General features: G+C 45.1%; 51 protein-coding genes and 1 other RNA gene. 42 read left to right on the top strand and 10 right to left on the bottom strand.

The features are described 5' to 3' along the window. The 20 genes from Q384_RS04130 to Q384_RS04220 form a co-directional block, all read left to right on the top strand. Positions 1 to 272, top strand: a 272-nt coding sequence (locus Q384_RS04130; RefSeq protein WP_037586145.1) for a transposase, incomplete at its 5' end; no start/stop codon positions are given. A gap of 76 nt (positions 273 to 348) precedes the next feature. Next, positions 349 to 771 carry a hypothetical protein gene (locus tag Q384_RS04135; RefSeq protein ID WP_037586147.1) on the top strand — a complete coding sequence of 141 codons (423 nt, stop codon included), beginning with the start codon at positions 349 to 351 and terminating at the stop codon, positions 769 to 771. Between the two features lie 161 nt (positions 772 to 932). Continuing rightward, positions 933 to 2045 (top strand): nucleoid-associated protein, encoded by a 1113-nt coding sequence (locus Q384_RS04140; protein WP_037586148.1) that lies wholly within the window; start codon positions 933 to 935, stop codon positions 2043 to 2045. Further along, a complete protein-coding gene (locus Q384_RS12595; protein ID WP_051940436.1) occupies positions 2042 to 2557 on the top strand; it encodes a hypothetical protein in 516 nt (171 codons plus the stop codon). Before Q384_RS04140 ends, Q384_RS12595 begins: the two co-directional genes overlap by 4 nt. Then, on the top strand, positions 2523 to 3182 hold the full coding sequence (locus Q384_RS04145; protein WP_051940439.1) for a hypothetical protein: 660 nt from the start codon (positions 2523 to 2525) through the stop codon (positions 3180 to 3182). Before Q384_RS12595 ends, Q384_RS04145 begins: the two co-directional genes overlap by 35 nt. A 145-nt stretch (positions 3183 to 3327) precedes the next feature. Then, on the top strand, positions 3328 to 3822 hold the full coding sequence (locus Q384_RS04150) for a glycoside hydrolase family 108 protein (RefSeq protein WP_037586149.1): 495 nt from the start codon (positions 3328 to 3330) through the stop codon (positions 3820 to 3822). A 12-nt stretch (positions 3823 to 3834) separates the two neighbouring features. Continuing rightward, complete coding sequence (locus Q384_RS04155) at positions 3835 to 4080, top strand: hypothetical protein (protein ID WP_037586150.1); 246 nt, start codon at positions 3835 to 3837, stop codon at positions 4078 to 4080. Further along, positions 4073 to 4483, top strand: coding sequence for a hypothetical protein (locus Q384_RS04160; RefSeq protein ID WP_051940441.1), 411 nt, complete (start codon positions 4073 to 4075; stop codon positions 4481 to 4483). The genes Q384_RS04155 and Q384_RS04160 overlap by 8 nt, the downstream gene beginning before the upstream one ends. Continuing rightward, a complete protein-coding gene (locus tag Q384_RS04165; protein ID WP_037586151.1) occupies positions 4464 to 4670 on the top strand; it encodes a hypothetical protein in 207 nt (68 codons plus the stop codon). The genes Q384_RS04160 and Q384_RS04165 overlap by 20 nt, the downstream gene beginning before the upstream one ends. Continuing rightward, complete coding sequence (locus Q384_RS04170) at positions 4663 to 5010, top strand: hypothetical protein (RefSeq protein WP_037586152.1); 348 nt, start codon at positions 4663 to 4665, stop codon at positions 5008 to 5010. The genes Q384_RS04165 and Q384_RS04170 overlap by 8 nt, the downstream gene beginning before the upstream one ends. After that, positions 5003 to 5203 (top strand): hypothetical protein, encoded by a 201-nt coding sequence (locus Q384_RS04175; protein ID WP_037586153.1) that lies wholly within the window; start codon positions 5003 to 5005, stop codon positions 5201 to 5203. Before Q384_RS04170 ends, Q384_RS04175 begins: the two co-directional genes overlap by 8 nt. A gap of 56 nt (positions 5204 to 5259) precedes the next feature. Then, positions 5260 to 5478, top strand: a complete 219-nt coding sequence (locus tag Q384_RS04180; protein ID WP_037586154.1) for a TraR/DksA family transcriptional regulator — start codon at positions 5260 to 5262, stop codon at positions 5476 to 5478. Between the two features lie 53 nt (positions 5479 to 5531). Continuing rightward, a complete protein-coding gene (locus Q384_RS04185) occupies positions 5532 to 5789 on the top strand; it encodes a hypothetical protein (RefSeq protein ID WP_051940443.1) in 258 nt (85 codons plus the stop codon). Continuing rightward, complete coding sequence (locus Q384_RS04190; protein ID WP_051940445.1) at positions 5786 to 6115, top strand: hypothetical protein; 330 nt, start codon at positions 5786 to 5788, stop codon at positions 6113 to 6115. The genes Q384_RS04185 and Q384_RS04190 overlap by 4 nt, the downstream gene beginning before the upstream one ends. 1 nt (position 6116) lies before the next feature. Continuing rightward, entirely contained in the window at positions 6117 to 6665 is a 549-nt protein-coding gene (locus Q384_RS04195) for a DUF3486 family protein (RefSeq protein ID WP_037586155.1), read from the top strand. After that, positions 6662 to 7993 carry a terminase large subunit domain-containing protein gene (locus Q384_RS04200; protein WP_245608504.1) on the top strand — a complete coding sequence of 444 codons (1332 nt, stop codon included), beginning with the start codon at positions 6662 to 6664 and terminating at the stop codon, positions 7991 to 7993. The genes Q384_RS04195 and Q384_RS04200 overlap by 4 nt, the downstream gene beginning before the upstream one ends. 45 nt (positions 7994 to 8038) lie before the next feature. Beyond that, entirely contained in the window at positions 8039 to 9538 is a 1500-nt protein-coding gene (locus tag Q384_RS04205; protein WP_037586156.1) for a DUF935 domain-containing protein, read from the top strand. Next, positions 9535 to 10254 carry a phage head morphogenesis protein gene (locus Q384_RS04210; RefSeq protein ID WP_051940447.1) on the top strand — a complete coding sequence of 240 codons (720 nt, stop codon included), beginning with the start codon at positions 9535 to 9537 and terminating at the stop codon, positions 10252 to 10254. Before Q384_RS04205 ends, Q384_RS04210 begins: the two co-directional genes overlap by 4 nt. Continuing rightward, complete coding sequence (locus Q384_RS04215; RefSeq protein WP_037586157.1) at positions 10184 to 10858, top strand: hypothetical protein; 675 nt, start codon at positions 10184 to 10186, stop codon at positions 10856 to 10858. The genes Q384_RS04210 and Q384_RS04215 overlap by 71 nt, the downstream gene beginning before the upstream one ends. A 212-nt stretch (positions 10859 to 11070) precedes the next feature. Beyond that, entirely contained in the window at positions 11071 to 11643 is a 573-nt protein-coding gene (locus Q384_RS04220; protein WP_037586158.1) for a phage virion morphogenesis protein, read from the top strand. A 425-nt stretch (positions 11644 to 12068) separates the two neighbouring features. Here Q384_RS04220 and ssrA read toward each other — a convergent pair. Together ssrA and Q384_RS04230 are read right to left on the bottom strand one after the other, a co-directional pair. Further along, positions 12069 to 12431, bottom strand: a transfer-messenger RNA (tmRNA) gene (ssrA, locus tag Q384_RS12885). Positions 12432 to 12688: 257 nt separating this feature from the next. After that, entirely contained in the window at positions 12689 to 13588 is a 900-nt protein-coding gene (locus Q384_RS04230) for a lysophospholipid acyltransferase family protein (RefSeq protein WP_156956444.1), read from the bottom strand. Between the two features lie 411 nt (positions 13589 to 13999). Between Q384_RS04230 and metK the strand changes: the two genes are divergently transcribed. The 14 genes from metK to hemA all read left to right on the top strand — a co-directional run bounded on the left by metK (position 14000) and on the right by hemA (position 25047). Continuing rightward, positions 14000 to 15184: a methionine adenosyltransferase gene (metK, locus tag Q384_RS04235; RefSeq protein ID WP_037586160.1), complete on the top strand. Its 1185-nt coding sequence runs from the start codon at positions 14000 to 14002 to the stop codon at positions 15182 to 15184. 23 nt (positions 15185 to 15207) lie between these two features. Further along, positions 15208 to 16521 carry a murein transglycosylase A gene (gene mltA, locus Q384_RS04240; RefSeq protein ID WP_037586161.1) on the top strand — a complete coding sequence of 438 codons (1314 nt, stop codon included), beginning with the start codon at positions 15208 to 15210 and terminating at the stop codon, positions 16519 to 16521. A 119-nt stretch (positions 16522 to 16640) separates the two neighbouring features. After that, the gene (locus tag Q384_RS04245) at positions 16641 to 18170 is read left to right on the top strand and encodes a hypothetical protein (protein WP_037586162.1); all 1530 of its coding nucleotides are present in this window, start codon (positions 16641 to 16643) and stop codon (positions 18168 to 18170) included. 2 nt (positions 18171 to 18172) lie between these two features. Beyond that, entirely contained in the window at positions 18173 to 19294 is a 1122-nt protein-coding gene (locus Q384_RS04250) for a hypothetical protein (RefSeq protein WP_037586163.1), read from the top strand. Positions 19295 to 19313: 19 nt separating this feature from the next. Then, on the top strand, positions 19314 to 19850 hold the full coding sequence (locus tag Q384_RS04255; RefSeq protein ID WP_037586164.1) for a GTP-binding protein: 537 nt from the start codon (positions 19314 to 19316) through the stop codon (positions 19848 to 19850). A gap of 9 nt (positions 19851 to 19859) precedes the next feature. Beyond that, positions 19860 to 20510 carry a hypothetical protein gene (locus Q384_RS04260; RefSeq protein WP_037586166.1) on the top strand — a complete coding sequence of 217 codons (651 nt, stop codon included), beginning with the start codon at positions 19860 to 19862 and terminating at the stop codon, positions 20508 to 20510. A gap of 44 nt (positions 20511 to 20554) precedes the next feature. Continuing rightward, on the top strand, positions 20555 to 20923 hold the full coding sequence (locus tag Q384_RS04265) for a roadblock/LC7 domain-containing protein (protein WP_037586167.1): 369 nt from the start codon (positions 20555 to 20557) through the stop codon (positions 20921 to 20923). A gap of 204 nt (positions 20924 to 21127) precedes the next feature. Continuing rightward, entirely contained in the window at positions 21128 to 21514 is a 387-nt protein-coding gene (gene rpsF, locus Q384_RS04270; RefSeq protein WP_037586168.1) for a 30S ribosomal protein S6, read from the top strand. A 15-nt stretch (positions 21515 to 21529) separates the two neighbouring features. Then, positions 21530 to 21826: a primosomal replication protein N gene (priB, locus tag Q384_RS04275; protein ID WP_037586169.1), complete on the top strand. Its 297-nt coding sequence runs from the start codon at positions 21530 to 21532 to the stop codon at positions 21824 to 21826. 6 nt (positions 21827 to 21832) lie between these two features. Then, positions 21833 to 22063 (top strand): 30S ribosomal protein S18, encoded by a 231-nt coding sequence (gene rpsR, locus Q384_RS04280; RefSeq protein WP_037586170.1) that lies wholly within the window; start codon positions 21833 to 21835, stop codon positions 22061 to 22063. A gap of 14 nt (positions 22064 to 22077) precedes the next feature. Beyond that, a complete protein-coding gene (rplI, locus tag Q384_RS04285; protein WP_037586171.1) occupies positions 22078 to 22530 on the top strand; it encodes a 50S ribosomal protein L9 in 453 nt (150 codons plus the stop codon). 121 nt (positions 22531 to 22651) lie between these two features. Continuing rightward, a complete protein-coding gene (pdxH, locus tag Q384_RS04290) occupies positions 22652 to 23284 on the top strand; it encodes a pyridoxamine 5'-phosphate oxidase (protein ID WP_037586198.1) in 633 nt (210 codons plus the stop codon). Continuing rightward, positions 23223 to 23741, top strand: coding sequence for a hypothetical protein (locus tag Q384_RS04295; RefSeq protein ID WP_156956445.1), 519 nt, complete (start codon positions 23223 to 23225; stop codon positions 23739 to 23741). The genes pdxH and Q384_RS04295 overlap by 62 nt, the downstream gene beginning before the upstream one ends. A gap of 49 nt (positions 23742 to 23790) precedes the next feature. Continuing rightward, positions 23791 to 25047 carry a glutamyl-tRNA reductase gene (gene hemA / locus Q384_RS04300; protein ID WP_037586174.1) on the top strand — a complete coding sequence of 419 codons (1257 nt, stop codon included), beginning with the start codon at positions 23791 to 23793 and terminating at the stop codon, positions 25045 to 25047. A 179-nt stretch (positions 25048 to 25226) separates the two neighbouring features. Here the strand turns inward: hemA and Q384_RS04305 are convergent, their stop codons facing one another. From Q384_RS04305 to topA, 3 genes are all read right to left on the bottom strand, one after another. Beyond that, a complete protein-coding gene (locus tag Q384_RS04305) occupies positions 25227 to 26585 on the bottom strand; it encodes a sodium-dependent transporter (RefSeq protein WP_037586175.1) in 1359 nt (452 codons plus the stop codon). A 287-nt stretch (positions 26586 to 26872) separates the two neighbouring features. Further along, the gene (locus Q384_RS04310; protein ID WP_037586176.1) at positions 26873 to 27247 is read right to left on the bottom strand and encodes a YbaN family protein; all 375 of its coding nucleotides are present in this window, start codon (positions 27245 to 27247) and stop codon (positions 26873 to 26875) included. Positions 27248 to 27294: 47 nt separating this feature from the next. Then, a complete protein-coding gene (gene topA / locus Q384_RS04315; protein WP_037586178.1) occupies positions 27295 to 29589 on the bottom strand; it encodes a type I DNA topoisomerase in 2295 nt (764 codons plus the stop codon). 221 nt (positions 29590 to 29810) lie between these two features. Between topA and Q384_RS04320 the strand changes: the two genes are divergently transcribed. The 4 genes from Q384_RS04320 to proC all read left to right on the top strand — a co-directional run bounded on the left by Q384_RS04320 (position 29811) and on the right by proC (position 32911). Then, a complete protein-coding gene (locus Q384_RS04320; RefSeq protein ID WP_037586180.1) occupies positions 29811 to 30224 on the top strand; it encodes a YidB family protein in 414 nt (137 codons plus the stop codon). Positions 30225 to 30372: 148 nt separating this feature from the next. Further along, positions 30373 to 31278, top strand: a complete 906-nt coding sequence (argB, locus tag Q384_RS04325; RefSeq protein ID WP_037586181.1) for an acetylglutamate kinase — start codon at positions 30373 to 30375, stop codon at positions 31276 to 31278. Between the two features lie 119 nt (positions 31279 to 31397). Then, positions 31398 to 32123 (top strand): YggS family pyridoxal phosphate-dependent enzyme, encoded by a 726-nt coding sequence (locus tag Q384_RS04330; protein WP_037586182.1) that lies wholly within the window; start codon positions 31398 to 31400, stop codon positions 32121 to 32123. Then, the gene (gene proC / locus Q384_RS04335; RefSeq protein ID WP_037586183.1) at positions 32120 to 32911 is read left to right on the top strand and encodes a pyrroline-5-carboxylate reductase; all 792 of its coding nucleotides are present in this window, start codon (positions 32120 to 32122) and stop codon (positions 32909 to 32911) included. Before Q384_RS04330 ends, proC begins: the two co-directional genes overlap by 4 nt. A 243-nt stretch (positions 32912 to 33154) precedes the next feature. Here the strand turns inward: proC and Q384_RS04340 are convergent, their stop codons facing one another. The 4 genes from Q384_RS04340 to Q384_RS04355 form a co-directional block, all read right to left on the bottom strand. Next, complete coding sequence (locus tag Q384_RS04340; protein WP_051940449.1) at positions 33155 to 33517, bottom strand: CZB domain-containing protein; 363 nt, start codon at positions 33515 to 33517, stop codon at positions 33155 to 33157. A gap of 154 nt (positions 33518 to 33671) precedes the next feature. Next, complete coding sequence (locus Q384_RS04345) at positions 33672 to 34049, bottom strand: hypothetical protein (protein ID WP_037586200.1); 378 nt, start codon at positions 34047 to 34049, stop codon at positions 33672 to 33674. Positions 34050 to 34592: 543 nt separating this feature from the next. Next, positions 34593 to 36029 (bottom strand): TolC family protein, encoded by a 1437-nt coding sequence (locus tag Q384_RS04350; protein WP_084224388.1) that lies wholly within the window; start codon positions 36027 to 36029, stop codon positions 34593 to 34595. A 13-nt stretch (positions 36030 to 36042) separates the two neighbouring features. Further along, entirely contained in the window at positions 36043 to 36405 is a 363-nt protein-coding gene (locus Q384_RS04355; RefSeq protein WP_211251079.1) for a hypothetical protein, read from the bottom strand. Between the two features lie 247 nt (positions 36406 to 36652). On the opposite strand from Q384_RS04355, the gene rpe reads away from it, so the two are divergent. Together rpe and mnmA are read left to right on the top strand one after the other, a co-directional pair. Further along, the gene (rpe, locus tag Q384_RS04360; RefSeq protein WP_037586186.1) at positions 36653 to 37354 is read left to right on the top strand and encodes a ribulose-phosphate 3-epimerase; all 702 of its coding nucleotides are present in this window, start codon (positions 36653 to 36655) and stop codon (positions 37352 to 37354) included. Positions 37355 to 37366: 12 nt separating this feature from the next. Next, complete coding sequence (mnmA, locus tag Q384_RS04365; protein WP_037586203.1) at positions 37367 to 38467, top strand: tRNA 2-thiouridine(34) synthase MnmA; 1101 nt, start codon at positions 37367 to 37369, stop codon at positions 38465 to 38467. 181 nt (positions 38468 to 38648) lie between these two features. Here the strand turns inward: mnmA and Q384_RS04370 are convergent, their stop codons facing one another. Then, the gene (locus Q384_RS04370) at positions 38649 to 38891 is read right to left on the bottom strand and encodes a hypothetical protein (RefSeq protein WP_037586187.1); all 243 of its coding nucleotides are present in this window, start codon (positions 38889 to 38891) and stop codon (positions 38649 to 38651) included. Between the two features lie 918 nt (positions 38892 to 39809). Between Q384_RS04370 and Q384_RS12600 the strand changes: the two genes are divergently transcribed. Then, on the top strand, positions 39810 to 40289 hold the full coding sequence (locus tag Q384_RS12600) for an OB-fold protein (protein ID WP_051940451.1): 480 nt from the start codon (positions 39810 to 39812) through the stop codon (positions 40287 to 40289). A gap of 266 nt (positions 40290 to 40555) precedes the next feature. Continuing rightward, the coding region (locus tag Q384_RS04380; RefSeq protein ID WP_037586188.1) for a transposase at positions 40556 to 40806 on the top strand (251 nt) is incomplete at its 3' end.

Genomic DNA, 40806 nt, shown 5'->3' on the forward strand with positions numbered 1-40806 from the left:
GCTGGCGCGGTTACGACGGTTTGGTTGATGTGGGTTTTGAAAAGCATTTTCGTGTCAATCATGGTAATGATGAATTTTCCGACGGTAAGGGCAATCATGTAAACGGTATTGAAAGCTTTTGGGGCTTCGCTAAACACCGCTTGGCGAAGTTTAAAGGTATTCATAAGCACTTATTTGAAATTCATCTTAAAGAAACTGAGTTTCGTTTTAACCATAGAGAGCAAAATATCTATAAAATCTTGCTTAAATGGTTTAGAACCGAGAAAATTTAGTTGTCTTGTTTTTACCTTGTTTGGTTGTCTTGTCCCAAACCTGAAACTGAAATTACTCACCTACGAGGAAATCAAAATGAAAGCATCAATTTTCGTATCATTATTTGCCTGTGTCTCATTTGCTTTAACCGCTTGCGGTGGTGGTGAATCATCCCAAACAACGAATGCTGTAGTTGCTTCAAGTGCCGCCGATGAAAATATCGTCACTGCGGCAAACAAGGAAATCGCACGAAACTTTTGCTATGCCATACACGCAATCGGCAATTGTTCGGGGTTAAATATGCGGCTGGATACTGAAGCAAAAATTGACAAACTGGTTGGTACAAACATTCGGGAAAAAGGTTCTGTTTTTGAAGACGATTGTTTAGATGGATTGATACAAGCAAACGAAGACAAGAATCTCTGTTCAAATGCGTGGGATAGGTTCGGCTGCAATGGCAAGATAATGCCAAAACTGTTGTTTAAAAAAGATGATTTTTGTGTGTTTGGTGATTCGTAAGTGAGTCAACCTTATCGTTGCAGAGAAAAAAGCCGATAACTTTGAAGCTCTTAAAGTAAGTTAGCACCAGCCTCATCTTTACAGACAGCATGAATATTAAAAACAGCAAGCTGATTTTATTAAACTACATTAGTGTTTTTTTGATAAAGGAGCAGTAGAGAATGTCCACTATAACAGAGCACTCAGTAACCATTCAGGCCGGAGTGATTCATGGCATCATTAAAACCCGGTTCAGTACTGATATTGATGATAGTACCGTTCTCATCAGGGATCGGTTGCATACAAAAAATGAACAAGTTGAGGAGTTCGTCGAATATGCGGAAGGTGTGCTGGCTAAAGGCAGCAATCGCTCAATTAGCTTAGGATTTATTGCTGACCACTCTTTATCAAAAATTCTGGCAACCCAAAATTTCTCCTTTTCTTCTGATGAGGATTATCTCAAGGTAAGCCAGGAGTTAACGCACGGTCTGTTTCACTTTGTCATTCAAAAAAGTGCCACAACCAGCGGGCATATTCCCATCATTTTTTACAAAAAGAATGGGCGGGATTATTTGTTGCTTTCCTTGATTAGTTTGAGTGTACACAGGAGTATCAATGGAGAAACAGGCGAATTCATCAACACCAATGTATTGGACTATGACGCGGTGAAAGTGGGTTTGAGTGTTGATTTGCGAGCCATGCGCGAGCATTACGAAAATCCTAATAACTATCAGGGTTCTTCTTACGTGCGTTGGATTGAGAGGAGAAACAGAAAATTACCTGATTACGTTCAAGGTTTCATTCCTGTAGCGCAGCATATTGATGATAAAAAATCCACCGAGGATGTAATCAAAAAAACCAGTAAATTCATTGATGAAACCTTTCACAACCCGCTGCAAGCCGCTGAAGTAAAGGCACGCATTCTCGGAGAAATGCAGCGGTGTTCGGATAATAAAGAACCGGTTGATGTTATGGAAGATATTGCTCCCATTATTGACGCAGCCATGAAAACGGCCGGTTTAGAAGACTGTTTAAGCTTTACTGATTATTGTATTGCCAATCATATTGAGGTTAATAATTCCTTCATACCGGATGAATCAGTATTAAAAAGGAACCAAAGGGTCAAATTGGATCTTGGAAGCACATCTATTCAAGGAAATATGGGAGATTTAGGCCGAGAAATCCAGATAGACAAAGTAGGCGAACAACATTATATTAAAGCAGAGATTGATAAGGAGAGTGCTGTTCGACTCCTTGATCGCTATCCCCAACTAAAACCTCAGACGGAACAATGAATTTACCCTATGTACTGCTCAATGCCGATGCACTCCAAGAAACACAAAAAACAGGTGTCTTGGAGGGGGTTTTTACGCCCAAAACAGCAGAGGATATGCAGCAACTGGACGAGTTACCTTGGCTGAGTGATTATTGGTTCGTGTTGAAAGGGGAAGATTTTACTCTCAACGAGCCGGTAACTTTTGAGTTCAACGTTAGTGTTGGCTGGGGTTATGCGGGGTACCAAGATTTTTTCAGATACGCGAGCTGGTGGGCAGAAAAATTTGATACCGATGATAAATCCCCCGCTGATCATATTGTTTGGCATCAATGGGCGCAGCAACGTGGTGAAGATGGATTAGTGCCGAATGAAAATCTCACAGAAGTATGTCGGCTTGCTCGCGCTTTAGTCGGTTCATTTTATTGTCGCGGTGAGGAGATTGTCTTTTTCAGCAGAAAATCGCTTGGGATGTCGTTGCGTTTGCAACAAAATCTTGATGATTTTATTGACTGTATTACGTCAACTGGATAGCCAAAAGGTTGCTGTTATAAAGGCGTTTCGCCGATGGCTGCAAGAAGATGAAGGCAAACACACCGAAGAAAAAAAAGCCATTGTCGCATCAGTATTGTGTAATCTGTTTAAAGAAAATCAGTATATTGATTTCTATGAGGTTATTAAAAATATTGACAAGATTGATAAGGAAGTCAGAGGGCAGTATTCCCTTTATTTAGAAAATTTCAGCTATGGGGCATTTGTCAAAAAGTTGGAAGAAAACGGCGAGAAATTTATCAGCCGTATCAATGACACACTCAATAAGATACTCTCCCAAGTATTGGCCTTGCCGATTGCTGCGCTGGCTTTGAAAACATGGTCTGACGGTACGACACCCGCGTATTTTGCTTTACTGGCATATGGCTTAATATGTGGATTGGCTCTGATTAGCCAAGCGTTAATACTGGATCATCTGAAAAGTGAAGTATCTAAATTTGAACAAGACGGCAAAGTTGCGGAAGCCTTAAAGAAGCAATGGCATGATAATAAAAAACATATTGATAACTTAATAAAATGGCAATGGGGGTTAGCCTGTATTTTGGAAATAACCATATTGACGTGCCTGCTTTTCGCTTTACATAAAATTATTGCTTCTTTCTTTTAAAGGCTGCCCTCACTTCAGGCAGCCTGTTTCTTTGTCTTCCCTTGCCGTACTCACGGCATTTCCCACGTTAATTTTTAAAGCGCATTAAAAGACCTGCACCGTCCGATTGCACACAATACGCCCATATTCAATGGGAGGTATTTCTATGTCTGACTTCAACGACTTTATTAACCGCGTGCTGTCGCATGAGGGCGGTTATGTGAACCACCCGCACGACCCGGGCGGCGAGACCCACTGGGGCATCACCAAACGCACCGCCGCCGAAAACGGCTACAACAAAGACATGCGCCAAATGACCCGAGCCGATGCAATTGAGATTTACCGCACCGCGTTTTGGGAACGTTACCGCTGTGCTTTGATGCCAAGTGCCATCGCGTTTCAGTTTTTTGACGCTTGCGTGAACCACGGCTACGGCAACGCGGCACGAATGCTGCAACGCGCGGCGGGGGTGTTGGACGATGGCGTGATTGGCGATGTTTCGCTCACTGCGATTAACCGCGCCGATGTGCACGATTTACTGATGAAGTTCAATGCAGAATGGTTGGCGTTTTACGTGGGGCTTAAAAATTTCAATACTTTTGGCAAAGGCTGGGTGAAGCGGGTTGTAAACAACCTACGCTATGCAGCGACGGATTATTAAGGAGCAGCAATCATGACGGCAGTATTACGCGCTTTATTCGGTTTGATCGGCAACCCTGCCACGCATACGCTGTCGCACTCAAAGCTATGGGCAAATATCGCGGCGGGGGTGATGACTTATCAGTTTTTAGCCACACCAAATCCGAGCATGGAATTGTGGCTTGCCTACGGCTCAATGGTGGGTGGCTATGCCTTGCTTCGACGCGGGATTGCGGCGGCACAGGTGGTAGGCGAACGTGGGGAGGCGCGCCATGATTAAGCCATCGGGTAATTTTGTCATCACCATTGCCGTGTATCTGTGTGTCTTGGCAGCAGGTTGTGTTTTGGGCTACACGCTGTCCAAACAGCATTACACCACCCAAATCGCCGAGCTGGAACGTGATTATGCGCAGGGCAACGTGGCTTTACAGGCGGCGTATGCCGAAGCCTTACAACAGGCGCAAACCGAAAAGCAAAAGTGGTTTAATTTTGCACAAAAACAAGGTGTGCAGCTGGCCCAAACAGCGCAGGAACTGGACGATACCCGTGAACAGGTAAAAAAGGATATTACCCATGCGATTGAACAAGATCAGTTGGCAAACCATCGCGATGATGGTGAGTGTTTCGGCGATCACGGCTTGCGGCTCTACAACCGCGCCCTCTATGGCAGTGAAACCGATTGAAAAAGCGGTGCTGCCGCCGGTGTCGGCTGAGCTACTGGCAAATTATCCAAAGCCTGTACCGCCAAAGAGCGGCGAAGCGGCGGTGATTTTAGAACACGCCGCCGAGTATGGGGCTTGGTGTTTAAAGCGAGACAGCCAAGTGAGCGGCTGGCAGCAATGGTACAGACAAGGAGTAAATGATGAATGATTTGATTTGGCTGGTTTATTTGGCTGATGTGTTGTGCCGTGTGGGATCAGTATTGTTGATTATCGCACTGCTCAGCAGCGGCGTATTGAGTTTCCATTGGTTTATTTTGGGTATGGACGGCGAAGCAGAACGTTTTAAGAAAGCATGGTTTGCCTTACCCATCTGCTTTGCCTTGTTGGCATCTTTGATACCGAGCAAACAAACGGTTTACACCATTTTGGCAGTCAAAACCACGGCGATGGCAGTGGAAGAAGTCAGGCAAAACACGTTGTGGCAAAAGGGCATAAAACTCTTGGAACAACGCTTGGACGAAGCCTTAGCCGAGCCGAAAAATGAATAAACAAAGCTGCCTGACTTGCCGTCGTGCCGATATGCGCCAAGCCGCCAAAAACGGAATGCCCGGATTTTTGTTGTGCACAGACGAGCCATGGTTTTACGGCACACAGCGAAGCATTTGCGGCAACGGCAAATACACGGCGGCAGCAAATGAACAAATAGCGGCAAGAATAGCGTGGTATGCACGCCATGTTTGATATTGTTCTAATCAGAAAAACAGAAAAAACAGCGTATGAAAGTAAGGAATTAAACAATGGATTGGGCAGATCGCGCCGCCTTAAATGAAGCGGTGTTTACCGAAACGGCGTTGGCGCGTCAAGCGGCAAAATCCGCACTTGTTCCACACGGATCGGGGGTGTGCATTGAATGCGGCGAAGCCATACCCGCTGCCCGTTTGGCTGCCATGCCGAATGCGGCGTATTGCATCGGTTGTCAGAAATTGTTTGAGGCACACCCGCCGTATTTGCCGTGAACGGCGTATTGATGTTTTAAATGGGTATTTAAACCGCTTTTAAAGGAAATTAAATGACGATTGAATGGGCGTTTAACGCGGTGTACGGCTTATTGTCAGCCGGATTCTGGTTTTGGCTGAATGCACAAACACGCCACCGCGAGCGTTTGCAGGCGGAATTAAATGATTTGCGCAAGGAATTGAATACAGTGATGTTGAACTATGTCCGCCGTGATGACTATATCCGCAATGAAGCGGTGATGTCGGCAAAATTGGACAGCATACAGGGCATGATCAGCGATTTATACAAAATGGAGATTAAGAAGCAATGAGCCACACTGAACTGAAAGAGAAAGCACGGCGGGAAGGCATACGCTGGTACATCATCAGCACCTTGCACAAAGCACTGCCGCACACCACAGGCGAGCTGTTTTTACGCGATGTGATGCAGGAAATTTACGGCAAGGATTTCGCCGTAAGCCTCACCGAAATTCGCCAAGCCTTAAAGTATTTGGAAGAGCGCAGCTTGGTGAAGCTGACGATTACGCCGATGGATTCGTGGTTTGCCGATTTAAGCGTGGCGGGGGTGGATTTGGCTGAATACACCATTGATTGCCGCGCCGGCATTGCCCGTCCGCCCAAGTATTGGAAAGACTGATATGGCACGTGCATCGGGGATTAACCGGCTGCCTGAAAACATTCGCCTTGCCTTTGAACGGCGGCTGACGGAACAAGGTTTTAGTGGTTATGACGATTTAACCGCGTGGCTGACGGAACAGGGCTACGAGGTGAGCAGAAGCGCGGTGCATCGCTATGGACAGAAGATTGAAAAACGCTTTGCGTCGATTAAGGCTTCGACTGAAGCGGCGCGGCTGATTGCCGAAGGTGCGGCAGACGAAGACGACAAACGTTCTGCCGCGTTGATGTCGATGCTGCAAACCGAATTGTTTGATTTATTGGTGGCGGTAAATGACAGCAGTTCAGAGCTTGAGCCGTTGGCACGCTTGCACGAAATGGCTGTTGCCGCCAAAAACATCGCGCCGTTGATTTCGGCTTCAACCCGTTTAAAACAGTTTCAGGCAGCCTTTAAGGACAAGTTAGATAAACGCTTTGCTGAACTGGAAGCGGAAAGCACACAGCAGGGCAGCGGTATTGATGCCGATACATTGCGGCGTATTCGCCAAGAGGTTTATGGGGTGATGTCATGACCGACACACCCATGCCCGTGCATACCACAGAGGCAGCCTTAACCCTCTATCCCTACCAGAAACGCTGGCTGGCGGATGACAGCCGTTTTAAGGTAGGCATGTTTGCGCGGCAAACGGGTAAAACCTTTACGACCACGCTGGAAATCGTACTTGATTGTTTAGATGCCGAAGCCGAAGGCAAGCGCGCCCGCTGGGTGATTTTGTCGCGCGGCGAACGGCAGGCGAAAGAAGCGATGAATGAGGGCGTGAAGCGGCATTTACAGGCAGCCGGTATCGCTTGCGAAGTATTAACCGTACCGTTTGATGCCACGGTAAATGCGCTGGAAGTGGTGTTTCCGAACGGCAGCAAGATTACCGCTTTGCCTGCCAATCCCGACACCGCGCGCGGTTTCTCTGCCAATGTATTTTTAGATGAATTTGCCTTTCACCAAGACAGCCGCGCTATTTGGAAAGCCTTATTTCCGGTGATTTCGGCAGGCTGGAAACTGCGGGTGGTCTCTACACCCAACGGCAAGGGCAATAAGTTTTATGAGTTGATGACTGACTTGGCGAACACCGAATGGAGCCGCCATGTGGTGGATATTTACCAAGCCGTTGCCGACGGTTTGCCGCGTGAAATTGACGAATTAAAAGCCGGTTTAAACGACCCCGATGCTTGGGCACAGGAATTTGAATTGCAATGGCTGGACGAGGCTTCGGCTTGGTTAAGCCACGATTTGATACACGGCGCAGAACACCCGCAGGCAGGGCTGCCCGAACACTACAGCGGCGGGGTGTGTTTTGTCGGCGTGGATATTGCCGTGCGCAACGATTTGTTTGTGGTGTGGGTATTGGAGCAAGTGGGCGATGTGTTGTGGACGCGGGAATTGATTGTGCGGCGGCGGATTTCGTTTGCCGAACAAGCGGATTTACTGGCTGATGTGTTTGCTCGTTATCGCGTGATTCGCTGCTGTATTGACCAAACCGGTTTGGGTGAAAAGCCCGTTGAAGACGCAAAGACGGCACACGGTGAAAGCCGCGTTGAGGGCGTGTTGTTTACCGCCGCGAATAAATTGGCATTGGCAACCGTGGGCAAAGAAGCCTTTGAAGACCAAAAGATCCGCATTCCGATTGATCAGGATTTGCGCACCGATTTGCATAAATTGCAGAAAGTAACCAGCCCGACGGGTGCGCCGCGCTTTGTTGCCGAAGCGGACGCCAACGGTCATGCAGACCGCACTTGGGCGGCATTTTTGGCATTGAATGCCGCACAGCAAGATGTGGGCAGTCCCAGAGTATCCAGCCGTGCGTGCAAGCGGGTAAGCCGTTTGACGCGGGGTTATTGGTAAGCTGTCGCACCCGCAAACAATCAAATACATTGAGAACACAACACCATGAGCAGCCGTAAACCACATATCAAACTGTCCACCACTCAAGGTAAGACCACGGTTAAACCGCAAAACCTGTCTGCTCACATTGCCGTTGCACGTCAATTTATGGGCGCAGGCGGCATGGGTATGCTGCTGCCGAATCCCGATCCGATACTGAAGAAACTGGGCAAGGACATTGCCGTGTACCGCGATTTGTTGAGCGATCCGATTGTTGCCGGACATGTGCGCCGCCGCAAAGCCGCCGTTACTTCTTTGGAGTGGCGGCTGGAAGCAGACGGTGTGCCTGCGCACTTTCAGGCAGCCTTAAATGATTATTTTGCCGATTTGGATTTGTACCCGCTGATTAACCAAATCTTGGACGCGGTGTTGTTTGGTTATCAGCCTTTGGAATTGGTTTGGCAGACTGACAGCAATCTGTGGCTGCCTGAAATCGTGGCGAAGCCGCCGGAATGGTTTCGCTTTAATGAAACCGCCGAATTGGTGTTTGTCGGTGAAATGGGTGGCGGCAATTCTGAGTCGGTGCCGCCGTTTAAATTTCTCTGTCCCGCTCACAATGCGAGTTATATAAATCCTTATGGTATGGGTGATTTGGCGAGTATTTATTGGCCAGCCGTATTCAAACGGGCGGGTTTGCAGTTTTGGAGTGAGTTTGCCGAAAAATTCGGTGCACCGTGGGTGTTTGGCAAAGAGCCGCGCAGCAATACCCTTGCCGATACCGAAAAATTACTGGACTCTTTGGAAAAATTGGTTGGTAACGGTGTGGCAACCATTCCCAATGATTCCAGTGTGGACATCAAGGAAGCAGCGGGCAAGACCGGTAGCGCGGAGGTGTATGACCGTTTTATCCGTTATTGCCGCAGTGAAATCGCCATTGCCCTGCTCGGGCAAGACCAAACCACCGAAAAAGACACCAATCACGCTTCGGCAACGGCGGGTTTGGAAGTAACCCAAGACATACGCGACAACGATTGCCGTGTGGTTGAAAGCTGTTTGAATACTTTATTGGCATGGATAACGCAGCTGAATTTGGGTGAAGCAGCCACACCGCCGCGCTTTGTGTTGTATGAAGAAGAAGCCGGTGATGAAGCCTTGGCGCGGCGCGACCAAATCTTAACGGGTTGCGGTGTGTCGTTCAGTGTGGATTATTTTAAACGGGCGTATCACTTGAGTGATGCAGATATTGCCGTGCCTGCCGTTGACAAACCTGCTGAATTTACCGAAGCCGCTGCCAATCAACCGCAAGATTTAAGCGACCGTTTGGCGGTGTTGATGCCGCCTGCCGATGAGTTAAACGGTTACACCGATAAGCTGTGGCAAACCCTTTCAGGCTCCCTGAAAACCTTTGCCGAACTGGGTGAACACAGTGAAGAACAACTGCTGGAACACCTTGCCGCCGCATGCCCGCAAATGAATTTGGACGAATTGCAAGAGAGTCTTAACAATATGCTGTTCACTGCTTCCGTGTTGGGCAGGTTGGAATGTGAGCAGGAAAACGGCTTATGAGTACTACCGACACCCTCAACCTGCAAGCCCTGTTCGGACTCGCCCCTGAAGCCGCCATTGCCCATTTAAAATCCAAAGGCATACACATCGGCTGGAACTGGCAAGACACGCTGGACGAAGCCCATGCCCGAAGTTTCACCATTGCCAAAATGACGCAAATGGATATGCTGGCAAGTACCCGCAAAGCCGTCATCAACGCCATGACAAGCGGTGGCGGTTATCGTGAATTTGAAGAGAAAGCCGGTGAATATCTTAAAAAACAAGGTTGGTGGGGCAAGCAGGAAATCAACGGTGAAATGGTGCAACTGGGCAGCCCGCGCCGCTTAAGCATCATCTACCATACCAATCGCCGAAGTGCGATTATGGCGGCGAAGTATCAGCGGTTGTCTGAAGCCGCCGATACCCACCCGTATTGGCAATACAGCGCGGTATTGGACGGCAACACCCGCCCCACGCACCAAGCCATGCACGGTGCAGTCTATGTCCATGATGATCCGTTCTGGCAACATGCGTTTCCGCCAAATGGTTACGGTTGCCGCTGTACCGTGAAAGCATTAACCGAAGAGCGTGCAAAAGAGAGCGGCAAAATCGTTCAAAGTGATTTACAGCCGTTCGATCAGTACATCGGCACGGATAAATCCACGGGTGAAATTTATCAGGCAACCCGCTACGGTACCGCCGATTCCGCCGCCCAAAGGCGTTGCACCCTACGGTAAGCTAAAAAATGCCGCATTTGCACCCGATGCGGGCTTTAACGGTAGCCCGATGGCAAGTCATTTATTCGACCAAATGTGGCTGAAAAAAGCACAGGCGGCTTTGGGCAATGAACGCGGTTTGGCGATGGTGGCAGCAGATATGCGGCATGAGGCAAGGATAAAAGGGTTTTTGGCGTGGGTGCGGGTGATACACAGTATCGGCAAAGCCCAAGGCAAAACTTATGGTATCGGCGTGTTGTCTGCCCGTGTCATTCAGCAGTTTCAGACAGCCTTACCGGCGGAACAAATCGGTAGCCCTGTGGTGTCGTTTCGCGGACATTTGATTGCCGGACAAAAAGCCACGCGCCACGAAGCGGCGGGCAATGCCATTACCGACGTCAAGGATTATCGTAAGATAATCGAAGAATTTGGTAAGCCGGATTATGAGTTGTGGGACGTGCGCAATCGGCATTTATTACATGTTTACGACATGGGTAATGAACAAGCGATGAAATTGAGTATTGAGATGAATAAGGACGGAGCAGAAGTGGTGTCGGCTTTTTATGTGCCTATGATTTCTGTTGAATCTGCAATCAAAAATGTTGATTATGTTCCGATAGAATAAATGAAAAACCTCTTGCACTTCGACTTTTACACGACAATCAGAGCATTAGACGCTGGTTAGCTGACCCTTAATTGCGCATTCTCAGTAACAAGAGGCTATTCTGTTGAACGCCTGAATCGAACAGGGTAAAGCGGAACCACCGCCCCGACACCACGCCGGACCCAACAACAGAATTTGGGTTAATCATAATCCCAGACCGAAAGAAAATCAACATGATAGAAATCAATCTGGACAGCCACGAACTGGACAAAGGCTTAAAGCAGCTGATGGACAACGTCAAAAATACCGGTCCGTTAATGCGCAGCCTTGCCGTCGAACTGGAAACCATGACCAAAGAAAACTTTGAGAATGAGGCGTGGGGCAGCGATAAATGGACACCGCGCAAAAGCGAACCCGAATCCGAATCCGAAAACCCGAAGAAGAAAAAAGGTAAAGGCAAGCGTAAAACAAAAGCCAACGGCAACAAAGGCAAAATTCTGTTCCGAAGCGGCGAGATGGCCGACAGCGTAGACACTCGCTATGACAGCGACAGTGCCCAAATCGGCAGTAATCTGGCGTATGCGGCCATTCATCACTTAGGCGGCAAAACCGCCGCCCACACCATTCGTGCCAAAAACAAAAAAGCCTTATCATTTAACGGTATCTTCCGAAAAAGCGTAAACCACCCCGGCAGCCAAATCCCCGCCCGCCCGTACTTGCCCATCAACGCCGGCGGAAAACTCCAATCAAACGCCAAATCCCGCCTCTTAGATACTGCACTAACCGCCCTCAAAAAAAGTTTATAATCCACAAAAAAAGCACGAACCACTGAAAGTTCATGCCTCAAAACTCATTTCACCCTATGAAATCTTATTTCATTTTACCGTCCCACCGAATCCCACCCCGTCCCGCCAAATCCCATTTATCGTGATTACAGGTAGGGATTTATCTTAATTGGGTTCAACAAAGGCCCAACACCATTTTGTAAATCAATCACGAGTAAAGCTTTTGACATCATACTCTCCTTTGAAAATAATGAAATTTTCAGTACTTATTTTTGATGAATTTAGAGGAAATATCTTTTGCCTTAGTCGAAACTACTTCAGCAGCATCTTTTTTGTTAATGACTAAATTTTTTCAGAATATCCAGTTTCTGAAAAAGGCGGGGCTGTACAAACAAAAAAACCACCTATCTCTAAACCGGAGTTTATCAGATAGATGGCAGGTGTTATGGTGGAGGCGGGGGGAATTGAACCCCCGTCCGAAAGTCCTCTACAAAGCGTTCTACATACTTAGTCTTATCAACTTAAAAGTCTTGTTTCCAAGCCGCCGACAGACAGGCTACCTGAAAACCAGTTGCCTTGAATCTTATTTACCGTTAAGCAACCCAGCGGCAAACCAGCTGATGTGAAATGTCGTTGCGGCGGGTTGCCCCGCACGGTCCATCAGCGAACCGTTGCAACGTTTAGCCTCAAGCGGCTAAAGCGTAAGAATCGTCGTTTGCGACTATTTAGATTCAGTGTTTTACGGGTGTCTGAGAACCCGGTATGCCCGCATCTGCTTCGCAACCCCCGTCGAAACCAAGATCGCCCCCAGATAGGAGAAAGTGATTATACGGAGTACTCTGTGAAAAAGAAAGGTATTTATAAAAAGCGGAATCTTGCTGATAATGAAATCAAATAAGGCGGTTTGTTTGGTTCTGTTTTATTGGTATGTGTGGTTTTTATTGTGGATTGTGTTTTTGCGAACAGCGGGGTAATCCATTGTTTACGGCTGAAAGTTTTTGTGAATGGATTGCTGTATTGGTTTAAGTAGCGGATTTTTTATTAAGCGTGCTGTTATTGGGTTGTATCAATGTTTCGGGGGCATGGTTTGTTCTCGCATATCAGCAGGCGGATTGCCTTTAAAACGGTTGTAGCCAAATAAATATTGTTCGGGGAAGCGGGCAATCCAATGTTCTGCATTGTTGTTAATTAGTTGAGTATCTTGCTTTTTATCACCTGTTAGGCTGCCTGAAAGCGGGGCAATGTGTAAGGCAAATCCTTGCCCGTGCGGCAGGCGTTCTCCGCAGAAAAAGAGGGTGGAAACGTTGGGCAGATTGGCGAGCTTTGCTGCTAAGGTCATGGTATAAGCGGGCTGATTAAGAAAATGTACCCAAACGCCGTCGCCTTCTTTTGGAAATTGATCGGGCAAGATAATGGTTGCCTCACCTTGCTTTAATGCTCTGACAATTTGCTTGACGCCTTGCAAGGTTGCCGGCGCAGTGCGCCCGTTATCGCGTACACGTCCGGCATTCATCACGTTTTCCAGCCAGCGCAGCTTGGGTGGTCGGTACATGGCAGTGAGCGGGAAAGGCAGTTGTTCACTCAGAAAGCGTCCTGCTAAATCATAGCTGCCCAGATGCGGTGTAATCAATAAAATGCCTTGCTTATTGTTTAAGGCTGCCTGAAGATGTTCTAAGCCGTGGGTTTGTTTGAATAGGGATACGATGTATTCGGTGGAGCGTGTCCATGCAATGGGTAATTCCAAGCCGCTTTTCATGGATTCACGGCAAACGGCTTTTATTAAATTTTGTTCAGCTTGGTTGCTTTGGGCAAGTTTGCTAGAATGCACGTTTTTCGTGATGCGGGCGCGTGTTTTTTTGCCAAGATAAAATCCTGCCAAGCCAAACAGGCTACCTAAATTGTGCAGGAATGGTAAAGGCAGGCTGGCGGCGAGTGCAAACAAAAGGTAAATTGGTTTCTGTATCATGAATGGTAAATTATTTTAATAATTTGGGTTATTGTAACAAAAGTATTGCATTGGTGTGTTCGGTCTGAATATGGTGGTTTTTTTGTTATTGTGAGTGATGTGCTGTTTTTATGGTTGAATGGATTGTCGACCAGCCGCTCTTTGCTTTACTAAATTTAACAATGTGGATTGCCTGTACGAATTATTGGCCTTTTGACTGCATGTTTTAAGCCAGTTAAAAATAATTGGCTTGTTTTGTTCGGTATTGTTGTATTTATGCAGCGGGTTGAATTGGCTGCCTGAAAAGTTTAGTTGATTTCATTTCCTGCAGTGCAGGTTTGTGGGATTTAGATGTTGCTGATGTTTGGCACAAAAATCAATATGTCATTATTTTTATAAAAATCAATTATTTCGGAAAGCATTAGTCACATTATGAGTGAATATTTATTTACGTCTGAATCAGTGTCTGAAGGACACCCCGATAAGGTTGCCGATCAAATCTCCGATGCGATTTTAGACGCCGTTCTTGAGCAAGATCCGCTGGGACGTGTGGCGGCAGAAACCTTAGTGAATACAGGCTTGTGTGTACTGGCGGGAGAAATTACCACGCGGGCGCACGTGAACTACATTCAGGTAGCCCGAGAAACCATTAAACAGATTGGTTATACGTCTTCAGAAATGGGTTTTGATGCCGATGGCTGTGCGGTGATGGTGTGCTATGACGAGCAATCTTCTGATATTGCGCAAGGCGTGAATGAGGGAGAAGGTTTGGATTTGGACATGGGCGCGGGCGACCAAGGTTTAATGTTTGGCTATGCCTGTGATGAAACGCCGACACTGATGCCGTTTGCGATTTATTACGCCCACCGCTTAATGCAACGCCAAAGCGAGGTGCGCAAAAATGGTACGCTGCCGTGGCTGCGTCCTGATGCTAAGGCGCAATTGACTTGTGTTTATGATGCGGACAGCGGTAAGGTGAAACGCATTGATACGGTAGTACTCTCTACGCAGCACGAGCCGCACATCACTCATGAAACCTTAACGGCGGCGGTGATTGAACACATTATTAAACCGGTGCTACCAAGCAGTATGCTGACGGCGGATACCAAATATTTAATCAACCCAACAGGGCGTTTTGTGATTGGCGGTCCGCAAGGCGACTGCGGATTAACCGGACGCAAGATTATTGTTGATAGTTACGGCGGTGCTGCGCCGCACGGCGGCGGTGCGTTTTCAGGGAAAGATCCTACAAAGGTGGATCGTTCCGCTGCTTATGCGTGCCGTTATGTGGCTAAAAATATTGTTGCCGCCGGCTTGGCGAGTCAATGCCAAATTCAAATCTCTTACGCCATCGGCATTGCCAAACCAACATCAATTGCCATCGATACTTTTGGAACAGGAAAGATTGAAGAGGCTGATTTAATTGAATTGGTTAATCGTCATTTTGACTTGCGCCCCAAAGGCATTATTCAAATGCTGAATTTGCAGCGTCCGATTTACCGCAAAACGGCAGCATATGGTCATTTTGGGCGGGAAGAGCCTGAATTTACTTGGGAACAAACAGATAAGGCAGCGTGGCTGCGAGCGGAAGCCGCTCGTTTGCATTTGATTAAATAAATGGAAGACAAACTGATTTGAACATGAACGTGGGTGGATTCAGGCGAATTTTAACGGGTGCTTTGGTATTGGCGATACTGGCGTGTGCCAAAACGCCGACAATTGTGCCGCAGACAGTTGAACCGAAACCGGCGGCGGGTTTTACTGCACCTTTGCCTTTGCATCAAGTGTATTATCCCGGTGTGGGTGGGGTTGGCTACCGCACGGTGGGTTTTGATGAATTGCCGCAATGGCATCAGCAAAATTTTGTTGAGAGTTTGAATGCGTTTAAGAAAAGCTGCCTGAAATTGCAAACACAGATTCAGTGGCAATCGGTTTGTAATGCGGCATACGCCGTGCCGCAGCGGCAACAAGCGGCAAAGCATTTTTTTGAGTATTATTTTACGCCTTGGGAAGTGAGTCAGAACGGGAAAGTATCCGGTTTGGTAACAGGGTATTACGAACCGGTATTAACGGGAGATATTGAGGCGACAGCAAAGGCGAAATACCCGATTTACGGCGCACCGAATGATCTGGTTACAGTGGCATTACCTGCCTTTTTGCGTCATGCCAAAAATAAGGTTCATATACGTCTGATTACTGCTAATCAAGGTGAAATTGCCGAAAACGGCGAATACATTGCTAATTTGGCGCAGTTTGTGCTTACCGGTAAAAGCGATGTGATTAAAGGGCGGATTGAAGGAAATGCTTTTGTACCGTATTACACGCGTGCACAAATCAATGCGGGGGTACTGTCGAATAAAGCACCGATATTGGCATATGCCGATAATCCGATTGAGTTGTTTTTTTTGCAGGTGCAAGGCTCCGGTCAATTGAAAACGCCTCAAGGACAATATCTTCGATTGGCGTATGCCGATAAGAATGGCCATCTTTATGTTTCGATTGGTAAATATATGGCGAACATGGGTTATCTGCCTTTGTCTGCCACCAGTATGCAGGGCATACGTGATTGGATAAATAGTCATCCGGAGCGTTTGTCGGAAATTTTGGCGCAAAATCCCAGTTATGTTTTTTTTCAGGCAGCCCAGCCGCAAGTCAATGAGGGTCCTGCCGGTGCTTTGGGTGTGCCGCTGACGGAAGGTTATTCGGCAGCGGTGGATAAGCGGTATATTTATTTGGGCGCACCTATTTTTTTAGCAACAACTCACCCGCAAAGCGGCTTTGGGTTGAACCGCCTGTTGTTGGCGCAAGATACCGGCAGTGCCATTCAGGGAGCAGTGCGTGTGGATTATTTTTGGGGCTACGGTGATGCGGCAGGTGAATTGGCGGGTAAGATGAAATATACGGGTTATGTGTGGCAGCTGCTACCCAATGGTATGTTGCCGGAAGTGAGGTAAGACGGTGCGTTTTTTATTTGCTTTATGTTGCAGTGCTGGGGTATATTTTCCACTTTCATGGTTTTGGCGGCAATTATGGCAGTCATAATGTTAAAAGCAAAAGAGAAAGGCGGGCGAGAATGAGTATTTATGTCTTGATTCCTTTGCTGTTGTTGCTTGTGGTGCTGGTTGTATTGAATAAGCGTCAAAAGCAGGAGAAAATTGAACCTGATGGGAAGAAAAAGATACAGGCATCAGGTAAGGGAAAAAAAGCTGTATCAAGGGAGAGGATTGCCACTAAAAAAATCGATAAATCTGCCGGTAAAAATAAAGAAGCTGAATTAAAAGCGGGAGCAAAGAAAGAGTCTGCTGCCGTTGATGTGAAGCGAGGATCGGTTGCTTCTTCAGAAGAAGATGACTGGGATTGGCAAGCAGCACCTGTTGCTGCAACTTCGGTTGCCGTAGAGGAAGTGGATCGTTTAACGGAATATAAGGTCTATAAGCAGTTTGGTTATTTCCAAAAAGCAGCAGAATCATTAGGCGGCTACCTGAAAGAAAATACACTGAAACAAGGCGTTCGCAATGCTTTGGTGTTGGAATTGGCGGGTTTATGGCTGGAAGCGAAAGATGCTGATAGCTTGTGTGAAGTAATTGATTCATATCGTGATTCTTTATCTCATGAAGAGCAGGAAAATTTAATTCGGCAAGGTTTGCAGCTGGATGGCAATAATTTGCCTTTGCGTGTATTGGCGGAAGAATTGCTGGGCTGGGGGGTGCTGGAAGCAGAAAAAGAGGTTGGCGTCTCTCCGGAAAAAAATAACGAAATCGCCGCTGAGGTTATCAGTAAAACAAAAACAGAAATGCCTGCTTCTCGTGAAGAATCTGCTCAAGAACACTTTAGCTCTCAAGAGCATTTGGACTTGGTAACGGGCAATGTTGATTCTTTCCGTATTCGTGATGAAGAAAAAGAAGCTCTGCTGAATTTTGCTGATTCAGAACGCAGTTGGCGGTTATTAAAAGGGCAAATGCCTTATGATGTGGCGGTGCGGTGCTTGAATAAAGCCATTGCTCACGCAGAAAAACCCGCTGATTTATTGATTGACGCATTGACTGCAGATCATCAAAATCGTGATGTCAGTGAATTTGCACAACATCTGTGGCGGCTTTATTATACTTTGGGTGTGTATGGCAGTAGAATTAAAAGTTCTATGCTGCAATGGGGTTCCGGCTTGGGTTTGCATCCTGTTTTTGATGCGCTGCAAAGTAATCCCAACGAAACTCAGCTAAGAGAAATTGGTATGTCGTTCGGTTATTTACCTGTTAACAGCAGTGCTATGAAAGCAAGGTGGTTGCCGTTGGTGGGAAGTGCCGGTAATGGTGACGGACAGACAAGCGGTACACCTGCCGAGAAAATATTGAGCGAAGCGGAAACTCTGTTAAATTATGGTCAACTGGATTACGCCATGGATGCGCTGGAAAACGCAATTGTCAAATATCCCATGGAATCGCAGCTTTACATTACTTTATTTGGTTTATATGAACGCTCGGAAGATTGGGATCGTCTGCAAAACACCCTACAGGTTATCCGTGAACAAATTAAAACACCGCCGCAGGAGGTAACGTTGGCTATGAGTCAATTATTGCAACGCATGAATCGAAAAGTGGGATAAGAATGGAAGCTAATATTTCTCAAGGTGTTCGTGTGTTATTATTGAACGTGGATGCGCGGCAAAGTGCCATGTTGCATATGGCATTTAAGATGCGTGCTACTGATCATTATACGATTATTGAAGATGGTCAAGGTGTACCGGATTTGGTTTTGGTTGATGGCGACGGACAAGATGGTCAAAAAGAGTGGTTGTCTGCTAAGCAGCGTTATGAATCATCTGTTATTGTTTTTTTTGCGCGCAAACCGCCCGAGATAACCGCACCCTACTTAGCCAAGCCGCTGAAATTTGATACCTTGTTTACCAGTTTGCGTAACTTGCGAAATGGCAACGGTATCTGGTTGGCTGACAGCGATAAGGCGAATGTCAGCAATGGACAGGACAGCAGCAAGAGCGGCAGCGGCAATACTGCACCATTGAGTCATGCTCAATCACAGAAAACAGCAAGCGGTGGACAGGAAACGCAGCGAGTCAGTATTCATCGTTTCTCTTGTGATGGTACTTTATTGGGTGCGCTGCAAGGATTGGCTCAGCAAACTCAGGATACGGCGATTACTTTGGATAATAAGCCGCTTTTAATTGTGTTTCCGAGTATCCAGCGGGTGTTTGTTGCTGTCAGTGGAGAAGAGTTGCGCGAATTCAGTATGCAAGCAGGTTTGGTTTTTCAGACTCGCCCGATTCCTGAAGGCAGTGAACAGTTACGAGACAAGGCTAAGATAACATTACAGTCTTGTATATGGCAGTTGGCTGTTTGGACAGCCAACGGGCGTTTAATGTCTCCGATACGTCCTGATACAATAATGAAACTGAAAGCATGGCCGAATATGACTCGGCTGGCATATTTGCCCGAATCCATGCGCTTATCGGCGTTTTTAGTAAAAACCCCGGTTGCGCTGGCTACTTTATATAAATTATTGCCCGTTGATATGGCTGATATATTAAACTACGTGGCTGCCACTTATGCGACAGGATTTTTGCAAATACAGCAGCCGGTTACCAATGAACCAAACAAACAAACAGATAATGGCGAAGTAACCATGTCCAGAGAGCGGCAGCACACAGAAGATGCGGCAGATGAACACAGTGGAATGTTGCAGCGGTTAATGGGCAGATTGCGCAGAAAGTAAATAAGGATTAACTTACATCATGATAGAAAACAAAATTATTTTTACCGGACCGGTTGGTGTTGGCAAAACGACAGCTATTGCAGCATTATCAGATGATCCACCTGTTCAAACCGATGCCAGTGCTTCAGATATGACACAAGTTCGTAAAGGTTATACTACTGTTGCTATGGATTACGGCGTGATTCGCTTAGATGAAAATCATAAAGTTCATCTTTACGGTACGCCGGGGCAAGAACGCTTTGATTTTATGTGGGGTATTTTGAGTAAAGGCAGCATGGGTTTGATTTTGTTGCTGGATAATACTCGTGCCAACCCTTTTAAAGACTTACAATTCTTCTTGACTTCATTCAGTGATTTGATACACGATGCACCAATTGTCATTGGCATTACCAAGATGGATTTGAGCAGCCAGCCCGGAATCGAATCTTATCAGCAGTATTTGGCGCAGCATGGTTTGAATGTGCCTGTTTTTGAAGTTGATGCTCGCAGCGAAGATGATGTGAAGCAATTAGTAACCGCTATGTTGTATTCTATTGATCCCGGTTTGAGAGGATAATAGTATTCCATGGAATCTACACTATTATTACAGCATAACCTATACCCTAAGGTAACACCGGCGGGGGCATATTATGCGGTATCCAATACGGGGCGCAGTGCAAGCCGCATGTTGCTGGCCAGCATATTGCAAGCCGATGTGAGCGAGGTTTTGACGGAAGATAAACTCAAACAATGGGCTGAAACAGACGACATCAATACAGCATTGAGTTTGTTGTATCGTTTACAGCGGCTGGAGTTCTTATATGGAGAGCGTCAAGCCAGTTCCCGATTGGTGAAGGTAACAGCAGATGAGTTTGATGGTATTCTCGGGCAGCTTTCCGATAATAACCGAGCGTTGTTGGTGGATAAAGATGGATTTTATTTTGCTAATGCAGGGTTTAACCACGAAACCGCAGAAGAAGTGGCGAATTTAGCCAGTGAAACTGTTCGCTTGATGGAGAGACACAGTTTGCTTATCAGAAATAATCTGAATATTTATAACACCGCAATGGGTATTTGCGATCCGACAGGGCAAAGTGAGCTAACTTTTTTCCCTTTTTATGTAGGTGATGTTAAAAATATTTTAGCAACCTCGGGTATGCCTTTGCTGAATGGGGAAGCATTCGTTACTTTGGTTCGATCCTTATACGTTTTGGTAGGTGATGACATCCGTCAATGATGCTGAAAACACAATTAATTTGAATTTGCTGGGAAGAATTAAAAATGCAAGAAAAACAATTATTAATCTCTGTTTTGAGTGATTTAAACAGCTCGTCCGGTGAGATTGTTGCATCGGCAGTGATTTCTACTGACGGTTTGCCTGTAGCCGCTTTGTTGCAAAGCGGTGTTGATCCGGATCGTGTTGGTGCGATGTCGGCAGCATTGTTGGCATTGAGTAGCCGTATTTCGCGTGAATTACAGCGAGGCAACTTGAAACAAGTGATTGTAGAGGGTGAGAAAGGGTATGTGTTGCTGATTCAAGCAGGAATCGGCAACGTGTTGGCAGTAACAGCCAATGAAAACGCCAAACTGGGTTTAATTTTGTTGGATGCCCGCCGAGCCGCTAAAAGCATTGTGGATATTTGCGGTTGATTATTTTGTTGTGATTGCTTTGCAATAAAATTTAAACAAAATTACTGCCTGAAAATAGCGAAAATGGTGGGTATTGAATTCCCGCCATTTTTGTATATTTGTTTTTCTTGTGTTTTTTTATGTTTTTCATTAAAATACTCGGTTCTATCAACCTTGCCTTTTACTTCGCATGGTAAAAGGATTTATTAGCCACAAGGAGTACACATGCGTCATTATGAAATCGTGTTCATCGTTCACCCTGATCAAAGCGAGCAAGTCGGTGCGATGGTGGAACGCTACAAAGAAACAGTTACAGAGTCCGGCGGTAAAATTCACCGCTTGGAAGATTGGGGTCGCCGCCAATTGGCATATCCCATTAACAAAATTCATAAAGCACATTATGTGTTGATGAATGTGGAATGTGAACCCAAAGTGATTGATGAAATCGAAACCGCATTCCGTTTCAATGATGCAGTATTGCGCCACTTAACCGTGAAAATGAATGAAGCGGTTACTGAGGCTTCTCCGATGATGAAAGAAGAGAAATCCAAAAGTTTGTTGAGCGGCAATGCCTCTGAAAAAACAGCTGAAGCCGTTGCTGAACAAGCATAAGCGAAAGTAAAAATTTTGGATAACCGGCTTCGCTTAAGTGCCCAAATCAAAAGTTTGGAAACCATTCGCTACACACCTGCTGGTTTGCCGGTGTTGCATATGTGGCTCAGCCACGAATCTTGGCAGGCAGAATTGGGGGAGCGGTATTTGGCAAAAATGGAAATAGAAGCCAAAGCACTGGGTGAAATGGCGTTAAATTGGCAATATCAAGTGGGCGATTGTGTTGAAATCAGTGGATTTCTTGCTCAAAAAGGATTGCGCCATACTCGGTCGGTATTGCACATTCAATCTATTCACGAAAATAAAGGTTAAAACGACATGGCTCGTCAATCATTTAAACGCAGAAAATTCTGCCGTTTTACGGTAGAAGGCATCAAACAAGTTGATTATAAATCTGTTGATTTATTAAAAGATTTTATTTCTGAAAACGGTAAAATTATCCCCGCTCGCATTACTGGCACCAAATCACATTACCAACGTCAATTATCGGTTGCGGTGAAACGTGCCCGCTTTTTGGCATTGTTGCCCTACACCGATCAACATAAATAATTAAGGAAAAAATCATGCAAATTATTTTGTTAGAAAAAGTTGGCGGTTTGGGCAATCTGGGTGATTTGGTTACTGTGAAAAACGGTTATGCCCGCAATTTCTTAATTCCGCAAAAGAAAGCTCAGCGTGCTACTTCGGCTAACTTGGCTGCTTTTGAAGAACGCCGCGCTGAATATGAAGCCCAGCAAGCCAAAATTTTGGCAGATGCACAAGTGCGTCAGGAAAAATTGAATGGTCAAACCATTACAGTGGCACAGAAAGCCGGTGTTGATGGTCGTTTGTTTGGTTCTGTAACCAATAATGATATTGCTGAAGCCATTAAAGCGGCCGGCGTTGATGTTGCCAAAGCCAATGTACGTTTGCCCAATGGTCCTTTAAAAGCAGTTGGCGAATATCTCATTGAAGTTGCTCTGCATACTGATGCAGTGGCAGAAGTTACTGTAGCGGTGATTGCTGCTACTGAGTAATCCTGTATCAAAAACAATCAGAATTCAGATTGGCTGAAAAAACGCACTGTCAAAAGCGGGAATTCCTGCTTGGGCGGTGCGTTTTTATGTGAAAGCGAGATAAATCGAAAATATGGAAACCATAGATTTGCACAATATCAGGCAAGACTACAGCAAGCAATCTTTGTCGGTGGCTGATTGCAGTGATGATCCACTGGTACAATTCAGAAGCTGGCTGAATGAAGCCATGCGTGCTCAGGTAAATGAACCCACCGCCATGAATGTGGCAACGGTGAATGAGCAAGGGCAGCCGAATGCCAGGATGGTTTTGCTCAAAGAAATTAATGACTGTGGTTTTGTTTTCTTTAGTAATTATCATAGCCGCAAGGGCAGGGCTTTGGCAGCAAATCCATTTGCCGCATTGACGTTTTTTTGGCCGGAATTAGAGCGGCAAGTGCGTATTGAAGGGAAAGTGAACAGGCTGTCTGAAACAGATTCCGATTTATATTTTGCTACACGTCCCTACAGCAGCCGTATTGGTGCATGGGCAAGTCATCAAAGTGAGGTGATTGGCAGCAAGCAAGAATTATTGGCAAAGGCAACCTTAATCGGTGTTAAACATCCGCTTAATGTACCGCGCCCGCCTCATTGGGGCGGTTATATAGTGTTGCCGGAGTTGTTGGAATTTTGGCAAGGCCGTCCCAGCCGTTTGCATGACCGTATTCAATATCGGCTGGATAAACAACAATGGATTAAAGAACGGCTGTCGCCATAGAGACATCATCATAGAGGCATTACCGGGGTTTTTCGGATATGGCTTGCTGTATAATGAGTGCTTCTCTTTCCTTGGCAGCAGGTGTTTGAAAATGAACCGGCATATTATTACAGCAGGGTTGATTTGCCTTTTGGCTTCTTGCAGCTCTGTATCCGTAACAGGTGAAACGGCGGCGGATTCTGTGCTGAAAAATGATGTTAGCCGCGAATTAAAGCAGATTTATCGGTGGACAGAAAATTGCAGCCGGATAATGGATATTGTTACAGAAAACAAAGGAACCAAAGTAGATGCGCAAGGGCGTGTTTTGGAAGTCAATGAAATATGGACGGTTTATGGTTGCGGGAAAAAAAAGGCTTATCCGATTAGAATGTTGCCTGATGCCAAAGGTGAAACAGATTATCATATTTTGGTTTCTCCAAAGAGTGCGGAACCAGTATCTCAAATATTAAAGCCTTGAGATTTTTTAAATGCGCCAAAATTAAATTTTAAAAATAAAACAAAAAATAATGCAAGCACTCACTACCATTGGTCTTAACCATCAAACCGCACCGCTCACAATTCGTGAAAAATTGGCGTTTCCCGCTGCTGTGCTGCCTGAAGCTGTGCGTGAATTAACCGGTAACAAAACAGTTTCGGAAGCCGTTATTCTCTCCACATGTAATCGTACTGAGTTGTATTGTATCGGTGATGACAGCGATGTGGTGCGCTGGCTTGCTGCCTACCACCAAATTGATGAAGCCGAAATTGCACCCTATTTATACCGATTACACAGCAATGATGCGGTGCGCCATGCTTTTCGTGTGGCTTGTGGTTTAGATTCTATGGTTTTGGGAGAGCCACAGATTTTGGGGCAATTGAAAGATGCTGTTCGTGTGGCGCAAGAGCAAAACGCGCTGCACGGTGAATTAAATGCCTTATTTCAAAAAACTTTTTCTATTGCCAAAGAAGTACGTACACATACTTCAGTGGGTGAGAATTCTGTTTCTATGGCGGCAGCTTCAGTCAAAATGGCAGAACAGATTTTTCCTGATATTAGTAAATTAAAAGTATTGTTTATCGGCGCGGGTGAGATGATTGAATTGGTGGCAACTTATTTTGCTGCCAAAAGCCCGCAGCAAATAACCGTGTTAAATCGTACACTAGCAAGGGCGGAGCAATTGTGTTCCGGTTTAAGTGTTCCGGCAAGAGCGGCGTTGCTGACTGCGCTGCCTGAGTTATTACACCAGCATGATGTGGTGGTGTCTTCCACTGCCAGTCCATTGCCGATTGTGGGCAAAGGGTTGGTGGAAAGTGCATTAAAGCAGCGGCGCGGTATGCCGATGTTTTTGCTTGATTTGGCGGTGCCACGTGATATTGAGGCCGAAGTAGGTAACTTAGACGATGCCTACCTTTATACCGTGGACGATATGATGAATATCGTTGAAAGCGGGAAAGAAGCACGAGCCAAAGCGGCCACTGAGGCAGAGCAGATTATCGGCAATAGAGTTAATGAATTTATGGAATGGCAGCAAGCTCGCCAATCTGTTCCGCTTATTTGCGCTTTGCGCGAAGAAGCAGAGCAAGAGCGGCAGCAAGTATTAGCCAATGCCAAAAAACGTCTTGCCCGAGGTGAACCACCTGAAATGGTGCTGGAACGATTGTCATATCAATTGACCAACAAATTGATGCACGCACCCACCCGAGTTTTAAATAAAGACAGTCAAAAATCTCCTGAATTGGTTCATGCCATCAGCCGAATTTATCATTTAGATAAAGGTTCTTAAAATTTTTCCTTATAAAATTAAATATTTTCTTTATTTGGTATATTTCCGAAATACCCTAAAAGCATTATTCCAGCGATTAAAATAATGCTTTTTTCTATGTTGTTTTGATCCATAGAAACAACAAAAAGCCAAACGAATTTGGCTTTTTGTTTATTTTTAAAAACAAGATAAGATTTAGTTCAACTCAACAAACTGGCAATAAAAATAACAATGATACCAATCGGCGCAACAAAGCGCAGAACGATGCTCCAAATTTGTGCTGCAGTGTCGCTTAAATTCAATTCACTCAATACCCCTTGCTGTTTCACAAACCAGCCCAAGAAAATCAGGGTTGCCAAACCGCCTAAAGGCATCATGAATTTGCTGGTGATTTTATCTAAAAAACTAAAGATATTGTTGCCAAAAATCAGAAACTTGTCCCATTCGTTAAACGACAACAAACAAGCAATCCCCAACAGCCAAACGGCAACACCGCCCACGACTGCTGCAACTTGGCGGTTTAGCGGCGTTTTTTCTTCCAAAAATTCCACGGTGGGTTCCAGCAAAGAAATGGCAGACGTGAGCGCGGCGAAAGTAACCAAAATAAAGAACAATGCACCAATAATTATGCCGCCGGACATGTTGCCGAAAGCAATGGGTAAAGTTACAAAAAGCAGTCCCGGTCCTGAATCCAGTTTTAAATTATTGGCAAACACCAGCGGGAAAATTACCAAACCGGCAGCCAGCGCGAAAATAGTATCCAAAATAATCACAGAACGTGCGGTTTTCAGCAAATTGATTTCTTTGCCCAAATAAGAGCCATAAGAAAACATAATGCCCATACCTAATGACAAAGTGAAAAAAGCGTGTCCCAGCGCAGCCAAAACCGATTGACCGTTGATTTTACTCCAATCAGGGGCAAATAAAAACGATACACCTTTACCGAAAGTATCGGTACTGAATATCACATATACCAGCATTATCAGCAGAATAATCGCCAAACCCGGCATCATGATTTTAGATGCACGCTCAATGCCGCTGCTCACGCCCATGGCGATAATGCCGATGGTCAGTGCCATAAACACCGTGTGCCACAGCAATAATGATTTAGGATTTGCCAAGAAATCCGTGAATACTTTATCGGTATCATCACCACTCATACCGCTGAACGTTCCTTTTAAAGTGATGAAAATATAGTCAATTGCCCAGCCGCCAATCACACTGTAAAACGACAGCACCAAAAAGCCCGCAATAATGGCAACCAGGCCGACAATGCCCCATGCTTTGGTTTGGTTATTTTGTTTGGCAACATCTTCTATTGCCAGCATCGGATTTTTTTGCCCGCGTCTACCGATTAACCATTCGGCAACCAAGAGCGGGAAGCCCACTAAGGCGATGCACAATAAATAGGTTAGCACAAAGGCAGAACCGCCGTTGGTGCCGGTCATGTAAGGAAATTTCCAAATATTACCCAAACCAATAGCCGATCCCGTTGCCGCCAGCAAAAAGCCAATGCGTGATCGCCATTGCCCATGAGCGTGTTTTAGTGTTCCACTCATCTCAATTTCCTTTCTGTGAAAATAAACTTCAAAACTTGAACTATTAATAATGTCAGTGAGTAAAATCATGCCATTAAAATTTACAAAAAACAAGGATAAATTTAATTTGATATAAATGAATTGTATTTTTTAGCATAAATAACCCGCAATAAAGATTGATTACTGAACATGTTGAATTAAAAATAAAGGAATATTGAGAACGGCAGAAAATAGCGGCGAGATATAATCATTTGTGATTATTGCGGGAAAAGTTGCTGTGTGTTGCCATGACAACGCGGTATTGGATTTTAACTTTCAGGCAGCCGCCACAGCCACCTCAATCCGACAGCACAAATCAATACGGCAATTAAGATTATCCAAGGGTATTGAGGCAATCTTATCCACAACACAGGTATGCTGATTGACATGGCTGCTGCCGATACATACTTTGCCCGGCGCGGTATGGCGCGGCGTTCTTCCCATTGCGTGATAATGCTACCGAATAGGGCGTGTTGGCACAGCCATTGGTGAAAGCGCGGTGATGCTTTTGCCCAGCAAGCTGCGGTGAGCAGTATAAACGGCGTAGTGGGCAGTAACGGCACAACAATGCCGATAATGCCAAGCAATAAGGACAGGCTGCCTGAAAGCCATAAAATGATGCGGTATGTTTTGCTTTTTAGCATAATGAAAATAAGGTGCAAAATCTGTTTTCAGGCAGCCTGAGGTGCAATTATTCTGCTTTTGTCGGTGCTTCTATCTGTTCAGCCCAGCCGCACTCTTTTTGCGGGCAAACTTTCTCTGTGCCGCGCCGTTTTGTGGTTTTGATGGTAAGAATAGGCCAACTGCATTGCGGGCAGGGTTCATTGATGGGCGGATTCCAAGTGGCATAATCACATTTTGGGTAAGTGTTGCAACTGTAAAACAGCTTGCCGTAGCGGCTTTTCCGTTCAATTAAATGCCCTTTGCCGCATTTTGGACAGAGCACACCGGTGTCTTTGGGTTTTTCCAAAGGCTCAATGTGTTTGCATTTGGGATAATTGGCGCAACCGATAAATTTACCGTAGCGTCCGCGTTTATACACCAACTGCCCGCCGCAATCGGGGCATTCCCGCCCTTCAACAATGGTGGGTTCTTCGGCTTCTTTGGCGGCATCTTCAGCCGTTTCATTGAGATTTCGCGTGTAGTCGCACTCGGGATAGCCCGAGCAGGCAATGAAGCGGCCGCGCTTGCCGAATTTGATTTGCAATTGGTGCTGCCCACATTTGGGGCAAACTTCGTCTAAACTTTCAGCGGTTAATTCAGCGCGCGGAATATCCTCTTTGGCTTTGACTTCTTTGTTAAAGCCTTTCCAAAATTGCTGCATCACCGGTATCCATTGCCGCTTGCCATTGGCAATATCGTCTAATTGATCTTCCAGCTTGGCAGTAAAGTGGTAATCCACATATTGAGCAAAATGCTCAGTGAGAAATTTATTGACCACTTCACCGGTGTCTGTGGGCAAAAATCGTTTTTGATCAAGGGTTACGTATTCGCGGTCTTTCAGCGTGGAGATGATGCTGGCATAAGTGGACGGACGGCCAATGCCGTATTCTTCCAAGGCTTTAACCAAGCCGGCTTCCGAGTAACGCGGCGGAGCTTGGGTAAAATGCTGTTCACCATATAATTTATCTATCGGCAGCATTTCACCTTCTTTTAACTCCGGCAATTTTTTGCTGTTTTCATCTTCTGCGTCTTCGTCCACGCTTTCTTCATACACGCTTAAAAAACCGGCAAAGGTTTGCACTTGTCCGTTGGCGCGGAAAATGCCTTTACCCACAACGATGTCAATGGTGGTGGTATCGAAACGGGCAGGCGTCATTTGGCAAGCAACGGTGCGCTGCCAAATCATTTGGTATAGCTTAAATTGGTCGGCATTTAAAAACGGTTTAACCGATTCCGGCGTGCGGTACACCGAAGTCGGGCGGATTGCTTCGTGTGCCTCTTGGGCATTTTTGGATTTGGTTTTGTAAAGTTTCGCACTGCCGGGCAGGAAATCTGTGCCGATTTTATTTTCAATATAATGGCGAATTTCGGCAACAGCATCGGCAGACAAGGTGAGTGAATCGGTACGCATATAGGTAATCAAACCCACCGCGCCTTGCCCCACGTCCACGCCTTCATAGAGTTGCTGAGCAGTGCGCATGGTGCGGTCAGTAGTCATACCCAATTTGCGTACGGCATCTTGCTGCAAGGTTGAAGTGGTAAACGGTGCGGCAGGATTGCGGCTACGTTTTTTCTTCTCAACTTTGGCGACTTGCGCTTCTTGTCCGGTAAGGGCGGCAATTTTTTCTGCTTGCGCCGCCTCGTTGGGCAAGTCGAATTGTTCTAACTTTTGCCCTTGCCAATGCGTGAGTTTGGCACTGAATTGAGTGCGGGATTTATGGCTGTCTAAATGCACAGTCCAGTATTCTTGCTCTTGGAAAGCGCGAATTTCGTTCTCACGTTCACAAATCAGGCGCAATGCAGGACTTTGCACTCGTCCGGCGGAAAGCCCGCGCCGAATTTTCTTCCACAGCAGAGGAGAGAGATTAAAGCCGACCAAATAATCCAAAGCACGGCGTGCTTGTTGTGCGTCCACCAATGTTTGTGATAATTCACGCGGATGCGCTACTGCGTCCAGTACTGCTTTTTTGGTGACTTCATGGAATACCACGCGCTGGGGTTTTAAATCTTTCAAGCCGCGCTTGGATTTTAAAATTTCCTGCAAGTGCCATGAAATTGCCTCACCTTCGCGGTCAGGGTCAGTTGCCAGATAGAGGTTATCGGCGACTTTGGCAGCAGACACAATCGCATCAACATGCTTGCTGTTGCGGGCAACCAGCTGGTATTTCATGTTGAAATCGTTATCAGTATCCACTGCGCCGCTTTTAGGAATTAAATCACGCACATGTCCGTAAGATGCCAAAATTTCAAAATCACTGCCCAAATATTTCTTCAGCGTTTTGGCTTTGGAGGGTGATTCAACAATGAGTAGGTTTTTTGCCATAGATTTTCTTTACAATTTTTTTGCTGTGCTGTTTGGATAACAAAGTAAGTGTATTTATTTTTCCAAAATATTTTCCAATATATAAGGCTTATTGCAGAAACGCAATGTATTCGTGCAGTGTTTCATTGTGCTTTGTGCATAAAAAGCAGTAAAATAAACACCGATGTATGGCAGTTTTTGCCATTAACAAGCAGTTTTAATCTTTTTTAAAGGAAATCACAATGGGTTTATTGGACTCTGTATTGGGCTCGGTTATGGGCGCTGTCGGCGGTAATAATCAGCAAGGTCAAGCCTTGCAGCTGGTAATGCAGCTGGTGAATCAAATGGGCGGCGTGGGTCAGGTATTCAGTAAGTTGCAATCTTCCGGTTTGGGCGATATTTTACAATCTTGGGTTTCCACCGGCAGTAATCAAACAGTGAGCGGCGAACAAATCAGCAATGCGTTCGGCAGCGATTTAATTAACCAAGTAGCAAGCAAAGTGGGCGTTGACGGTGGACAAGCGGCTAACCTGATTTCTCAGTTTTTGCCGATGATTGTTGATCAATTAACCCCCAATGGCGATGCTTCACAAGCGCAAGGTGCTGATTTGACTTCACTGGGTGCCAGCTTACTCAAAGGCTTCCTGAATAAATAATTTCAGTTGCTTGTGTGGTTTTATTGCCACATCGGCGGTTTGACGAGATAGAAAAAGCGGTTGCCGAAACAACCGTTTTTTTATTTAGATGCCCGAGAATTAGCGTTTCAGGTTGCCTGAAAGCATGAAATACGGATTGAGATAAAAAATGACGGAGCAACACAAAATACTCAACAGCAGTGATGCGAAAACCAAAGCCGCTGTTTTGGCAGAAGCCTTGCCGTATATTCGGCAATTTTCCGGCTGTACCGTAGTGATTAAATACGGCGGCAATGCCATGATTGAACCTGAATTAAAAGAGGGATTTGCCAAAGATGTGGTGCTGCTGAAGCTGGTGGGCATGCATCCGGTAGTAGTGCACGGTGGCGGACCGCAAATCAATCAATTGCTGCAAAAAGTCGGCAAAGAGGGGGTGTTTGTGCAAGGCATGCGTGTTACCGACGGCGAGACCATGGATATTGTGGAAATGGTGCTGGGTGGGCATGTTAATAAAGAAATTACCTCATTGCTGAACCAACACGGTGGCAAAGCCGTTGGTATTACCGGCCGCGACAGCCATTTTATCAGAGCCAAGAAAATGTTCATCAATACGCCCGAACGCAATGGCGTGGACATCGGACAAGTGGGGCAGGTAGAAAGTATTGATACTTCATTGATACAAGGTATGGTGAAGCAAGGTTATATTCCCGTGGTTGCACCAATCGGTGTTGGACGGCAAGGGGAAGCGTTTAACATCAATGCCGATGTGGTGGCGGGTAAATTGGCAGAAGCCTTAAATGCCGAAAAACTGATTATGATGACCAACACCGCCGGTGTTTTGGACAAAGACGGTCAATTGCTGACCAACCTGACACCGACACGAATTGATGAATTGATTGCAGACGGAACACTGCACGGCGGTATGTTACCGAAAATCAGTTCGGCACTGGATGCCGCACTGGGCGGTGTCAAAGCCACGCACATTATCGACGGACGTGTACCACATGCTTTGCTGTTGGAAATTTTTACCGATGAAGGTGTGGGTTCAATGATTTTGTGCGAGCGCGGCGCGTGAATTTACTGATCGAAGCGCATCATTTTTTGGAAAAATTTTTGGGGAAACGGTTTCAAGATGATTTTTTTAAGTTTTTATCCCGTTTTCAGACAGCTTGTTTGCTGTGAGTGTGTTCCGAAATGACAATCCAATCCAATCATTGTCTTATTGCCAACCGCCGAGCTGTATTGGCAGAAATTGAAGCACAGCGGCAGAGTGCAGCGGCACAGCAGCCGGTGCAGTTGATTGCCGTGAGTAAAACTTTTCCGGACGAGGATATTCGTATTCTGGCAGCCGATGGGCAGCGTGATTTTGGTGAGAATTACATACAAGAATTTGCTGCCAAAAGTGAAGCATTGGCAGATTTGCCGATTGTCTGGCACATCATCGGGCAGATACAATCCAATAAAAGCCGTGTGGTAGCCGAGCGAGCGCAGTGGGTACACACCATTGATCGCCCAAAAATTGCACAGCGACTCAATGAACAGCGCCCCGATAATTTACCGCCTTTACAAGTGTGCATCGAAATCAATATCGGCGGCGAAGACAACAAACACGGTATTGCACCTGATGAAGCCGAATTGTTGGCACTGGCACAAGCCATTGAAGCACTGCCGAAATTAACCTTGCGCGGATTGATGTGCGTGGCGAAAGCAGGCAGCAATCAAACAGAATTAAACCAACAATTTTTACGCATGAGCGAATTATTGCGCAGCCTTCAGGCAGCCGGATTGAAGGTTGATGTCTTGTCTATGGGCATGAGTGCCGATATGGATACCGCCATTGCATGCGGTGCAACGCATGTTCGTGTGGGCAGTGCGATTTTTGGCAGCCGAGCAACGGCAAATAACAAGGAAACAAAGTGATGATTTATTTTCTCGGTGGCGGCAACATGGCAACGGCGATTATTGCCGGTATGCGCAGCAAAGGCAGTGATGATATTTGTGTGGTTGAACGCAATTTGGAAAAACAGCAAGCATTGGCAGAAAAATACGCAGTCAAAACCACGGACAGGCTGCCTGAAATCAGTGCAGATGACGTGTTGGTGTTGGCAGTAAAACCCAAAGACATGCAGGCTACTTTGCAAGAAGTCAATACGCAGGGTGCTTTGGTGTTGAGCGTGGCAGCAGGGCTGACTGTTGCCACACTGAGCCGCTATTTAAATGGTGCTACACGCATTATCCGCATTATGCCCAACACACCGGCACAAGTTGGTCTTGGGGTGGCAGGCATGTATGCCGCAGAACACATCAGTGATGCAGATAAGCAGCGGGCAGAAAATATCATGCGCAGCAGCGGTGAAGTCGTGTGGCTGCCTGAAGAAAATGATTTGCATCGCATTACCGGCATCAGCGGCAGCGGTCCGGCTTATGTGTTTTATTTTTTAGCTGCTTTGCAGCAAGCCGCCGAAGAGCAGGGGTTTGATGCGGAGACAGCACAACGATTGAGTTTGGCAACTTTTAAGGGAGCAGTTGCATTGGCGGAAGTTTCCCGCGAAGATTTTCATCAATTACAACAGAATGTTACTTCAAAAGGCGGCACCACTTTTGAAGCCATTGCCGTTTTTGAACGCGGCAATATAAACAGCACCATTCGCGAAGGTGTACGCGCGTGTGTGGCACGTTCACAAGAAATTAGCCGTGAATTTGATTGAATAGTACCTGGTTTTTCTCTCTGAAAAAAAATAATAGCATAACTATATTTGAGATTTACTGATTATGTGAATCACATCGTGAATCACCTTACTAAAAAATACCAATCGGTTTAAGTTATTGAAAAAAATACAGTGTATTGAGCTGTTCCATTATATTATTCAACACCATCAAAAACAAAGAAAGTTCTGATGGTGTTGAAAGCGTGCCTGTAAAATCAAATATGCTTAAAACGGCTAATTGCACTATGCAGCAGCAAATGCCAGCACATTTTCTTTTACCCGCTGACTTAATATCGGCATTTCTTCTCTCAATGCCTCTGTAGCATCTAAAAATCTCGCCACTTCTTGATAAGACAAAATTTTACCCACACACAGATGAAATTCGGCGTGTGCTTTAAGCAAAGCGGCATATTCAGGCGATGCTTCGTATTGTTTGCCTTCTCCATACAAAAAAACACCCAAAGGGCAAAGATTATCCGCACTCGCCTTTTCAGGTTTGTATCGTTCAGGATTTTCTTGTCTCTTACTGGACTTTGGTTCTTTTAATTCTTGAATCCATGCTTCATGACCGGCAATTATTGCCGCTGTATCAATATTTTTACTCATTTTTTAGTTCTGCTTTTTCTATCTGTTTAATACACAAACACATCAATCAGCTGGGCAATATATTCGCAAAAAATACTCTATTCATGTTTTGATTTGCCCACTGCATTGATGAACGACTTATTTTCAAGTATCTGTTTTTAATATGAAATATAATTTATCGACCCAAATCATACAAAGTTCGTCTTGCCAATGCCAAATTCCCTTTATGCCTATCCACCACAACATAAAAGAACAATGATTCAAAAGAGTCGGAGTTGGGTGTTTTGTTACCATGAAGGTGAATACGAGTGAGGTGGTATTGATTTCCCAAAGTTACCAAAATATCTTCCACCTCCTCATCAATTTTTAACCTGTTAAGCGTAGCTACTTGGGCGTTCACTATCGTTGCCGCACCGGCAGCGGCATACTCCAGATCAATGTGATTCGTGTGCGTTTCTCCTACAATAATCATCCCTGTTTCGTAGTCAACGATAGCAGCTGCAAGAGCACCGTCAATGTCCAATAACTTATTAAGATTTACTGAATAATCCATGTGTTTTACTCCCATAAAATATTATTGCGTTTGCCATATGCATAGCTGGTAACAGTTGCACTTATACCTGCATCCTGTATGTTTATTATTACACAACATTTTACAAATAAAGACAACGCGCTTAAATACCTAACAAATAAATAACACTGTTTTGCATAAACTGATATTTTTGATTATTGTTTCTATATTATATTATATAATCAAATCAAATAATTACTACCGTTGTTTATTATTTGATTTGATTATACGCGAACTTCATAGATAATTGTTTAAAATAAATATTTACTTTATTTTCATAAATTTACACTACCTAACATCTGCGATTATGAAAATACCCGCTTTTATTGACTGATTAAAAGCAAAGGGTTGTGCCGGACAGCCGGAACAACCCTTTGTTCAATATAAAAAGCATCATCAAGAGAGAAGTGCTGTAACAGACTACTTCGTTATTAAAGTGCCAAACAGTAAATAACAACGCTTTGCGTTTTACTTACTGCTACGCAGCTTGAAAATATAAATTTACCTTTAGTTACAATAGTTTATTTAAAAGTAACCGCCTTGAGATTTTAAAATAACCGATGATTTTATATTATTGACTTGAGGCAAAGGCAAGTAACGCCCCGCCATAGCTTGATAAATTAAGTTTTCATTTTTCAATACAGTATAGCGATTATTTAACAAATTTTGCGCCGAGGACAATTCGGTATTCAAAGCACTGAGCCAATCGCTGAGTGGGTTTGCTCCATATTGATAGCGAATTTGGTAATAACGGCTGTTTTTTTGGTCAAACCGATGTTTTTCTTCAATATTGGCTAAGGTATCACGGCTGAGTTGATATTGAGTATAAAAACCGCTGACTTCATTTAATGAAGTGGTTAAGGTTTTTTCAAAGTCTAATTTGGCTGATTCAAATGCCGCTTCGGCTTGTTTGTTTTGCCAATGCAGATGCTGCCAATCCAAAAACGGCAAATTGATGGATATTGCTCCTGCGCCAATCGGAATATTAAATGCACTGCGATACTCATCAGATGAGGTATTGACCGCCGCACTTAAACTGATGCTTGGATACCAGCTTTTTTGTGAGGCTTGTTGATTGGTATATGCTTTTTGTAAACGATATTCGGCAGCACGCAAATCGGGGCGGCCAGACAAAACCGACAAAGGAATATTTAAATCAACCGTGTGAATGGCAAGGTTAGTCAAACGAATCGGTTGCAGATTCAGGGGTTCATTCGGATGAATATTCAATAAATTACGCAGATTTTGCTCTAAATTTTGTCGGTTTTGGCGCAAACCAATCAAAGCATTTTCGGCACTCAATAAAGATTGATTGGCATTGGTGGGGTTGATGCTGGATACTTTGCCTACTTTGTATTGGGTAGTGGCAATACGTGTAATTTCTTGATATTGCGCAATACTCTTCTCCGTGAGTGCAATGGCTTCGTTTACATAAGTGAGCTGAAAATAAGCATCAATCAGGCTGTTCACCAAAGACAAGCGAGCAGCAACGACATCTTCTTCGGCAGCGCGGTATTCCCATCCAGCCGCCGCGGCAGTATCGCGCACTCTTTGCCAAAGGTCTAATTCATAATTTAAGCCAATTTTTCCCGAAAAACTGTGCGAAGAATGACTGCCGTCTTTCAGGTTTTTATTTACTGAAGCACCGATTGAACCACTGCCTTGCGGCCACAAATCAGCACCGGCATCATTGGCCTGAAAACGCGCACGTTCAGCATTGATAGCTGCTTGTTTTAAATCAACATTATTATTTAAAGCACTTTGAACCAGATGATTAAGCTGCGAATCACCATAAATTGTCCACCATTGCCTGTCTGTTTGATATTGCGCTGCCGCTTCTTGCTCACTCAACATACCGGCTTTAGTCAGTTGCTGCTGCGGGTAAGGGGTGCTGACAGCACAGGCAGATAAATACAAAACTGTGCTGACACTGCTTAAGGCTACCTGAACTTTTTTTTTCATATTGTATTTAATTTCAGTAACTGTTTTTCAAGCAGCTGTTCATCCAATATTGCCGCTGTTTCGGATTGAGTATCTGCCAAAAATCGTATTGCCCTTCAAGTTCTTGAACCCTTATTTGAATTCGCTGTTCATAGGTGTTTAAAACATATTGCCGGGCGAGCTCTTCATCAAACACAGGTTGAGATAATAGCTCAGTCATTTGTTTTAATTCTTTGTTTTTATTAAAAGCATCTTGGTTTACGGAAGCAAGTACTCCGTTTCTGTAACGGGTGCGCACGTAATGCAAACGGGATTTTTGCAGCTCACTCAAATTAAGCCGACGCACATCACAGCTGGGTGTTTCGGCAGCCGATGCCATATTGAACAGAGTTGCCATTGCCGCAATAAATAAACAGCTGAATAGTTTCAAGTAAAAAGCAAGCTTAACCACAATGTATCAATCCATTATCTGACTGGGCTGGATTGTAAAATTGTTACGGGTGAAACGATGTATAATGACCGAAAATTTGAGTAAATTACTGATTTTTTAGTAAGGAATCAACATTATTTTGGTGTCAATTCCTCTGAGTATTTAATTTTCGATATTATTTTTCAAACAGCCCCCTGATTGAGAACACAAATAGATGAGTAAGACAGATTTTCGCATTGCCCCCAGTATTTTGTCAGCCGATTTTGCCCGTTTGGGTGAGGAGGTTCAACAGGTGATTGCAGCCGATGCGGATTGGATTCATTTCGATGTTATGGACAATCATTATGTTCCCAATCTAACTTTTGGTCCGATGATTTGCCAAGCCTTGAAGCCCTATGCTGCTGTTCCCATGGATGTGCATTTAATGGTGGAACCGGTGGACGCGATGATTGAAGCCTTTGCCAAAGCCGGCGCGAACATCATCACTTTTCACCCGGAAGCCAGCCGCCATATTGACCGCAGTTTGAGTTTAATCCGCGATTTAGGCTGCAAAGCCGGTTTGGTATTAAATCCGGCAACTTCGATATCTGTGCTGGAACATGTATTAGACCGATTAGATGTGGTGCTGTTGATGTCGGTCAATCCCGGCTTCGGCGGGCAGCAATTTATTGCACAAACCTTAAACAAAATTTGTCAAACCCGTATATTGTTAGACACACATCAGCAGCACAGCGGACAGCGGATATTGTTGGAGGTGGACGGCGGTGTGAAAGCCGATAATATTGCCGATATTGCACGGGCGGGCGCAGACACCTTTGTTGCGGGGTCTGCCATTTTCGGACACAGCGATTATGCGGCGCAAATTGCTGCCATGCGCTCGGCATTGTCTGCCGTGTCGGTGCATTCTGAACAATAAATGAAAACACACATGAAAATCAATCATCAGCCCTTGCCCAATATCGTGGTGGGCATGTCAGGCGGCGTGGATTCGTCGGTAGCCGCATATGTATTAAAACAAGCGGGCTACCCCGTTCGCGGTGTGTTTATGCAAAACTGGGAAGACGATAACGATGATGAGTATTGCTCAATTAAACAAGACTCGTTAGATGCCGTTGCCGTGGCGGATTTACTGGGCATGGATATTGATATTGTCAATTTTGCCGCACAATACAAAGACAATGTGTTTGCCTATTTTTTGCAAGAATACCAAGCAGGACGAACGCCGAATCCCGATGTATTGTGCAATGCCGAAATCAAATTCAAATGTTTTCTGGATTACGCGGTCAGCGGGGGTGCGGACAACATTGCCACCGGACATTATGCCCGCAAAGTGGTGCGCGGTGATGTGCATTACATGCTTAAAGGTGCGGATACCAACAAAGATCAAAGCTATTTTTTATATCGGTTAAAGCCGCATCAGCTTGAAAAATCGCTGTTTCCTTTGGGGGAATTAACCAAACCCGAAGTACGCAAGCTGGCTGAAAAAGCACATTTGCCCACAGCCGCAAAAAAAGACAGCACCGGTATTTGCTTTATCGGCGAGCGTCCGTTTCGTCAATTTTTACAGCGTTATCTGCCGACCAATCCCGGTGATATGATCACTCCTGAAGGTAAAAAAATGGGGATACACGAAGGTTTGATGTATTACACCCTGGGTCAGCGCAAAGGTTTGGGCATTGGCGGTGCGGGCGATGCTTGGTTTGTGGCGGGTAAAAATTTATCCGCCAACGAATTGGTGGTGGTGCAAGGGCATCAGCATCCTTTATTGCAAAGCCGGAGTTTAATCATGCACGACCTGAGCTTCACGCTACCTGAAAAACCCAAAGAAGGCATATACGGTGTCAAAACCCGTTATCGCATGGCAGATGCCGCAGCAAAATTAACATATTTGAATGAAGATTGCGCCAAATTGGAATTTCAGGAAGCACAATGGGCGGTTACACCCGGTCAATCTGCGGTGCTATATGACGGTGATTGTTGCTTGGGTGGCGGCGTGATTACAAAAACCGATCAGAACAGCATTGTATAGCCCTGCCTAAAATGTTTTTAGATATTATTATCTCTTAATAACAGTTTTCAAAATTTAACAAACACTTAGCCCTTAAATTCCATGATTTAAGAGCTGTTCGGGGTTTTACTTTGATTTAATTCAAATAATTCAGGCTATGCTTGAATCATCGTTTAACTTAAATCGGGTTTTGTCGAATATTTCACCATTTTTCCACATAGTGAATGCGAGCTGAGCCAATTTGCGCATTAAAGCAATAATGATGACTTTTTGGCTTACCCGCTTTTTCTAAGCGGCTGATGAAACCCAGCCATCGAAGAATTGATAGGCCTCCGCCGCGGGCATTAGGGCGCAACAATACCGATCCCAGAAAGCCGGGTGGTAAATTTCGACGGGCTTGCTCGCGGGTCATGCTGCGCATGGAGGCGGTGTAGCCGTTTTCCACAGCAGCACGCTTGGTTATTCCCTGTGGGTTTCGCCGCGGGGGTCGTTCACGTAGCCGCTCTCATGGTCGAGTATGCGGCCGATTAATACATCAAAAGCTGACATTATTCACCTCTCTTTTTATCGAATACCCATCCAATAAGGTATAAACAAACCAATACAGCAAGTAAGCGTGCGTATTGCTTAGTTGTGTTCTCGGTGTATCGCTATCAACTGTTCCAATACGCGCCAGTGATTTATTTCTTCACCGTGTTCATTGGTGCGTTGCGTTCTGCTTCCGCCAAAATTAAGGCTTCCAGTTCGGCTTCGTGTTCCGGCAATAGGCTACTCATACCGCCTCCGTTGTTCAGTCGTCGCCGCTATTGTGTAAGAACCGGCGGCGGAAATCTTTTAGAACCTATGTTCAATAATGTTTAAAAACCAATATTCAAAAAATTCTTAATAAAATCATATGGCGTATAATTAGCAGATAAACCAAGATAGTAGGTAATCCTTTATGTACCCGAGTGATTTGACAGATAGCCAATGGGCGATGATTGAGTCGTTTTTTGACATCATATGATTTTATTAAGAATTTTTTTTTGAACATGGGTTCTTAAAGCGGTTTAAGAATTTGCATCGCCGCACTTGTGACTATTGTGCGGGAACGGAACGGGAGAGTCTGTTATTGCGCAATAATATAGCTAAACTAATAAATTTTTCAAAACGACTAGCCAGAAAAATTACGGCTAATTATCTGAAATCTGCTGAATAGGCTATGTCTTCTTTTTTGAAAAAATAATAGTACAGCTATAAATTCGCGCCGGATGAGATAAGGCGAATAGAGCAAGAGGGGAAAAGAAAACAGGCTGCCTGAAAAAGGGCGCTTGTTGTACAATGCGCGCTCTTTCTTAAATTTTAAGTACAAGAGGTGAGGTAAATGAAAAAAGTAATTAAATGGGTTTTGATTGGTATTGCTTGCTTATTTGTTTTGGGCTTGCTCTTTGGTGGTAATAAACAAGGGACAACACAAGATACCGGCAATCGCGCTGCGAGCGCGCAAAACGCTGAATCTGCGAGCGCACAAAACGCTGAATCTGCTCCCGTTGAGGAAATGTTGAAAGTCACAGCTGCACAAATGGTTAAAACCTACGATGATAACGAGGCCGCAGGCGATGCTGCGTACAAAGGTAAAAAATTGGCCATTACCGGTACAATTGAAAGCATTAACAAAGACATATCGGACAACACAGTGATTAATTTCAAAGGTAAAGATTTTTCCCATGTTATGGCCAACTTGGCAGATTCTGAAGAAGAAAAAGCCTTGAAATTGAAAAAAAATACACAGTTGACCGTGATATGCATCGGCGATGGTGAAGTAATGGGTTCACCTGTTGCGCGTAATTGCATTATTCAGTAATTGTATTTTTCAAATACTAAAGCCACCTGAACAACCTTCAGGTGGCTTTTATGTGCGTGGGCGCAACGGGGCAATCGTCCGTTATTGCTCAGTAAGAAATACGGAGGATAGCTGACAGAACGGGGAGGAGAGAAAAAAACAGGCTGCCTGAAGAAAGGGCAGCTTTTCGGCAAAAGTATCGCCGGCGATACTTTTGCTTGTACCACATCTTTAGTGTTCAAAAATCTGTGTCAATCCCCTAAACTATTCCAAATAGGAGACAACACATGAACAACCCCATATTCGACTTTAAAACAGCACTTAAACAGCTTCAATCAGGTCAAGCACTGACAGGCAAAGACGGCATACTCACCCCGCTTATCAAACAACTGACCGAAGCTGCTCTTGATGCCGAAATCGAACATTATCTCGAACAGAACCCACAAGAGCCCAACCGCCGCAACGGTTACACCAAAAAGACGGTCAAGGCAAATTCCGGCAGCTTTGAATTGGAAACACCGCGAGACCGAAACGGTGA

The organism is Stenoxybacter acetivorans DSM 19021, assembly GCF_000745895.1.
Taxonomy (GTDB): Bacteria; Pseudomonadota; Gammaproteobacteria; order Burkholderiales; family Neisseriaceae; genus Stenoxybacter; species Stenoxybacter acetivorans.

Excerpts from the sequence above, each read along its gene's own strand:
- Q384_RS04150 (WP_037586149.1), top strand. The coding sequence starts at position 3,328 with ATGTCTGACTTCAACGACTTTATTAACCGCGTGCTGTCGCATGAGGGC.
- Q384_RS04205 (WP_037586156.1), top strand. The coding sequence starts at position 8,039 with ATGAGCAGCCGTAAACCACATATCAAACTGTCCACCACTCAAGGTAAG.
- Q384_RS04160 (WP_051940441.1), top strand. The coding sequence starts at position 4,073 with ATGATTAAGCCATCGGGTAATTTTGTCATCACCATTGCCGTGTATCTG.
- Q384_RS04250 (WP_037586163.1), top strand. The coding sequence starts at position 18,173 with ATGGAAGCTAATATTTCTCAAGGTGTTCGTGTGTTATTATTGAACGTG.
- Q384_RS04200 (WP_245608504.1), top strand. The coding sequence starts at position 6,662 with ATGACCGACACACCCATGCCCGTGCATACCACAGAGGCAGCCTTAACC.
- argB (WP_037586181.1), top strand. The coding sequence starts at position 30,373 with ATGACGGAGCAACACAAAATACTCAACAGCAGTGATGCGAAAACCAAA.
- Q384_RS04330 (WP_037586182.1), top strand. The coding sequence starts at position 31,398 with ATGACAATCCAATCCAATCATTGTCTTATTGCCAACCGCCGAGCTGTA.
- Q384_RS04255 (WP_037586164.1), top strand. The coding sequence starts at position 19,314 with ATGATAGAAAACAAAATTATTTTTACCGGACCGGTTGGTGTTGGCAAA.
- Q384_RS04195 (WP_037586155.1), top strand. The coding sequence starts at position 6,117 with ATGGCACGTGCATCGGGGATTAACCGGCTGCCTGAAAACATTCGCCTT.
- Q384_RS04355 (WP_211251079.1), bottom strand. The coding sequence starts at position 36,405 with ATGGCAACTCTGTTCAATATGGCATCGGCTGCCGAAACACCCAGCTGT.
- rpsR (WP_037586170.1), top strand. The coding sequence starts at position 21,833 with ATGGCTCGTCAATCATTTAAACGCAGAAAATTCTGCCGTTTTACGGTA.
- Q384_RS04245 (WP_037586162.1), top strand. The coding sequence starts at position 16,641 with ATGAGTATTTATGTCTTGATTCCTTTGCTGTTGTTGCTTGTGGTGCTG.
- Q384_RS04145 (WP_051940439.1), top strand. The coding sequence starts at position 2,523 with ATGATTTTATTGACTGTATTACGTCAACTGGATAGCCAAAAGGTTGCT.
- rpsF (WP_037586168.1), top strand. The coding sequence starts at position 21,128 with ATGCGTCATTATGAAATCGTGTTCATCGTTCACCCTGATCAAAGCGAG.
- mltA (WP_037586161.1), top strand. The coding sequence starts at position 15,208 with ATGAACGTGGGTGGATTCAGGCGAATTTTAACGGGTGCTTTGGTATTG.
- Q384_RS04165 (WP_037586151.1), top strand. The coding sequence starts at position 4,464 with ATGGCAGTGAAACCGATTGAAAAAGCGGTGCTGCCGCCGGTGTCGGCT.
- Q384_RS04305 (WP_037586175.1), bottom strand. The coding sequence starts at position 26,585 with ATGAGTGGAACACTAAAACACGCTCATGGGCAATGGCGATCACGCATT.
- Q384_RS04175 (WP_037586153.1), top strand. The coding sequence starts at position 5,003 with ATGAATAAACAAAGCTGCCTGACTTGCCGTCGTGCCGATATGCGCCAA.
- Q384_RS12595 (WP_051940436.1), top strand. The coding sequence starts at position 2,042 with ATGAATTTACCCTATGTACTGCTCAATGCCGATGCACTCCAAGAAACA.
- Q384_RS04135 (WP_037586147.1), top strand. The coding sequence starts at position 349 with ATGAAAGCATCAATTTTCGTATCATTATTTGCCTGTGTCTCATTTGCT.
- rplI (WP_037586171.1), top strand. The coding sequence starts at position 22,078 with ATGCAAATTATTTTGTTAGAAAAAGTTGGCGGTTTGGGCAATCTGGGT.
- rpe (WP_037586186.1), top strand. The coding sequence starts at position 36,653 with ATGAGTAAGACAGATTTTCGCATTGCCCCCAGTATTTTGTCAGCCGAT.
- Q384_RS04345 (WP_037586200.1), bottom strand. The coding sequence starts at position 34,049 with ATGGATTATTCAGTAAATCTTAATAAGTTATTGGACATTGACGGTGCT.
- Q384_RS04310 (WP_037586176.1), bottom strand. The coding sequence starts at position 27,247 with ATGCTAAAAAGCAAAACATACCGCATCATTTTATGGCTTTCAGGCAGC.
- mnmA (WP_037586203.1), top strand. The coding sequence starts at position 37,367 with ATGAAAATCAATCATCAGCCCTTGCCCAATATCGTGGTGGGCATGTCA.
- Q384_RS04220 (WP_037586158.1), top strand. The coding sequence starts at position 11,071 with ATGATAGAAATCAATCTGGACAGCCACGAACTGGACAAAGGCTTAAAG.
- Q384_RS04230 (WP_156956444.1), bottom strand. The coding sequence starts at position 13,588 with ATGATACAGAAACCAATTTACCTTTTGTTTGCACTCGCCGCCAGCCTG.
- Q384_RS04350 (WP_084224388.1), bottom strand. The coding sequence starts at position 36,029 with ATGAAAAAAAAAGTTCAGGTAGCCTTAAGCAGTGTCAGCACAGTTTTG.
- hemA (WP_037586174.1), top strand. The coding sequence starts at position 23,791 with ATGCAAGCACTCACTACCATTGGTCTTAACCATCAAACCGCACCGCTC.
- Q384_RS04185 (WP_051940443.1), top strand. The coding sequence starts at position 5,532 with ATGACGATTGAATGGGCGTTTAACGCGGTGTACGGCTTATTGTCAGCC.
- Q384_RS12600 (WP_051940451.1), top strand. The coding sequence starts at position 39,810 with ATGAAAAAAGTAATTAAATGGGTTTTGATTGGTATTGCTTGCTTATTT.
- Q384_RS04340 (WP_051940449.1), bottom strand. The coding sequence starts at position 33,517 with ATGAGTAAAAATATTGATACAGCGGCAATAATTGCCGGTCATGAAGCA.
- Q384_RS04190 (WP_051940445.1), top strand. The coding sequence starts at position 5,786 with ATGAGCCACACTGAACTGAAAGAGAAAGCACGGCGGGAAGGCATACGC.
- Q384_RS04260 (WP_037586166.1), top strand. The coding sequence starts at position 19,860 with ATGGAATCTACACTATTATTACAGCATAACCTATACCCTAAGGTAACA.
- Q384_RS04155 (WP_037586150.1), top strand. The coding sequence starts at position 3,835 with ATGACGGCAGTATTACGCGCTTTATTCGGTTTGATCGGCAACCCTGCC.
- Q384_RS04265 (WP_037586167.1), top strand. The coding sequence starts at position 20,555 with ATGCAAGAAAAACAATTATTAATCTCTGTTTTGAGTGATTTAAACAGC.
- Q384_RS04295 (WP_156956445.1), top strand. The coding sequence starts at position 23,223 with ATGACCGTATTCAATATCGGCTGGATAAACAACAATGGATTAAAGAAC.
- Q384_RS04140 (WP_037586148.1), top strand. The coding sequence starts at position 933 with ATGTCCACTATAACAGAGCACTCAGTAACCATTCAGGCCGGAGTGATT.
- metK (WP_037586160.1), top strand. The coding sequence starts at position 14,000 with ATGAGTGAATATTTATTTACGTCTGAATCAGTGTCTGAAGGACACCCC.
- topA (WP_037586178.1), bottom strand. The coding sequence starts at position 29,589 with ATGGCAAAAAACCTACTCATTGTTGAATCACCCTCCAAAGCCAAAACG.
- Q384_RS04320 (WP_037586180.1), top strand. The coding sequence starts at position 29,811 with ATGGGTTTATTGGACTCTGTATTGGGCTCGGTTATGGGCGCTGTCGGC.
- Q384_RS04210 (WP_051940447.1), top strand. The coding sequence starts at position 9,535 with ATGAGTACTACCGACACCCTCAACCTGCAAGCCCTGTTCGGACTCGCC.
- Q384_RS04170 (WP_037586152.1), top strand. The coding sequence starts at position 4,663 with ATGAATGATTTGATTTGGCTGGTTTATTTGGCTGATGTGTTGTGCCGT.
- Q384_RS04180 (WP_037586154.1), top strand. The coding sequence starts at position 5,260 with ATGGATTGGGCAGATCGCGCCGCCTTAAATGAAGCGGTGTTTACCGAA.